General features: G+C 72.7%; 62 protein-coding genes (2 of these 62 running past the window's edge). 38 read left to right on the forward strand and 24 right to left on the reverse strand.

The features are described 5' to 3' along the window. The 5 genes in view from K1T35_RS10355 to K1T35_RS10375 are tightly spaced (at most 34 nt apart) and all read left to right on the forward strand, a layout consistent with a single transcriptional unit that may run on beyond the window. A protein-coding gene (locus K1T35_RS10355; protein WP_220259945.1) for an ABC transporter ATP-binding protein crosses the window boundary here: on the forward strand, positions 1–912 show its 3' portion. It extends 564 nt beyond the left edge of the window; 912 of the gene's 1476 nt are visible here — the last part of the coding sequence; the start codon falls outside the window, past its left edge; it ends in the stop codon at positions 910–912. 2 nt (positions 913–914) lie between these two features. Further along, positions 915–2003, forward strand: a complete 1089-nt coding sequence (locus K1T35_RS10360; protein ID WP_220259946.1) for an ABC transporter permease — start codon at positions 915–917, stop codon at positions 2001–2003. Further along, positions 2003–2875 carry an ABC transporter permease gene (locus K1T35_RS10365; RefSeq protein ID WP_220259947.1) on the forward strand — a complete coding sequence of 291 codons (873 nt, stop codon included), beginning with the start codon at positions 2003–2005 and terminating at the stop codon, positions 2873–2875. Before K1T35_RS10360 ends, K1T35_RS10365 begins: the two co-directional genes overlap by 1 nt. Before the next feature lie 34 nt (positions 2876–2909). Next, positions 2910–4223, forward strand: coding sequence for an amidohydrolase family protein (locus tag K1T35_RS10370; RefSeq protein ID WP_220259948.1), 1314 nt, complete (start codon positions 2910–2912; stop codon positions 4221–4223). Between the two features lie 14 nt (positions 4224–4237). Beyond that, positions 4238–5242, forward strand: a complete 1005-nt coding sequence (locus tag K1T35_RS10375; RefSeq protein ID WP_220259949.1) for an isopenicillin N synthase family oxygenase — start codon at positions 4238–4240, stop codon at positions 5240–5242. Here the strand turns inward: K1T35_RS10375 and K1T35_RS10380 are convergent. Beyond that, entirely contained in the window at positions 5203–5994 is a 792-nt protein-coding gene (locus tag K1T35_RS10380; RefSeq protein ID WP_255621751.1) for an AraC family transcriptional regulator, read from the reverse strand. The two genes, K1T35_RS10375 and K1T35_RS10380, sit on opposite strands and share 40 nt — an antisense overlap. Before the next feature lie 81 nt (positions 5995–6075). Here K1T35_RS10380 and K1T35_RS10385 point away from each other — a divergent pair, with 81 nt between their 5' ends. Beyond that, positions 6076–6495 carry an SRPBCC family protein gene (locus K1T35_RS10385; RefSeq protein ID WP_220259950.1) on the forward strand — a complete coding sequence of 140 codons (420 nt, stop codon included), beginning with the start codon at positions 6076–6078 and terminating at the stop codon, positions 6493–6495. Here K1T35_RS10385 and K1T35_RS10390 read toward each other — a convergent pair. The 4 genes from K1T35_RS10390 to K1T35_RS10405 all read right to left on the reverse strand — a co-directional run bounded on the left by K1T35_RS10390 (position 6449) and on the right by K1T35_RS10405 (position 9343). Further along, on the reverse strand, positions 6449–6868 hold the full coding sequence (locus K1T35_RS10390) for a hypothetical protein (protein WP_220259951.1): 420 nt from the start codon (positions 6866–6868) through the stop codon (positions 6449–6451). The genes K1T35_RS10385 and K1T35_RS10390 overlap by 47 nt on opposite strands. Then, positions 6865–7434: a TetR/AcrR family transcriptional regulator C-terminal ligand-binding domain-containing protein gene (locus K1T35_RS10395; RefSeq protein ID WP_220259952.1), complete on the reverse strand. Its 570-nt coding sequence runs from the start codon at positions 7432–7434 to the stop codon at positions 6865–6867. The genes K1T35_RS10390 and K1T35_RS10395 overlap by 4 nt, the downstream gene beginning before the upstream one ends. Positions 7435–7487: 53 nt before the next feature. Next, the gene (locus K1T35_RS10400; RefSeq protein WP_220259953.1) at positions 7488–8369 is read right to left on the reverse strand and encodes a DUF559 domain-containing protein; all 882 of its coding nucleotides are present in this window, start codon (positions 8367–8369) and stop codon (positions 7488–7490) included. Between the two features lie 182 nt (positions 8370–8551). After that, positions 8552–9343, reverse strand: a complete 792-nt coding sequence (locus K1T35_RS10405; RefSeq protein ID WP_220259954.1) for a helix-turn-helix transcriptional regulator — start codon at positions 9341–9343, stop codon at positions 8552–8554. A 223-nt stretch (positions 9344–9566) separates the two neighbouring features. Here K1T35_RS10405 and K1T35_RS10410 point away from each other — a divergent pair, with 223 nt between their 5' ends. The 9 genes from K1T35_RS10410 to fxlM all read left to right on the forward strand — a co-directional run bounded on the left by K1T35_RS10410 (position 9567) and on the right by fxlM (position 18823). Next, positions 9567–9785, forward strand: a complete 219-nt coding sequence (locus K1T35_RS10410) for a hypothetical protein (protein WP_220259955.1) — start codon at positions 9567–9569, stop codon at positions 9783–9785. Positions 9786–9995: 210 nt separating this feature from the next. Continuing rightward, complete coding sequence (locus K1T35_RS10415; RefSeq protein WP_220259956.1) at positions 9996–10148, forward strand: hypothetical protein; 153 nt, start codon at positions 9996–9998, stop codon at positions 10146–10148. A gap of 59 nt (positions 10149–10207) precedes the next feature. Continuing rightward, positions 10208–10987 (forward strand): TIGR03936 family radical SAM-associated protein, encoded by a 780-nt coding sequence (locus K1T35_RS10420; protein WP_220259957.1) that lies wholly within the window; start codon positions 10208–10210, stop codon positions 10985–10987. Positions 10988–11165: 178 nt separating this feature from the next. Then, entirely contained in the window at positions 11166–14189 is a 3024-nt protein-coding gene (locus K1T35_RS10425) for a translation initiation factor IF-2 N-terminal domain-containing protein (protein WP_220259958.1), read from the forward strand. 114 nt (positions 14190–14303) lie between these two features. Beyond that, on the forward strand, positions 14304–14612 hold the full coding sequence (gene rplU / locus K1T35_RS10430; RefSeq protein ID WP_220259959.1) for a 50S ribosomal protein L21: 309 nt from the start codon (positions 14304–14306) through the stop codon (positions 14610–14612). Between the two features lie 12 nt (positions 14613–14624). After that, positions 14625–14882, forward strand: a complete 258-nt coding sequence (gene rpmA, locus K1T35_RS10435) for a 50S ribosomal protein L27 (RefSeq protein WP_220259960.1) — start codon at positions 14625–14627, stop codon at positions 14880–14882. Between the two features lie 77 nt (positions 14883–14959). Continuing rightward, positions 14960–16420: a GTPase ObgE gene (obgE, locus tag K1T35_RS10440; RefSeq protein WP_220259961.1), complete on the forward strand. Its 1461-nt coding sequence runs from the start codon at positions 14960–14962 to the stop codon at positions 16418–16420. Beyond that, a complete protein-coding gene (gene proB, locus K1T35_RS10445; protein ID WP_220259962.1) occupies positions 16417–17544 on the forward strand; it encodes a glutamate 5-kinase in 1128 nt (375 codons plus the stop codon). Before obgE ends, proB begins: the two co-directional genes overlap by 4 nt. A gap of 46 nt (positions 17545–17590) precedes the next feature. Further along, entirely contained in the window at positions 17591–18823 is a 1233-nt protein-coding gene (gene fxlM, locus K1T35_RS10450; protein ID WP_220259963.1) for a methyltransferase, FxLD system, read from the forward strand. Positions 18824–18830: 7 nt separating this feature from the next. Here fxlM and K1T35_RS10455 read toward each other — a convergent pair whose 3' ends face one another. Genes K1T35_RS10455 through manD form a run of 3 tightly spaced genes read right to left on the reverse strand, consistent with a single transcriptional unit; the run spans position 18831 to position 22437 of the window. Then, positions 18831–19865 carry an L-idonate 5-dehydrogenase gene (locus K1T35_RS10455; RefSeq protein WP_220259964.1) on the reverse strand — a complete coding sequence of 345 codons (1035 nt, stop codon included), beginning with the start codon at positions 19863–19865 and terminating at the stop codon, positions 18831–18833. Beyond that, a complete protein-coding gene (locus K1T35_RS10460) occupies positions 19862–21214 on the reverse strand; it encodes an MFS transporter (protein WP_220259965.1) in 1353 nt (450 codons plus the stop codon). Before K1T35_RS10460 ends, K1T35_RS10455 begins: the two co-directional genes overlap by 4 nt. Positions 21215–21225: 11 nt before the next feature. Continuing rightward, positions 21226–22437 (reverse strand): D-mannonate dehydratase ManD, encoded by a 1212-nt coding sequence (manD, locus tag K1T35_RS10465; RefSeq protein WP_220259966.1) that lies wholly within the window; start codon positions 22435–22437, stop codon positions 21226–21228. A gap of 78 nt (positions 22438–22515) precedes the next feature. On the opposite strand from manD, the gene K1T35_RS10470 reads away from it, so the two are divergent. After that, positions 22516–23223 (forward strand): GntR family transcriptional regulator, encoded by a 708-nt coding sequence (locus tag K1T35_RS10470; RefSeq protein WP_220259967.1) that lies wholly within the window; start codon positions 22516–22518, stop codon positions 23221–23223. 21 nt (positions 23224–23244) lie between these two features. Here K1T35_RS10470 and K1T35_RS10475 read toward each other — a convergent pair whose 3' ends face one another. From K1T35_RS10475 to K1T35_RS10485, 3 genes are all read right to left on the reverse strand, one after another. Continuing rightward, the gene (locus K1T35_RS10475; protein WP_220259968.1) at positions 23245–23622 is read right to left on the reverse strand and encodes an ATP-binding protein; all 378 of its coding nucleotides are present in this window, start codon (positions 23620–23622) and stop codon (positions 23245–23247) included. Then, positions 23619–24527, reverse strand: a complete 909-nt coding sequence (locus K1T35_RS10480; protein ID WP_220259969.1) for an MEDS domain-containing protein — start codon at positions 24525–24527, stop codon at positions 23619–23621. The genes K1T35_RS10475 and K1T35_RS10480 overlap by 4 nt, the downstream gene beginning before the upstream one ends. Before the next feature lie 135 nt (positions 24528–24662). Beyond that, the gene (locus tag K1T35_RS10485) at positions 24663–26750 is read right to left on the reverse strand and encodes a RecQ family ATP-dependent DNA helicase (RefSeq protein ID WP_220259970.1); all 2088 of its coding nucleotides are present in this window, start codon (positions 26748–26750) and stop codon (positions 24663–24665) included. Between the two features lie 278 nt (positions 26751–27028). On the opposite strand from K1T35_RS10485, the gene K1T35_RS10490 reads away from it, so the two are divergent. Next, the gene (locus K1T35_RS10490; protein WP_255622577.1) at positions 27029–28225 is read left to right on the forward strand and encodes an MFS transporter; all 1197 of its coding nucleotides are present in this window, start codon (positions 27029–27031) and stop codon (positions 28223–28225) included. 259 nt (positions 28226–28484) lie between these two features. After that, on the forward strand, positions 28485–29354 hold the full coding sequence (locus K1T35_RS10495; protein ID WP_220262511.1) for a MoxR family ATPase: 870 nt from the start codon (positions 28485–28487) through the stop codon (positions 29352–29354). 180 nt (positions 29355–29534) lie between these two features. Here K1T35_RS10495 and K1T35_RS10500 read toward each other — a convergent pair whose 3' ends face one another. Beyond that, complete coding sequence (locus K1T35_RS10500) at positions 29535–30113, reverse strand: TetR/AcrR family transcriptional regulator (protein WP_220259971.1); 579 nt, start codon at positions 30111–30113, stop codon at positions 29535–29537. Positions 30114–30204: 91 nt separating this feature from the next. Here K1T35_RS10500 and K1T35_RS10505 point away from each other — a divergent pair, with 91 nt between their 5' ends. The 3 genes from K1T35_RS10505 to K1T35_RS10515 all read left to right on the forward strand — a co-directional run bounded on the left by K1T35_RS10505 (position 30205) and on the right by K1T35_RS10515 (position 32017). After that, positions 30205–30651, forward strand: a complete 447-nt coding sequence (locus tag K1T35_RS10505; RefSeq protein ID WP_220259972.1) for a DUF1772 domain-containing protein — start codon at positions 30205–30207, stop codon at positions 30649–30651. Positions 30652–30791: 140 nt separating this feature from the next. Then, positions 30792–31073, forward strand: coding sequence for a permease (locus K1T35_RS10510; RefSeq protein WP_220259973.1), 282 nt, complete (start codon positions 30792–30794; stop codon positions 31071–31073). Between the two features lie 86 nt (positions 31074–31159). After that, complete coding sequence (locus K1T35_RS10515) at positions 31160–32017, forward strand: phytanoyl-CoA dioxygenase family protein (RefSeq protein WP_220259974.1); 858 nt, start codon at positions 31160–31162, stop codon at positions 32015–32017. A 74-nt stretch (positions 32018–32091) separates the two neighbouring features. Here the strand turns inward: K1T35_RS10515 and K1T35_RS10520 are convergent, their stop codons facing one another. From K1T35_RS10520 to K1T35_RS10545, 6 genes are read right to left on the reverse strand one after another with little or no spacing between them, the layout of a single operon-like run. Further along, complete coding sequence (locus tag K1T35_RS10520; protein ID WP_220259975.1) at positions 32092–32529, reverse strand: NUDIX domain-containing protein; 438 nt, start codon at positions 32527–32529, stop codon at positions 32092–32094. 6 nt (positions 32530–32535) lie between these two features. Beyond that, positions 32536–33522, reverse strand: coding sequence for an adenosine deaminase (gene add / locus K1T35_RS10525; protein ID WP_220259976.1), 987 nt, complete (start codon positions 33520–33522; stop codon positions 32536–32538). Then, a complete protein-coding gene (locus tag K1T35_RS10530; protein ID WP_220259977.1) occupies positions 33522–34580 on the reverse strand; it encodes an ABC transporter substrate-binding protein in 1059 nt (352 codons plus the stop codon). The genes add and K1T35_RS10530 overlap by 1 nt, the downstream gene beginning before the upstream one ends. Positions 34581–34600: 20 nt before the next feature. Next, positions 34601–35329 carry an ABC transporter permease gene (locus K1T35_RS10535; RefSeq protein ID WP_220259978.1) on the reverse strand — a complete coding sequence of 243 codons (729 nt, stop codon included), beginning with the start codon at positions 35327–35329 and terminating at the stop codon, positions 34601–34603. Beyond that, on the reverse strand, positions 35326–36069 hold the full coding sequence (locus K1T35_RS10540; protein ID WP_220259979.1) for an ABC transporter permease: 744 nt from the start codon (positions 36067–36069) through the stop codon (positions 35326–35328). Before K1T35_RS10540 ends, K1T35_RS10535 begins: the two co-directional genes overlap by 4 nt. Next, positions 36066–36857, reverse strand: a complete 792-nt coding sequence (locus tag K1T35_RS10545) for an ABC transporter ATP-binding protein (protein ID WP_220259980.1) — start codon at positions 36855–36857, stop codon at positions 36066–36068. Before K1T35_RS10545 ends, K1T35_RS10540 begins: the two co-directional genes overlap by 4 nt. Before the next feature lie 119 nt (positions 36858–36976). Here K1T35_RS10545 and K1T35_RS10550 point away from each other — a divergent pair, with 119 nt between their 5' ends. Then, positions 36977–37576, forward strand: coding sequence for a TetR/AcrR family transcriptional regulator (locus K1T35_RS10550; RefSeq protein ID WP_220259981.1), 600 nt, complete (start codon positions 36977–36979; stop codon positions 37574–37576). Here K1T35_RS10550 and K1T35_RS10555 read toward each other — a convergent pair. Next, positions 37561–38415: a TauD/TfdA family dioxygenase gene (locus tag K1T35_RS10555; RefSeq protein ID WP_220259982.1), complete on the reverse strand. Its 855-nt coding sequence runs from the start codon at positions 38413–38415 to the stop codon at positions 37561–37563. The two genes, K1T35_RS10550 and K1T35_RS10555, sit on opposite strands and share 16 nt — an antisense overlap. A gap of 119 nt (positions 38416–38534) precedes the next feature. Here K1T35_RS10555 and K1T35_RS10560 point away from each other — a divergent pair, with 119 nt between their 5' ends. Genes K1T35_RS10560 through K1T35_RS10570 form a run of 3 tightly spaced genes read left to right on the forward strand, consistent with a single transcriptional unit; the run spans position 38535 to position 41059 of the window. Next, complete coding sequence (locus K1T35_RS10560; RefSeq protein WP_255621752.1) at positions 38535–39944, forward strand: VWA domain-containing protein; 1410 nt, start codon at positions 38535–38537, stop codon at positions 39942–39944. A gap of 46 nt (positions 39945–39990) precedes the next feature. Then, positions 39991–40548, forward strand: a complete 558-nt coding sequence (locus tag K1T35_RS10565; RefSeq protein WP_220259983.1) for a TetR/AcrR family transcriptional regulator — start codon at positions 39991–39993, stop codon at positions 40546–40548. A gap of 52 nt (positions 40549–40600) precedes the next feature. Beyond that, positions 40601–41059 carry a nuclear transport factor 2 family protein gene (locus tag K1T35_RS10570; protein ID WP_220259984.1) on the forward strand — a complete coding sequence of 153 codons (459 nt, stop codon included), beginning with the start codon at positions 40601–40603 and terminating at the stop codon, positions 41057–41059. Positions 41060–41085: 26 nt separating this feature from the next. Here K1T35_RS10570 and K1T35_RS10575 read toward each other — a convergent pair whose 3' ends face one another. Next, positions 41086–41964 carry a LysR family transcriptional regulator gene (locus K1T35_RS10575; protein WP_220259985.1) on the reverse strand — a complete coding sequence of 293 codons (879 nt, stop codon included), beginning with the start codon at positions 41962–41964 and terminating at the stop codon, positions 41086–41088. 83 nt (positions 41965–42047) lie between these two features. Here K1T35_RS10575 and K1T35_RS10580 point away from each other — a divergent pair, with 83 nt between their 5' ends. From K1T35_RS10580 to nadD, 5 genes are all read left to right on the forward strand, one after another. After that, complete coding sequence (locus K1T35_RS10580; RefSeq protein WP_220259986.1) at positions 42048–42770, forward strand: SDR family oxidoreductase; 723 nt, start codon at positions 42048–42050, stop codon at positions 42768–42770. A gap of 60 nt (positions 42771–42830) precedes the next feature. Further along, positions 42831–43451, forward strand: a complete 621-nt coding sequence (locus tag K1T35_RS10585) for an alpha-ketoglutarate-dependent dioxygenase AlkB (protein WP_220259987.1) — start codon at positions 42831–42833, stop codon at positions 43449–43451. A 104-nt stretch (positions 43452–43555) separates the two neighbouring features. Further along, positions 43556–43915, forward strand: a complete 360-nt coding sequence (locus K1T35_RS10590) for an SPW repeat protein (protein ID WP_220259988.1) — start codon at positions 43556–43558, stop codon at positions 43913–43915. 106 nt (positions 43916–44021) lie between these two features. Next, positions 44022–44621 carry a TetR/AcrR family transcriptional regulator gene (locus K1T35_RS10595; protein ID WP_220259989.1) on the forward strand — a complete coding sequence of 200 codons (600 nt, stop codon included), beginning with the start codon at positions 44022–44024 and terminating at the stop codon, positions 44619–44621. 197 nt (positions 44622–44818) lie between these two features. Then, positions 44819–45412 carry a nicotinate-nucleotide adenylyltransferase gene (gene nadD / locus K1T35_RS10600; RefSeq protein ID WP_220259990.1) on the forward strand — a complete coding sequence of 198 codons (594 nt, stop codon included), beginning with the start codon at positions 44819–44821 and terminating at the stop codon, positions 45410–45412. A gap of 4 nt (positions 45413–45416) precedes the next feature. Here the strand turns inward: nadD and K1T35_RS10605 are convergent, their stop codons facing one another. The 3 genes from K1T35_RS10605 to K1T35_RS10615 are packed head-to-tail and all read right to left on the reverse strand — an operon-like array spanning position 45417 to position 46762. Beyond that, entirely contained in the window at positions 45417–45902 is a 486-nt protein-coding gene (locus K1T35_RS10605; RefSeq protein WP_220259991.1) for a cupin domain-containing protein, read from the reverse strand. 46 nt (positions 45903–45948) lie between these two features. Further along, a complete protein-coding gene (locus K1T35_RS10610; protein WP_220259992.1) occupies positions 45949–46377 on the reverse strand; it encodes an ATP-binding protein in 429 nt (142 codons plus the stop codon). A gap of 7 nt (positions 46378–46384) precedes the next feature. Next, a complete protein-coding gene (locus K1T35_RS10615; protein ID WP_220259993.1) occupies positions 46385–46762 on the reverse strand; it encodes an STAS domain-containing protein in 378 nt (125 codons plus the stop codon). Between the two features lie 401 nt (positions 46763–47163). Between K1T35_RS10615 and rsfS the strand changes: the two genes are divergently transcribed. From rsfS to K1T35_RS49730, 5 genes are all read left to right on the forward strand, one after another. Beyond that, positions 47164–47568 (forward strand): ribosome silencing factor, encoded by a 405-nt coding sequence (gene rsfS / locus K1T35_RS10620; RefSeq protein WP_220259994.1) that lies wholly within the window; start codon positions 47164–47166, stop codon positions 47566–47568. Beyond that, entirely contained in the window at positions 47565–48191 is a 627-nt protein-coding gene (locus tag K1T35_RS10625) for a histidine phosphatase family protein (protein ID WP_220259995.1), read from the forward strand. Before rsfS ends, K1T35_RS10625 begins: the two co-directional genes overlap by 4 nt. A 25-nt stretch (positions 48192–48216) precedes the next feature. Beyond that, entirely contained in the window at positions 48217–48927 is a 711-nt protein-coding gene (octT, locus tag K1T35_RS10630; RefSeq protein WP_255621756.1) for a diglucosylglycerate octanoyltransferase, read from the forward strand. A gap of 29 nt (positions 48928–48956) precedes the next feature. Next, positions 48957–49808 (forward strand): DegV family protein, encoded by an 852-nt coding sequence (locus K1T35_RS10635; protein WP_220259996.1) that lies wholly within the window; start codon positions 48957–48959, stop codon positions 49806–49808. Between the two features lie 128 nt (positions 49809–49936). Next, positions 49937–50920 (forward strand): helix-hairpin-helix domain-containing protein, encoded by a 984-nt coding sequence (locus K1T35_RS49730; RefSeq protein WP_370645340.1) that lies wholly within the window; start codon positions 49937–49939, stop codon positions 50918–50920. Between the two features lie 16 nt (positions 50921–50936). On the opposite strand, the gene K1T35_RS10645 is transcribed toward K1T35_RS49730, so the two are convergent. Then, the gene (locus K1T35_RS10645; RefSeq protein ID WP_220259997.1) at positions 50937–51902 is read right to left on the reverse strand and encodes a LacI family DNA-binding transcriptional regulator; all 966 of its coding nucleotides are present in this window, start codon (positions 51900–51902) and stop codon (positions 50937–50939) included. Positions 51903–52042: 140 nt separating this feature from the next. Between K1T35_RS10645 and K1T35_RS10650 the strand changes: the two genes are divergently transcribed. The 3 genes in view from K1T35_RS10650 to K1T35_RS10660 are tightly spaced (each overlapping or abutting the next) and all read left to right on the forward strand, a layout consistent with a single transcriptional unit that may run on beyond the window. Further along, positions 52043–52867 carry an ABC transporter permease gene (locus K1T35_RS10650; RefSeq protein ID WP_220259998.1) on the forward strand — a complete coding sequence of 275 codons (825 nt, stop codon included), beginning with the start codon at positions 52043–52045 and terminating at the stop codon, positions 52865–52867. Further along, on the forward strand, positions 52864–53658 hold the full coding sequence (locus K1T35_RS10655) for an ABC transporter permease (RefSeq protein ID WP_220259999.1): 795 nt from the start codon (positions 52864–52866) through the stop codon (positions 53656–53658). Before K1T35_RS10650 ends, K1T35_RS10655 begins: the two co-directional genes overlap by 4 nt. Continuing rightward, positions 53655–53955 carry the 5' portion of an ABC transporter ATP-binding protein gene (locus K1T35_RS10660; protein WP_220260000.1) on the forward strand. The gene runs 752 nt beyond the window's last position, so only the first 301 of its 1053 coding nucleotides appear in the window; the start codon lies at positions 53655–53657; the stop codon falls past the right edge of the window. The genes K1T35_RS10655 and K1T35_RS10660 overlap by 4 nt, the downstream gene beginning before the upstream one ends.

A 53955-nucleotide genomic window follows, 5' to 3' on the forward strand; every position in this document is an offset into this window, starting at 1 on the left:
GACGGCCGGGCGATCGTGATCATCACCCACCGGCTGTCCGAGGTGTTCGCGGGCTGCGACCGCGTCACCGTGCTGCGCCGTGGCGCCGTGGTGTGCGCGGGCGAACCGGTGTCGGCGCACGACCGCGCCAGCCTCGCGACGCTGATGGTCGGCACGGCACCGACCGAGCTCTCCGTCTCAGGGCGTGACTCCGATGGGGACGTCCGTCTCCGGCTGGAGGGTGCTGCCCGTGGCCGGCTGCAGCCGCTCGACCTGCAGGTCCGCGCCGGCGAGGTGCTCGGGGTCGCCGGCGTCGACGGCAACGGCCAGTCCGAGCTGGAGGAGCTGCTCGCCGGGATCGCCGCACCGGACGGTGGCAGCGTCACCGTCGACGGGAAGCCGGTGCCCGTCGGCGCGCCTCGGGACCGGGTCGCCGACCGCATCGCCTACGTCCCCGCCGACCGCTACCGCAGGGCCCTCGCCGGTCCGCTCACGCTCGCCGACAACCTGGAACTGGGCCGCGGCGACCGGCGCCGCGCGCCGATCACCCGGCGCGAGGAACGCGCCGAGCCGGTGCTCACCGAGTGGGACGTGCGGGGCAGTGGGCCCGGGGCGCGCGCGTCGAGCCTGTCGGGCGGCAACGCCCAGAAGCTGGTGCTCGCCCGCGAGCTCGCGGCCGGACCCCGCCTCGTCGTCGCGGCCCAGCCGACCAGGGGCCTCGACCCGGAGGCCGCGCGGATGATCAGCGAGCGGATCCTCGCCGCGGCTGCCGACGGCGCCGCCGTCGTCTGGTTCGGCGCCGAGCTCGACGAGCTCTTCGTGGTGGCCGACCGGATCGTCGTGCTCGCCGGTGGGCGGGCCACCGAGCCGTTCACCCCGCCGTACGACCGCGGCGCCGTGGGGCTCGCGATGGCGGGTGGGCACGCGTCGTGACCATGACCAGGACCCCCGCGCCCGCCTCCGCACCCGACGGCGGCCCCGACGGCGTGCTCTCCCGGCTGCTGCGCGGGCCCGACAGCGCGCTCGGCCACGTCGCCGTCCCGGTCGGAGCGGTGCTCGCCGCGCTCGTCGTCGGCGGCGTGCTCATGGCCGTGGAGGGGGTGGCGCCGCTCTCGGCGTACGGCGAGGTGGTGCTCGGCGTGTTCGGGCGCACCCGCGGCCTGATCGACACCGCGGTCATGGCCACCCCGCTGATCCTGCTCGGCCTCGGCATCGCCGTGGCCTACCGGGCGCGGGTGTTCACGATCGGCGCAGAGGGCCAGTACATCGCGGGCGCGCTCGCCGGCACGGCCTGGGTCACGGTCGGCCCGCCGTTGCCGGGGTTCCTGCTGCTGGTCAGCGGCCTCGCCGTCGCCGTGCTGACCGGTGCGGCGTGGGCCGGGATCACCGCGTGGATGCTGGCCCGGTTCGGCGCGAGCGTTGTGATCACGAGCCTGCTGCTCAACTACGTGGCGGCCGCGGGGCTGGCGTGGGCGGTGCGGGTGGGCATCCGCGATCCCGGCTCGTTCACCCCGCAGAGCAGGGCCCTCGGCGACGCCGCGCTGCCCGACATCCCCGGCACCGGCATCCACCTGGGCTTCTTCCTCGCCCTGCTCGCGGTGCCCGCGCTCGCCGCCGTGCTGCGGCGCACCCGCTTCGGGTTCCGGGTCGAGGTACTCGGCGCCAACCCCGAGGTACTCGCCGTCAACGAGGCCCGGCCGGCGCGCACCCGCCTCGCGGTGCTCGCGCTGGCCGGAGCGTTCGCGGGATTGGCCGGGTTCGTCGAGGTCGCGGGCGTGACCGAGCGGATGACGCCCGCGTTCGCCACCGGCTACGGCTTCACCGCGATCATCGTGGCCCTGCTCGGGCGGCTGCGCCCGCTCGGCGTGCTCGTCGCGGCGCTGCTGCTGGCCGGGCTCACGGTCGGCTTCGACGAGGCCGAGCGCGTGTTCATCATCCCGTCGACGACCGTCGGGGTGATCCAGGCGCTGATCGTCGTCTTCTTCGTGGCCGGTGACGCCCTGAGCAGGCGGGGGAGGCGCTGATGGACACCCTGCTGACCCTCGCGACCCTCGCTGCGGCGATCCGGCTCGCGATCCCGGTGGCCGTCGCGGCGCTCGGCGAGCTGATCAGCGAACGGGCCGGGGTGCTGAACCTCGGCCTTGAGGGCACCATGCTGTTCGGAGCGCTCGCCGGATACCTCGCCACCCTCGCCAGCGGCACCCCGTGGCTCGGGCTCGGCGGCGGGATTCTGGCCGGCGCGGCGTGCGGTGCCGTGCTCGCGCTGCTCATGGTGGTGGTCCGGGCCGACCAGATCGTCACCGGGCTGGCGTTCACGCTGTTCGCGGGCTCCGCCACCACGTACCTGTTCGAGCAGTCCTACACGATCGGCCAGGCGCCGCCGCGGATCCCGAGCCTGTCGATGGCGCCGCTCGTCGTGATCGTGCTCGTCGTGCTGGCCGGGGTGTGGTTCCTGCTCACGCGCACCACGGCCGGCCTGGTGCTCAGCGCCACCGGCGAGGCGCCGGAGGCCGTGGACGCGCTCGGGTACCGGATCCCGCGGGTGCGCACGCTCGCCACCGTCACGGGGAGCGCGATCGCCGGGCTGGCCGGGGCGATGCTCGTGTGCGGGCCGCTCGGGCTCTTCGTCCAGAACGTCACGGCGGGGCGCGGCTGGGTGGCGCTCGCGCTGGTCGTCTTCGCGCGCTGGCGCCCTGGCCGCGCGGTGGCCGGGGCGCTGCTCTTCGGGCTCTGCGACGCCGCCCAGCTGCGGCTGCAGGGCACCGCCACCGCGATCCCGTACGAGGTGTTCCTCGCGCTCCCGTACGTGGTCACGCTGCTCGCGCTCATGGTGCGGGCCCGCCGCAGCGGCACGCCCGCCGCGCTCGCGGTGCCGTTCGTCCGAGGAGGCACTTAGTGCTGGCCGACGTACTTCGTCCCGCGGAGGCCGAATGAACATCGATATCCGGATCGGGCCCGCGCTCGTCGTGCCCGTGACGGCCGAGCCGTTCACGGGGTACGTCGAGGTCACCGGCGGGGAGATCACTCACCTCGGCCCGTCGCCGACGGACACGCCTGCCGCGGAGACCGTCACGGAGCCGGGCCGGATCGTCATCCCCGCGTTCGTCAACACGCACTGCCACACCAGCCAGCAGCTCGGCAGGGGGCTCGGTGACGACGTCGGCCTGCTCACCTGGCTGCACGAGCGGATCTGGCCCTACGAGCTGGCGCTCGACGAGTCCGACAGCGAGCTCTCGGCGCTGGTCTGCGCGATCGAGCAGGTCCGCAACGGCTGCACGCTGCTCGCCGACCCCGGCGGCCGCCACGTCGACGGCATGGCGCGCGGGATCGCCGCCGTCGGGATCCGCGCGCTGCTCGGGCGCAGCGCCATGGACTCCGGCGACGGCCGACCCGAGGGCGACCGCGAGTCGACGGACGAGGTTCTGGATGCGCAGGACGAGCTCGTCGAGCGGTGGCACGGGAACGGGCTGCTGCGCTTCTCCTACACCCTGCGCACGATCTTCAACTGCTCCGACGACCTGATCACGGCGACGATGGAACGGGCCCGGAAGCTCGGCACCGTCGTGCAGATGCACGTGGCGGAGGTGCCCGAGGAGAACGAGCACTCGGTGGCGACGCGGGGTGTCACGACCGTCCGGCACCTGGAGCGGCTCGGCGCGCTCGGCCCCGACCTGCTCGCCGTGCACGCCACCTGGGTGGACGACGAGGAGATCGCGCTGCTGGCCGAGAGGGGGTGCCCCGTGTCGCACAACGCGGCGTCCAACCTCAAGATCCTCGGCACGCCGCGGATCGCCGACATGCTCGACGCGGGCGTGCACGTCGCGCTGGGCACCGACGGTGCGCCGTCCAACAATCGCATGAGCATGATCGACGAGATGTGGCTCGCCGCGATCGTGCAGAAGGGCGTGCGGCGCGACCCCACCGTGCTCCCGGCCGGGAGCGTGCTGCGGATGGCCACGATCGACGGCGCCACCGCGCTCGGCATGGGCGGGCTCGTCGGCTCCCTCGAGGTGGGCAAGCGGGCCGACCTCGTGGTGCTCGACCCGTTCACCCCGAATTTCGCCACCGCGGCCGATCCCGTGTCCGCGCTGGTGACCGCGTGCAAGTCCGAGAATGTCGAGTCCGTGCTCTGCGACGGCGAGTGGGTGCTGCGCGACCGGCGCTTCACCCGCGTCGACGAGGCCGCGGTGCTCGCCGAGGCGGCCGACCGGGCCGCGGCGGTGCGCCGTCGGCTGAAGATCTGAACATGGGAGGAACCGTGTCCGAAACACCGCCGCAGACCCTGCCCACCGTCGACGTCAGCTCGTTCGCGACGGGTGCGCCGCCCAGCCCCGAGCAGGACGCCGCCGCCGCGGAGATCGACCGGATCTGCCGGGAGATCGGCTTCTTCCTCATCGCGGGCCACGGCGTCGAGCCGGGCGTGAAGGCGGCGATGTTCGAGGCGATGCACCGCTTCTTCGCGCTCCCGGTGGAGGAGAAGCTGGAGATCGCGATCGGGAAGTCGGCCAACCACCGCGGCTACGTCGGGATCGCGGCCGAGAAGAGCGACGAGGAGGGCGCGGCCGACCTCAAGGAGTCGCTCGACACCGGCGGCGAACACGGCCCCGACCACCCCGAGGTGCAGGCCGGCATCCCGACGTTCGGGCCCAACCAGTGGCCCGCCGACCCGGCATTCCGGGAGGCGTGGGAGGCCTACCGCGCCCAGGGGATCGAGGCGGCGCAGCGCGTGCAGCGGGCGATGGCGCGGGCGCTCGGCCAGCACGACGAGTTCCTGCTCGACCGGCCCGGCGGCGAGGTCATGTACCACCTGCGCCACCTGCGCTACCCGCCGCAGGAGACCGTGACCCCGGGCCCCGACCAGCTCGGCTGCGGCGCCCACACCGACTACGGCACCGTCACCCTGCTCGCCGACGACGGCGTGGGCGGGCTGCAGGTGATGACGCGCGACGGCAGCTGGATCAACGTCGGCATCCCGGACGACCTTCTCGTCGTCAACATCGGTGACCTGATGGCGATCTGGACCAACGACCGCTGGGTCTCCAACCCCCACCGCGTGGTGAACCCGCCGCAGACCGACCGGTACTCGATGCCGCTCTTCGTCACCCCGCCGTTCCACGCGGAGATCAGCTGCCTCGAGTCCTGCCTCGCGCCGGGTGAGGAGCCCAAGTACGAGCCGCAGGAGGCCGGGCCGTACCTGATGAGCAGGCTCAACGCGACCCACACCTATCGCAATCCGCTCCTGGCGGCGGCCGAAGCGGTCTGACGGAGCGCACCGGGCGTGTGGCCGGTGTGGTGGCGGACCGTGCGCGTCAGGTGGGCCTGGTCGGCGAAGCCGAGGTCGGCCGCCAGCAGGGCGAGGCTGCGCTCGCCCTGCTCCAGGCGCTCCAGCGCGCGCCCGACGCGCACCCGGTTGCGGTAGCGGGTGAGGGAGACGCCGACCTCGCGGGGGAAGGACCGGCTCAGCCGGTAGGGCGAGACCCCGAGGTGGTCGGCGAGGGAGAACAGCCCTCCGGCGGCGGGATCGTCGGCGAGGATCGCCTCCCGGGCCGCCGCGACGAGCGCCCGGTCGCCGGTCGAGCCGGTCGGGAGCAGGCCGACCGTCGCCGACAGCAGCGCGAGCAGGCGCTCGACGAGCGCGTAGTCCGGATCGCTCCCGGCGGCCAGTAGCCGCCGGTGGGCGAGGTCGACGCGGGCGTCGACGTAGAAGTCCGCGCGGACGCCCGCGCGGCAGAGTGCCACCCACCGCGCGGGTGCAACCGAAATCGTCGTGCAGACGTCGCCGCCCGCCGGGTGGGCGAATCGCTCCTCCACGCCGGGCTGCGAGACGTATCCGAGCGTGGGATCGAGATCTCTGAGGCCGTGCGGGGTCGTCCGACGGAACCGGCCCGTGCGGACGAGCACGAGACGGTGCTCGCCCGGCACCTCCACATCGGACCAGCGGCGGTGGTGCTCCCGGCAGACCACCGTGCTCACCGTGACGTCGGGCCGGGTGGCGAGTGCGGCGACCGAGAGCACGGCGCGGACCGTACGCGCGGGGTCCGACAGCTTCGCAAGGATGTTCAAGACCTGGGCCGGGAGCGGAGCCAGGCTCGTGGCATGGCACTCCTGCGTACCGAGATCTCCATCGCCGCCGCCACCGCCGACGTCTGGGACGTGATCGGCGACTTCGCGGCAGGCCCGCTGCGCATGGCCCCGGGTTTCGTCGTCGGATGCGAGGCCGACGGGAACCTCCGGGTCGTCACGTTCGCCGACGGGGTGGTGGTGCACGAGCGGCTCGTCGCGGTCGACGATGACGAGCGGTGCGTCACCTACTCCGTGGTCGGTGGCAGCGTCCGGCCCGATCGCGACACCGCTCGGATGCAGGTCGTTCCCGAGGGCAGCGGCTGCCGCTTCGTCTGGACCCACGACGTCCGCCCCGACGAGCTCGGCCCCGGCTTCCAGGCGGCGATGGACCGCGGGGCCGAGGTCGTCAGGCGGACGCTCGAAGCCGCCGCATGCTCCCCCACGCCGCCGTGACCAGGGCCGCGAGGAGGACGAGGGCGAGGAAGACCTGGCCGTGCAGGCCGAGGACGAACACGGTGTCGTCGGCGAACTCGGGGTCGTAGGTGGCGGTGCCCGGGAACAGCAGCGCCCCGAGCATGCCGAGCCACGGCGTGGAGAGCAGCGCCGCGGCCCAGAGCAGTTGATTGCGGGCGACGAGGGCGAGGCCGAGCGCGCCGAGCAGGATCGACATGACGACGTACTGGGCGTCGTGGAACTTGGCGTGCGGCGGCCAGGCCGGGTTGAACGCGTGCTGGGCCGCCAGATCGGGGACCACCACGTCCGCGAGCAGCGCGCCGAGCGCGGTGATCACCGCGACGGCGCCGACGACGATCCTCGGCCAGGTCATCTCTTCTCCTTCTCGTGGGCGCGCAGGAAGGCGTCGACGACCTCCGGCACGTAGCCGTCGGGGATGGGCCGGTTCGCGACGAGGCGGCGGAAGAACAGCGGCCCGAAGAGCTGGTCGACCGCCAGATCGGTGTCGAGCAGTGCCGGGAGCTCGCCCCGCTGTTTGCCGGCGTCGACGATGTCGCGGAGCACCTGCGTGCCGGCCCGGTACAAGGCGTCCTTCATCTCGGCGAACGCCGCGTCCACTGCGGCCCGCTCGATGACGAGACGGAGCGCGCGGTCGCTGACGGGCTCGTGCAGCATCGCGCGGCTCGCCCCCAGCTCGGCGATCAGGTCGGCGCGGACGGCGCCGGTCGGCGCGGTGTGGGCGACCGCGATGTGGTGTTCGAGGGTGTCGCGGATCAGGGCCGGTGTGTCCGGCCAGTGCCGGTAGAGCGTGGTGCGTCCGATGCCGCTGCGCTCGGCGACGGCGACGTGCGTGACGCCGGGCCAGCCCTGCTCGATCAGCAGGTCCCGCGCCGCCGCCAGCGCGGCGGCCCGGCTGCGGAGTGCTCGCGGATCCACCATTCCCTCACTTCGGAACACTTTGTCCCATATCTGTGGGACAGAATGTACCAGAGTCAGGCGGCGACGTAGCCGAGGCGGCGGAGTTCGTACGCGACTGTCCGGGCGATCCGAGCCGGGTGGCAGTAGACCGTGTAGGCGTCGAAGCGCAGGATCGTCCAGCCGAGCCGGACGAGTGCGGCCTCGCGGAGTAGGTCCTTGTGCGCCCGGTCCTGCTTGCGGTGGTCATCGCCGTCGTACTCGATCGCCAGCTTCACCGAGGGGTAGGCGAGGTCGAGTCGGCGCACCCGGCCTGCGGCCTCGACCTCGAACTGGATCTCTGGGGCCGGTAGGCCGTGTTCGTGCAGGGCGATCCGGATGCGGGTCTCCATCGGGGACTCGGCCAGCGGGGTGGCAAGGCGCAGCACGGGAACGATGTGGCGGCCACCCCACGCGCCGAAGTGGAGCATTCGCAGCCGCATGACGTCATCCAGCGCGATCTTGCAGTGGTGGGCGATGGCGTCGACTGCGACGATCTTCTCCCGCAGCGTGGGCACCCAGCGGGCGAGGTCGAACGCCGTGCGGACGGGGTTCGTGACGCCGTACTGGCCCACCTCGGTGATCTCGGCGGGATCGACAGCGTCGCGGTGGACCCGCAACCCGGTGCATCGGTACGACTGGCCACCCATGCGCAGCAGCAGTACCTCCGCCGGAGCGTCGGCGGGGCCACACGACGCACCGAGCAACTCGGCGGCCGAGTAGCCGGCCAGCACTCCGCGCCCCTCGACCAGGACCGCCGCGGCGGCGGATCGGAGCGCGAGATCGGGCTCGAGGTCGGCGGGGGCGTACACGTCGGGGAACAACCGCTGGAAACGGGGCCCGCGCAGCTGACCTGAGGTGAGCAAGCCTGAGGCGACGGCGGCCGAGCCACGGAACGGGCGGGTGAGATCGATGGACATGCCCGGCACAGACGGCGCCGGGGCGCTCGCGGTTCCATGATCCGCGGAATCGGTTGTCTATGGTCGTGATCGCAGCCGTGGACAACCGATACTTCAGATCTTGAAGTGCATGATCCGAAGTATCGGTTGCTCATGGTCGTGGTGGCAGCTGTGGGCAACCGGAAGTTCGGATCTTGGTCCGCTCACTCGGCGCGGTGCAGCTCCCAGCGGCCGGAGTCGATCTCGAAGCGGCGGTCGGGCCCGAGCCAGCGGCCGATCATGGAGCGGCCCGTGGGATCGAGCACGAACTGGGCGATCCCGTGGTACACGGCGCCCCGGTAGTAGCCCGACGGCGACGTGCGCTCCGTCCAGCCGCCCGTGACCAGCATGCCGTCGGTGGAGAGGTCGAGTTCGAGCGTGCCCGTCTCCGTCGGCTCGCTCCTGCCGACGAGGCGGCCGCCCGCTGTGCGGAGCTCGATCCGGTGCACACCCTCCAGCTCTGCGCCTCGGCCGGTGCTGACGTAGGTGTACCGACTCGCCCACGGTCCGGTCAGTTCGTGGAGTGCCGGGCCTCGACCCAGCGCAGCGGGCGGTCGTGCACTGGCCCGGCCGGCCGCCACGGCGGCGGCGGTGCTCAGCTTGAGCAGCTGCGCGCGGCGCTGATCGCCGGGCAGCCGGTGGGGCCAGTCGGCAATGGCGCGGGTCAGCTGGTGGAGGTCGAGGTTGCCCACCTGCCACGCGAGTGTCTCCGGTTCGGTGCCGCCGTCGGAGCTCCGGCCGCCGCCGTGCTCACCCCAGCCGGCCAGTAGATCGGCGACGTCGCACTCGTAGATCTGCGCGAGCCGGTCCAGGACGTGCAGTGACGGCATGTGCCCGGTGGGGCTGGGCCAGTTCTCCCAGTAGGAGATGTTCTTGAAGGTCTTCGGCTCGTCGGGCCAGCGGCGGGTCCACGCCTGGGCCGCCTCGGCCTGCGTCCAGCCGTGGGCGATCCGCATCGCGACCCGGGCATTCAGGCCGTAGCGGGTGCGCAGGGCTGCGGCGATTTCGCTCCACGTCCGGCCGTCGCTCGCAACGACTCGGCAAGGGCGAGCTGCTCACGGAGCCGGGCGGAGCGGGCGACCATGGCCGCAACGTACTCCCCGCCCGACCGGGAATCACGGCACGAGATCGCGGCGTCACGGGGTGTCGACCAGTCAACCGCGACGCGACGCTCAATACGTGCTCGAGGACGAGGAGTGGGCGGCGGGAGACTGGCCCTTCGCGGTCGAGTTGGCCGCCATTCCCGAGGTGTGGGCGGCGCTGCTGGAGCTGCACGTCAGCGGCCGGGACGGCCGGTGCCTCGGCTGCCGCTCGCAGGTGCGGATCGCACCTCACTGGCCGTGCACGCTCTACCGTGCCGCGGCCCATGCGCGCCGCATCGCCGCTGGCAGGCAGTGATCCGCGGTATCGGTTGTCCATGGTCGTGGGCGCAGCCGTGGAGAACCGACACTTTGGATCTTGGCCCCCTGTTGCGCGCCGCGATCCGCGCCAGGACCGGGGCCCTTCCCTGCGGTCGATCGCAGCCCCGTCGAACCCCGTCTGCATTCGACGGCGTATCCGCAGGGTCCGGGGCCGGCGTGCGCCCCGCCAGTCGTGGAAGGAACCGACATGACCCGTCACGAGACCCGGAGTCGCTGGGCGGCCACCCTGCGAACCGCCCTCCGCCTCGGCCGTGAAGCCGGCCGGGCGCTCGATGGCCGGACAGGGGCGCGCTCCCCGGCGAACCCGATCGCCCGCGACGCCGCCCGCTGGCGGCACTGACGAGGACCGCCGGGAAGACGCGGGCCTGAACCTCGAAGCCCGCCTCCTACACTCCCGCCATGGCTCGTGTGCGTCCCGGTGAGGCCGCCAACCCCGCTCCGCCCACCGTCCAGCGGGTGCGGCTGCGCTTCGCCAAGCGCGGGCGGCTGCGGTTCCTCTCCCACCGCGACGTGGCGCGCAGCTTCGAGCGGGCCGTGCGGCGGGCGGGCGTGCCGGTCGCGCATTCGCACGGGTTCAGCCCGCACCCTCGGCTGTCCTGGATCGGCGCGGCTCCCACCGGCACGGCGAGCGAGGCCGAGTACATGGAGATCGGGCTGACCCGCCCGGTCGACCCCGCGGCGCTCGTGGCCGCCCTTGACGCCGCCCTGCCCGACGGGCTCGACGTGCTCGCGGCCGCCGTCGCGGAGGGTAGGCCGCTGGCCGAGCGGATCGAGGCCAGCAGTTGGGTCGTCGAACTGCCCGGCGTCGAGCCGGCTGCGCTGCGGGCCGCGCTGTCCGCGCTGCTCGATCGGGAGTCGGTTGTCGTCGAACGCGTCACACCGTCGGGTCGTCGCAAGATCGACGTGCGGGCCGCGCTCGTGCGGGCGGACGTGCGGGATCCGGCCCCGGACGATGCCGCACCGTCGGGTGGCGCGGGCGCGATACCCCCCGATCGGGCGGGAGTCTGTGCGATACTGACGGCGGTCGTGCGGCAGACGACACCCGCCGTTCGACCCGACGACGTGTTGGGTGCACTCGATGTTGTCGCAGGCCTCAGGCTGTCATCGCCCGCCAAGGCGACCCGGACGGCCCAGGGACTGCTCGACCATCGAGGCGACCTGGCCGATCCTCTCGGCTGAAGACCGGGTCACCACCCGGGCCTGATCCAGCGGACCGGCTCGTCGCCGAGGAGTGCCGCCCTCCCCGGGCGGAGCGAGACCAGAGGATTGCTCGTCGCGCAGCGCGGCGAGAGAGAACTGCACGTGGCCCCTGCGCGGCCGCCTCCGCACCGGAGGCGCCCGGGGGCGGAGGAGCTGGATGTCGAATACTGAATCGCCCGCCGGTACACCCGGCGGGCCAGTCACCGTACCCGCGCTGGACGACCTGCCGGAAAGGATGCGGGTGCACGCGCTCGCCAGAAGGCTCGCACGTACGAGCCGCGAGGTGCTCGCGGCGCTGGCTTCGTTGGGCGTCGAGGTGCGCAGCGCCCAGTCCAGCGTCGAGAAGAACGTGGCCGAGCAGGTAGCCGCCAAGCTCGGGCCCGAGCAGGAGCATCCCCCCGCGCAGGACGTGGGCGAGCCGGACCCGGGTGAGCCGTCCGCCGAACCCGGCGCCCCGCTTGCGCCGGTGTTTGCCCCGCCCACCCCACTGTTCCAGGCCCCCAGCCGGCCCAGCCGCCGGCCGGAGCCCGCCCCGGCCCCGGAGCCCGCCGCCGAGACCACCGAGCCCGCGGCCGGCGCCGAGGACGAGGGCGACGACTCCGACGATTCCGATGACGCCGCCGGTCGCCGTCGCAGGCGCCGCGGCCGTCGCGGCCGCGGCCGGGGTCGTGGCGCCGACGGCACCGACGACGAGACCAGCGACGACAGCACCGGCGAGTCCGGTGAGGGCGCCGCCGAGGACGAGTCCGGCGAGAGCGACACCGACAGCGGTGACGAGGCCGAGGACGGCGAGCAGGACGACGAGGCCCAAGGCGACGGCGAGGAGACGGGCACCGCGCGCAGGCGTCGGCGCAGGCGTCGCCGCCGCGGCTCGGGCGACGACGCGGCCGACGTCGGTGACGAGGCCGACGTGTCCAACACGGTCACCAAGGTGCGGACGCCGCGCGAGGTGCGCGACGACGAGGGCGACGGCGTGCAGAGCGTCCGCGGTTCCACCCGCCTCGAGGCCAAGCGCCAGCGCCGCCGTGACGGGCGGGACGCCGGGCGGCGGCGGGCACCGATCCTGTCGGAGGCCGAGTTCCTGGCCCGCCGCGAATCGGTGGATCGCTCGATGGTGGTTCGGGAGCGCGGCGACCGCGTCGAGATCGCGGTGCTCGAGGACGACATCCTCGTCGAACACTTCGTCAACACCACCGGCAGCCGCGACGGCAGCACGGGGAAGTCGCTGGTCGGCAACATCTACCTCGGCCGCGTGCAGAACGTGCTGCCCAGCATGGAGGCCGCGTTCGTCGACATCGGCCGGGGCCGCAACGCGGTGCTCTACGCGGGCGAGGTCGACTGGGACGCCGCCGGGCTCGGCGGGAAGCAGCGCCGCATCGAGCAGGCGCTCGCCAGCGGCGACAGCGTGCTCGTCCAGGTCACGAAGGACCCGATCGGCCACAAGGGCGCCCGGCTCACCACCCAGATCAGCCTTGCCGGCCGGTTCCTCGTCTACGTCCCGAGCGGCGGTGCCGCCGGGATCAGCCGCAAGCTGCCCGACGTGGAGCGCAAGCGGCTCAAGGACATGCTCAAGGAGATCGTCCCCAGCGAGGCCGGGGTGATCATCCGCACCGCGTCGGAGGGCGTGAGCCAGGAGGCCCTCGAGCGCGACGTCCGCCGCCTGCAGGCGCAGTGGGAGGTCGTGAAGGGCAAGGCCGAGGCCACCGGCCCGAACAAGCCCAAGGCGCCCGTGCTGCTCTACGAGGAGCCGGACCTGCTCATCAAGGTCGTGCGCGACCAGTTCAACGAGGACTTCTCCCGCCTGATCGTCGAGGGCGACGACGCGTGGGAGACGTTGGCCAACTACGTCGGGCACGTCGCGCCGGAGCTCACCGACCGGGTGCGCCGCCACGTCGGGCCGAACGACGCGTTCGCCGAGTACCGGATCGACGACCAGCTGCTCAAGGCGCTCGACCGCAAGGTGTGGCTGCCCTCCGGTGGCACGCTGGTGATTGACCGCACCGAGGCCATGACGGTCATCGACGTCAACACCGGCAAGTTCACCGGCTCGGGCGGCAACCTCGAGGAGACCGTCACCCGCAACAACCTCGAGGCGGCCGAGGAGATCGTGCGCCAGCTGCGGCTGCGCGACATCGGCGGCATCATCGTCATCGACTTCATCGACATGGTGCTCGAGGCCAACCGCGACCTCGTGCTGCGCAGGCTCACCGAATGCCTCGCCCGCGACCGCACCCGCCACCAGGTCGCCGAGGTCACCTCCCTCGGGCTCGTCCAGATGACGCGCAAGCGCGTCGGCGGCGGGCTGCTGGAGCACTTCTCCACCCCGTGCGAGCACTGCCGCGGACGCGGTGTGATCGTCAACACCGAGCCCGTCGTCGCCGCCGTCAGCCGTCCGGACCGCCTCGACCGGCCCGAACGCGAGGTGCGCCGGTCCCGCGGCGGTCGCGGGCGCCGGGAGGGCGACGATCGCAACGGCCACGACGTGCGCAAGCCGGAGCCGGTCGCCGTCGCACACGCCAACGGCAACGGCCGTCCGGACACCGCCGAAGCCTCCGTCGACGTCGGTGCGCCCGCCCCGGTCGTCACGCCCGCTGCGCTCGACCCGACGCCGGCATCGCCGGTGCCGCCCGCCGAGCCTGCGCCCCCCACGAGCAGGCGGGTGCGGCGCAGCGCGCGCCGCGGCGTGGTGGAGACCTCGCCCGCGGCCGCGCCGGTGGACGTCGCCTCCGACGTGGTCGAGGAGGTCGTCGTCGAGCGCTCGGTCGCAGCGGCGCACGACCGTCCCGAGGCGGACGCCACCGAGACGCCCGAGGTCGCTGCGCCCGAGGTCGCCGCGTCCGAGGTTGCCGCGTCCGAGGTCGCTGCACCCGCGGTCGCCGTGCCCGACGTCCCCGAGCAGGGGGCCGACGAGCAGGCCGTGAGCGAGCCGGAGGAGCGGCCCCGCCGTCGCCGCGGCCGGGTCACCCGCACCGCGGGAGCGCCCTCCGCCACGGCGGGTGACGCGCCCGTCGCCGCGGTGCTCACGGTGCCGGTCACGCCGGAGCCGGGTGCGGCTCCCGCGCCCGTTGCCGTGCCGCCGCAGCCCGAGCCCGCCCCTGCCGCCCGGCCCCGCCGGGCCCGCAGGGCGGCGTCGCGGCCTGCGGGTCCGCCTGCGGCGGAGGCCGGGGGAGACCCGGCATGACCGACCTTCGAACCCGTCCGGTAACCTGGGACATCAGTGCCGCGCTCCGAAGCAGTCGCGGCCCGCACAGGGTGCCCTGTGCTATGACCCCCGAGCTTCAGGAGCAGTGCGTCGATGTACGCGATCGTCAAGACCGGCGGTAAGCAGTACAAGGTGGCCGTCGACGACGTCGTCACCGTCGAGAAGATCGATGGTGATCCCGGCGCCGAGGTGAGCCTGCCGGCTGTGCTCCTGGTGGACGGCGACGACGTCACCACCGATTCCGCGGCGCTCGCGGCGGCCTCGGTCACCGCCACGGTGGTCGAGCACACCAAGGGCCCGAAGATCCGCATCCACAAGTTCAAGAACAAGACCGGCTACCACAAGCGGCAGGGCCACCGCCAGCCGCTCACCAAGGTGCAGGTCACCGGAATCTCGAAGTAGGAGGACGCAACCATGGCTCACAAGAAGGGTGCGTCCAGCTCGCGCAACGGTCGCGACTCCAACGCACAGCGTCTCGGCGTGAAGCGCTTCGGCGGCCAGGTCGTCAACGCGGGCGAGATCCTCGTCCGCCAGCGCGGCACCAAGTTCCACCCGGGTCTCGGCGTCGGCCGGGGCGGCGACGACACGTTGTTCGCGCTGGTCGAGGGCTCGGTCGAGTTCGGCTACGCGAAGGGCCGCAAGGTCGTCAACGTGGTGCCGGCGCAGGCCTGAGGCCTGTACCACCCGTAGAACCTGACAACGGCGGGCCGCCCCAGGGGTGGCCCGCCGTTGTCGTGTGAGGAGAGTCGATGTCGAAGTTCGTGGACCGCGTGGTGATTCACGCCACGGCGGGCGCGGGCGGCAACGGCTGCGCCTCCGTGCATCGCGAGAAGTTCAAGCCGCTCGGCGGCCCGGACGGCGGCAACGGCGGGCGCGGCGGATCCGTTGTGCTGGTCGTCGACCCCGGGGTGCACACGCTGCTCGACTTCCACCACCGCCCACATGCCATGGCCGGCAACGGCAAGCAGGGCCAGGGCAGCTTCAAGGCCGGCGCCAACGCCGAGGACCTGGAGCTGCGCGTCCCCGACGGCACGGTCGTGTTCGACCCGGACGGCGAGATCATTGCCGACCTGGTCGGCGCGGGCACCCGCTTCGTGGCCGCCGCGGGTGGTCGCGGTGGGCTGGGCAACGCCGCACTCGCCTCGTCGGCGCGCAAGGCGCCAGGGTTCGCGCTGCTCGGCGAGCCGGGCGAGACCCGTGATCTGGTGCTCGAGCTGCGCTCCATGGCCGACGTCGGGCTGGTTGGCTTCCCGTCGGCGGGGAAGTCCTCGCTGGTGGCGGCGCTGTCCGCGGCCCGGCCGAAGATCGCCGACTACCCGTTCACCACGCTCGTGCCGCAGCTCGGCGTGGTCACGGCGGGGGAGGACGTGTTCACCGTCGCCGACGTGCCTGGTCTCATCCCGGGTGCTTCGGAGGGCCGCGGTCTCGGGCTGGACTTCCTGCGCCACATCGAGCGCTGCTCGGTGCTCGTGCACGTCGTCGACTGCGCCACGTACGAGCCGGGCCGCGACCCGGTCTCCGACGTGCACGCCCTCGAGGACGAGCTGGCCCGCTACACGCCCGCGCTGGGCGGCGAACTGGCCGACCGGCCGCGGCTGATCGCGCTGAACAAGGTCGACGTGCCCGACGCGGCCGAGATGGCAGACCTGGTGAAGGCCGATCTCGAGGAGCGCTACGGCTGGCGGGTCATCCCGATCTCCACCGCGTCCCACGCGGGGCTGCGCGAGCTCTCGTTCGCGATGGCCGAGCAGGTCCGCGCCCACCGTGCGGCGCAACCGGTGGCCGAGCCGACGCGGATCGTGCTGCGCCCGCAGGCCGTCGACGACTCCGGCTTCACGATCGAGCCCGACCCGGAGCTGCCCGGCGGCTTCATTGTCCGCGGCGCCCGTCCGGAGCGCTGGATCCGGCAGACGGCGTTCGACAACGACGAGGCCGTCGGCTACCTCGCCGACCGGCTCACCCGCCTCGGTGTCGAGGACGCCCTCGCGAAGGCCGGCGCGGAGCCGGGCTGCCCGGTGACGATCGGCGATGTCACGTTCGACTGGGAGCCGAGCACCCCGTCCGGCGTGGCCGTGATGATGTCCGGCCGGGGCACCGACCGGCGCCTGGATCAGAGCGGCCGCATCTCGGCGGCCGAACGCAAGTCGGCGAAGGCGGAACGCCGACGGCACCACACCGACGAAGAACTGTGGCCGGGCGAGGACGAATGAGCGGCGCGCGAGCCCGGATCGCGTCGGCGCGGCGCATCGTCGTCAAGGTCGGATCGTCCTCGCTCACCAGCCTCGACGGCGGGCTCGACCCGTCACGCTTGCAGGCCGTGGTCGATGCGCTGGCCACGCGCCGGGAGGCCGGGAGCCAGGTGGTGCTCGTGTCGTCGGGCGCGATCGCGGCCGGGCTCGCCCCGCTCGGGCTCACGCGCCGTCCCCGCGATCTCGCCACCCAGCAGGCCGCCGCGTCCGTCGGGCAGCTGCTGCTCGCGGAGGCGTACGCCGCCGCGTTCGGCAAGCACGGGCAGCCGATCGGGCAGGTGCTGCTCACCGCGGACGACATGATCCGCCGCGCGCACTACCGCAACGCCCAGCGCACCCTCGAACGGCTGCTCGGGCTCGGCGTGGTGCCCGTCGTCAACGAGAACGACACGGTGGTCACCGACGAGATCCGGGTGGGCGACAACGACCGGCTCGCCGCGCTGGTGGCCCACCTGATCGGTGCCGACGGGCTCGTCCTGCTCTCCGACGTCGACGGTCTCTACGACGGCGACCCGCGGCTTGCCGGCTCCAGCCTGCTGTCCGAGGTGGATGCCCCGGCTGACCTGGAGGCGGTGCGGGTGGCGCGGGCGCGGGCCGGCTCGCTGGGCACCGGCGGCATGGCCACCAAGATCACGGCCTCCGCGATGGCCGCTGCCGCCGGCATCCCGGTACTGCTCGCGTCGGCCGAGGACGTCGTCGCGGCGCTGGACGTGGCCGAGGCGGGCCCGAAGGTCGGTACGGCGTTCCAGCCGTCGGGCCGGCGCATGTCGGCGCGCCGGTTCTGGCTGCGGCACGCCGCGGACGTGCGCGGCGCGCTCGACCTGGACGCGGGCGCGGTCGCCGCGGTGATCGACCGCAGGCGCTCGCTGCTCGCGGCCGGCATCCACGGCATCTCCGGCGACTTCGTCGCGGGCGACGTTGTCGACCTCGTCGGCCCGAACGGTGTGGTCGTCGCGCGCGGGGTGGTGGGCTTCGATGCGGCCGAGCTACCCGAGCTGATCGGCCGCCGCACCCGCGACCTGGCTCCCGAACAGCGCCGGGAAGTCGTGCACGCCGACGACCTCGTGCCCATGGCAGGCTCCTGACCACCGGGGTTGGCGGGTAATGCCCCGGGGCACCAGACTCGCCGTCGTGGACGCCGAGCGGGCTCGTAGCCGGATGGTCGACGCCCTGCGCGAGGCGGGCAGGATCCGCTCGGCCGCCGTGGAGGAGGCGTTTCGTGGCGTTCCGCGCCACCTGTTCCTGCCAGGGCTCGCCGTCGCCGACGCCTACGCCGACGAGGCGGTCGCCGTGCAGTTCACCGAGGGCGTGGCCACCAGTTCGGCGTCGCAGCCCTCGATGATGGCGATCATGCTCGAGCAGCTGGGCCTGCGGCCCGGTCACCGGGTGCTCGAGATCGGAGCCGGCACGGGTTACAACGCGGCGCTGATGTCCCGGATCGTGGGCCCCACGGGCGCGGTCACGGCCGTCGACATCGATGAGGAGCTCGTCGACCGCGCCGCCGTGCACCTGGCTTCGGCGCGGGTCTACGGCGTGGACCTGGTGGCGGCCGATGGCGCGAACGGCTACCCACCCGGCGGGCCGTACGACCGGATCGTGCTGACCGTGGGCAGCGACGACGTGCAACCCGCGTGGGTGGCGCAGCTCGCGCCGGGTGGGCGGCTGTTGCTGCCGCTCGCGGTGCGCGGCAGCCAGCTCTCGGTCGCGCTCGACCTGGGCCCGGACGGCGTGCTGCGTTGCGACTCGGTGCGCAGCTGCGCGTTCATCCGGTTGCGCGGGGCGGCCGCGAGCGCGGACGCGAGCCGGGTGGTCGGTGATCTGGGCATCGCGCTGCAGACGCCGGACGACGCCCCGGAACCGGATCCGGGCGGGGTCGCCCGCGTGCTGGCCGATCCGCGGGAGCGGCGCCCCGCGCCGGGGCGGCTGAGCGTGGTGGACATCTGGGACGGGTTCGGGTTGTGGCTCGCACTGACCGAGCCGGGCGTGTGCCGGCTGATCGAGGTGGAGCCCGAGACCCAGCTGCCCGACGACCTGTTCCCGCTCGGCTCCGAGGGCGGCACCGTGGCGCTGACGAGCGGGGACGGGGTGGCCGCCGTGGTGCTGGACGGGCCGCCGGAGCCCGGGCCGGGGCCAGTGGCCGTGCGCGAGTTCGGACCGGAAGGCGCCGCGCTCGGTGACCGCCTGCTGGCCGCGCTGGACAGCTGGGTCGCGGCCGGCCGGGCCGGCGCGGCGGACTGGCGCCTGACCGTGGTGCCGACGGGGACGGACGCGCCCGTCCTCACCGCGCCGCAGGTGATCGTCAAGAGACATTGCCGGGTGCTGGCCGAACTCCCCCGCCCCTCGAGCAGCGCTATGGACCCATAGCGCTGTTCTAGACGGTGCCTGCTTCCAGACCGAGGAGCACCTTGCTGCTGCCGGATGTGCGGTCGCCTGCGACAGCAAGTGCCTCTGCAGCCTGCTCCAGAGCGAACCGGTGGGTGATCACTGGGGAGACGTCGAGGCCGTCTCGCATGGCCCGCAGGGCGTCGTCGATCTCGTCGACGAACCGGTAGGAGCCCACCCAGGTGATCTCGCGGGTGACCAGGTCGCCCAGCACCGCCGACACCGCGCTCCCGGGCAGGTTGCCGACCTGCACGAGTGTGCCGCCGCGGGCGGTGGCCCGCAGCACCGGGCCGATGGCCGCCGCGGCGCCGGAGGCCTCGATCACCACCTCGACGTCCTCGGGGAGCGCGGACGTGGTGAGGTCGATCGTGGTGTCGGCGCCCATCGCGGCGGCGACCACAAGCGCGGACGCCGCGACGTCGGAGGCCACCACGGCGTTGGCGCCGCGGTGCTTCGCTGCGGCCACCACGAGCGACCCGATCGGTCCGGCGCCGTTCACCAGCACGGTCTTGCCCCCGACGTCGCCCGCCCGGTTCACGGCGTGCAGCGCGACGCCGAGCGGCTCGGCCAGCGCGCCGTGCTCGGTGCTCACCCCGTCGGGCAGGAGGCGGATCTGGTCGGCGCGGACCACCCGGTACTCGCTGAACCCGCCGTCCGTGTGCGGGTCGAGGGCGGCCGAGCCGAAGTAGCGCACGCACGGGTGCAGGTTGGTGCGCCCGGCGATCCGATCCGGCAGGTGCGGATCGCCGACGAGCGTTGCCGGGTGGACGGTGGCGGCGTCCCCCTCGGCGATCCCGTCGACGTCCGGCCCGATCGCGGCGACCCGGCCCGCCACCTCGTGCCCGAGCACTAGCGGGTGGCGGATCACGGCGGTGCCGGTGGCCCCGTGCCGGAAGTAGGAGATGTCGGAGCCGCAGATGCCGCCCCATTCCATCGCCAGCAGCACCTCGCCAGGGCCGGGCTTCGGGTCGGGGCGCTCGTCGACCCGGACGTCCCCGGCGGCGTGCACGACAACCGCTCTCATGCGGCGTCCTCCAGCTTCACGAGGTCGCGCCCGCGCGTCTCGGGGGAGAGCACGGTGGCGACGAGGGTGATCAGCGAGTAGGCGACGAGCATCGCGGCGATCGGCCACCAGCTCCCGGTGACCGCGGTGAGGGTGGCCGCGACGACCGGCCCGATCGCAGTGGCGAGGATCCCACCGATCTCCTTGGCCAGCGCGAGCTGGGTGAACCGTGTGCGGGCCCCGAAGAGCTCGGCCATCGTGACGCTCTCCAGCGAGAACAGGCCGAGCACCCCGATGTTGAGCGCGAGGATCATGCCGAGCACCAGCGCGACGGTGCTGCCGCTGGTGATCAGCAGGAGCAGCGGGAAGGCGAGCACGGCGGTCAGGACGGACAGCGCGACGTACATCGGGCGGCGGCCGAACCGGTCGCCCAGCAGCCCGACGATCGGCACCGTGGCGAAGCCGAGCAGCGAGCCGTACATGATCGCGTCGGTCGGGACCGACCGGTCGATGAGCAGCGTCGAGGCGATGTAGCCGACGAGGAACGTCTGGACGAGCCCCGAGTTTCCCGCCTGGCCGAACCGCAGGCCCAGCGCGAGGAAGAACGCCTTGCCCTTGCGCTGCTGGAGGCCGGCCTCCAGCACGCTTCCTTCCGCTTCGGCACGGCTGAGGGCCCGGCCGTCGACGACGTCGGCGCGCTCCTCGAACACCGGGCTCTCCTTGAGGCTCCTGCGCAGCCACACCGCGAAGATCATCAGCACGAAGCTGAGGAGGAACGGCAGGCGCCAGCCCCACTCCAGCAGCTGCTCGTCCGACAGCACGGCCAGCAGGAACGCCCAGAGCGCCGACGCGGCGAGCGTGCCGGAGTTCGTCCCGAGGGACACCAGCGAGGCGATCACGCCGCGGCGGCGCACCGGCGCGTACTCGGCGAGCATCACGGTGGCGCCCGCGATCTCCGCCCCTGCGCCGAAGCCCTGGATCAGCCGCAGGGCGACCAGCAGGATCGGTGCGAGGAGGCCGATCTGCGCGTACGTCGGCAGGAAGCCGATCAGGGTGGTGGACGCGCCCATCAGCAGGATCGTCAGGTACAGCACCCGCTTGCGCCCGATGCGGTCGCCCATCCGCCCGAAGTAGATCGCGCCCGCGAGCCGCGCGACGTACCCGACGCCGTAGGTGGCCATCGCGGCGATCAGACCGATCGCGGGACTGACGTTCGGGAAGAAGAGCTGGTTGAAGACGATGGCGGCCGCCAGCGAGTAGAGCTGGAAGTCCATGAACTCCATCGCCGTGCCGAGCCAGCCGGACGTGGCGGCCTTCGCCAGGTCGCGGGTCGTCCGGGTTGCCGGGCCCGCTTTCGTGCTCTCGGTCATCGATTCCTCATTCACCAGTCGTGCACAGAGCCGTCGAGCCGGCGGGCGACGGGCAGGTAGCGCGGTTCGTAGGGGAACCGGGCGGCGGCCTCGGCGTCGTACTCGACGCCCAGACCGGGCTCCTCGGACGGGACGAGCATCCCGTCGGCGAATCGCACGCCGGAGCGGAAGACCTCCATCGTCTCCGGTGCGTGCGGCATGTACTCCTGGATGCCGAAGTTGGGCACCGCGGTGTCGAGGTGCACCGCGGCGGCCAGCGTGACCGGCGACAGGTCGGTGGCGCCGTGCGAGCCGGTGCGCACCTGGTAGAGCGCCGCGAGGTCGAAGATCCGCCGCAGGTGGGTGATGCCGCCGGCGTGCACGACCGTGGTGCGCACGTAGTCGATCAGCTGCTCGGTGATCAGCTGTTGCACGTCCCAGATCGAGCTGAGCACCTCCCCGACGGCGATCGGGGTGGTGGTGTGCCGGCGGATCAGCCGGAACGCCTCCTGGTTCTCCGCGGGCGTCGGGTCCTCCATCCAGAAGAGCCGGCACTCCTCCAACCGCTTGCCGAACCGGGCCGCCTCGATCGGGGTGAGCCGGTGGTGCACGTCGTGCAGCAGGTGGAAGCCGAACCCGAAGCGCTCCCGCACCGCCTCCAGGTAGGTCGGTGCGAAGCCGAGGTAGGCCTCGGTGTCCCATGGTTGCTCGTCGGGCAGCGCAGTCGAGGCGGGCTCGTAGATCCCCTCGCCCTTGCGGACGCCGTAGGTGCCGCCGACGTCGGGCACGGCGGCCTGCGCCCGCACCGCGCGGTAGCCGAGGGAGAGGAAGCGCTCGACGTCGTCCAGCAGCGATGGCACGTCGGCGCCGCTGGCGTGCGCGTACACCATGACGCCGTCGCGGGACCGGCCGCCGAGCAGCTGGTACAGGGGCAGGCCCGCGACCTTGCCCTTGATGTCCCACAGCGCGGTGTCGACGGCCGAGATCGCGGTCATCGTGACCGGGCCGCGACGCCAGTACGCGCCCTTGTAGAGGTACTGCCACATGTCCTCGATGCGGGCCGGGTCACGGCCGGCGAGCAGCGGGACCACGTGCTCGCGCAGGTAGGCCGCGACCGCCAGCTCACGGCCGTTCAGCGTGGCGTCGCCGAGACCGGTCACGCCGTCCGAGGTCGTGATCCGCAGCGTCACGAAGTTGCGCCCGGGGGAGGCGACGAACACCTCGGCCCGTTCGATCCGGCTCATCCACAACCTCCTTGTCGCGTAGTACTGATATACAAGCAGATGTCGCGCACGGGGTGCAAGGGTCGATAGGCTGGCGCGGTGGCGCAGCCGACCCGGCGGACCAGCCGCAGAACGGTCTACGAGACCCTGCGGCGCAAGGTCCTGACCCTCGAGTTCCCGCCGGGATCCGCGCTGTCCGAGAACGAGCTCGCCGCCCAGCTCGGCGTCAGCCGCACGCCGGTGCGGGAGAGCCTGATCCTGCTCGCGGAGGAGGGCCTCGTGCAGGTCTTCCCGCAGGTCGGGTCGTTCGTCTCCCGGGTCGATCCGGCCCGGGTGGCCGACGCGCAGTTCCTCCGCGAGGCCGTCGAGCTCGCCTCACTCGAGGACCTGCCACCGGAGCTGGATCCCGACCTCGTGCGCGAGTTGCGCGAGAACCTGGCCGAGCAGCGGCGGCCCCACCTGGACGTCGAGGAGTTCTTCGCGCTCGACGAGGCCTTCCACCACGCGCTGCTGCGCCTGGCCGGGCATGGCAACGCATGGGCGACGGTCGTGTCGGCCAAGGGGCACCTGGACCGGGCCCGCAGGCTAGGGCTGCAGGCGACCGCGCCGCCCGCGTTCACCGACCAGCACATAGAGATCTTCGAGGCTGTGCTCGCCCGCGACGTCGGCGCGGCACGGACGGCCATGCGCGCCCACCTGCGGGCCGTCTTCGACGACGTCGAGCGCATCCGGCGGCGCTCGCCGGAGCTCTTCGCCCGCAACGTGGACTCGGTGCCGGTACGCCGCAACGTGGTGGTGTGGGAGTAGGCAGCGCCGATCAAGCGCCGATCAGCGCACGGCGGCGGTGAGAACGACCGTCGTGCCCCGGTTGTCCGGACCCGGCCGCACCTCGAGCCGCCCGGCAAGCGCTTCGGCGAGCATCAGCCCGCGGCCCTCCTGCCCGGTGCGGAGCGCAACGGCCGCTGGGCAAGGACCGCGGTCGGTGACCTCGCACCGCACCTCTCCGTTGACCGCCAGCGCCATGAGGTGTCCCTCGCCCCCACCGTGCAGGACCGCGTTGGTCACGACCTCGAGCACGGCGTGGACGAACGCGCCGAGCGCCGGTTCCCTCAGCCCGGCCCGCTGCAGCGTCGCGGCGAGCCGGACGCGCACGAGCGGCAGGTCGGGACGGGTGAAGCCGAGATCCAGCAGACGTTCCGTGTTCATGCCACGCCGGCTGCGCTTCCCGCGTCGCTCCCCACGACGAGTTCCATCTGCGGCACGGCGTCTGCGCCGAGCCCGCGCAGCACCATCTCCAGCGTCCGCGTGCAACGGATGACGAGCCGGTCGCCCGCGGGGAGCGACGCGGCGAGATCGATCAACATCCAGGCGCAGTGGGCGTCCAGGTAGCACATGTCGGCGAGATCGAGCTCGAAGTGGAGCGGCCCCTGGTCCGGGCGCCGGGCCAGCGCTTCTCCCAGGATCCGGGTGAACTCCGCGCGCGTCCCGAGCTCCGCGGACCCCGCGATCCGCGCGCGGCCGGAATGCCTGCTGACCTCGAGCGAGCCGAGGCGGTCGATCACCCGGATCGGATGGATCCGGCGCGCGCCGGCCAGCATGTGCTCGCTGAACCGCTCCCGGTCGTACCAGCACAGCGCCGCGAAGGGGAACGACGCGAAGAGCTGCTCCGCCGAGCTCTCCCACGCCATCAGCTGCTCGTCGCTCCAGCCGGCCCGCGGCGACCACCCCATCGAGATCGTGACCCGCAGCGCCCGGTAGCCCTCGTCGACGGCCTGCGTGGCCGTGGCGGCGTAGGCCTGCCGGGTGCGGTCGGCATCGAAGTGCCCGTCCGGGAAGTAGAGAGGCGTGTTGCGGGCGATGACGAACTGCCCGCTCTCCCGGGCGGCATCCGCGATGCCGGTGCCACCGTCGAGGCGGGCGATCGCCTCGTCGTCGTTCAGATCGTCCGGGTCGAGGATGAGCATCACCTTCTCCCTGCGTGCCAGCCCTAGCTGCGCGAAGGCAGTCAGCACCTCCCATCTGGCATCGACGTCGACGACGTCCATGCACGAGTGGTCGCCAGGACGCAGCAGCTCCACCGGGATGGACCGATCCGCAGGGTGCTCGATCACCGGGATTCCTCCCTGCTCACCGGCGTAGCACCGGCCGAGAGCCCCAGAGCGTAGCGAGCGCCGTACCCGGCTCGTAGCCCGTCCGGCGGCTCTCACGCGGATGGCGGCACCGCGCGGCTCACGAAGCCGCGCCGCTCAGCCGCGCTGGGCCAGCGCGAACGGCAGCACCGCCGATGCACCGGCGCGTCGCAGCAGGCGGGCGGCGACAGTGGCCGTCCAGCCGCTGTCGATCACGTCGTCCACCAGCAGGACCGGCCCGTCCGGCACCGGGAACGCGGGCGGTTCGAACGCGGACCACACCGCCGCGAGCCGCTGCGGGCTGTTGGCGTGCTCCTCGGGGCGAGGCCCGGCCGGGGCGAGGGTGCCGATGAGGGGAAGGCGGCCGATCTCGGAGATCCGCCGGGCCAGGTGGTCGAGCTGGTGGGGACGGGTGCGGGAGCCGATGCCGACCACGCCCACCGGTCGTTCCGCCCAGCCCCATCCGGCGAGCACGCGCACGCACGCGTCGAGCACGTCGCCGGGGACGGGCGCGTCATCGCCTCCGACCAGCTCGCGCAGCCGGGTGCCCCACCCGATGTCGGACAGGCGCCCGATCACCCGGCCCGGCGCGGCGAGCTCGCCCGCCGGGATCCGGCCCGACGCCGCGACGCCCAGCTCCGCCATGCCGCTCGGCCACTGTTTGCGCGGCGCGACCTCGACGCCCGGCCGGCTGATCCGATCTTGGGCCGCCGCGGCCGCGCCCTCGTCGACGTCGGTGCTCCATGCCGGGGTGGTGCAGGTGTCGCAGCGGCCGCACCGCTCGGCGGCCGGGTCGTCGAGCTGCCTGCGCAGGAACTGCATCCGGCAGCCGGTGGTGTCGATGTACTCGAGCATCGCCTTCTGCTCGGCGCGGCGCGCCTCCGCGATGCGCTGGTGGCGATCCCGGTCGTAGACCCACTCCTCGCCGGTGGCCACCCACCCGCCCTTGACGCGGCGCACGGCGCCGTCGCTGTCGAGCACCTTGAGCAGCATCTCCAGGCGGGTGCGGGACAGGTCGACGCGGGTCTCGACGGCCGCGGTGGACAGCGGCGCGTCACCCAGCACGGCCAGGGTCTGGCGCACGAGCGGCTCCGGCGGGAACGCGAGCGAGGCGAAATAGGCCCAGATGTCGCGGTCCTCCCGGCCGGGCAACAGCACGACCTCGGCCCGCTCGACGGCGCGGCCCGCACGGCCGATCTGCTGGTAGTACGCCACCGGCGACGCGGGCGCCCCGAGGTGCACGACGAACCCGAGATCGGGCTTGTCGAACCCCATCCCGAGCGCGCTGGTGGCCACGAGCGCCTTGACGCGGTTGTCGAGCAGGTCGCCCTCGGCGGCGAGCCGCTCCCCGGGGTCGGTCTTGCCGGTGTAGGAGGCGACGGGGTGGCCGCGCTCGCGCAGGAAGTCCGCCACTTCCTCCGCGGCCGCGATCGTGAGCGTGTAGACGATGCCCGCGCCCGGCAACGCGTCGATGTGGTCGGCGAGCCAGCCGAGCCGTTGCGCGGGCGTGGCGAGCGGGACGACCGAGAGGCGCAGGCTCTCCCGGTCGAGCGAGCCGCGCAGGACCAGCGGTTCCCCTGATGCGAGCCCGAGCTGCTCCGTGACGTCGACGACCACGCGGTCGTTCGCGGTGGCCGTGGTGGCGAGCACGGGGATACCGGCGGGGAGCTCGGCGATGAGCGCGCGCAGGCGCCGGTAGTCGGGCCGGAAGTCGTGGCCCCAGTCGGACACGCAGTGGGCCTCGTCGACGACGAGCATGCCGGCGCCCGCCGTGAGCCGCGGCAGCACCCGGTCGCGGAAGTCGGGGTTGTTGAGCCGCTCGGGGCTCACCAGCAGCACGTCGACCTCGCCGTCCGCGACCGCGGCGTAGGTGCGCTCCCAATCGCCGGTGTTGGCCGAGTTGACCGTGGCGGCGCGGATGCCGGCCCTCGCGGCGGCGTCGATCTGGTTGCGCATGAGCGCGAGCAATGGCGAGACGATCACCGTGGGCCCGGCGCCTTCGGCCCGCAGCAGCGCGGTGGCCACGAAGTAGACCGCCGACTTGCCCCACCCGGTGCGCTGCACCACGAGCGCCCGCCTGCGCTCGGCCACGAGTGCGTGGATGGCCGTCCACTGGTCCTCGCGGAGCCGGGCGCCCGGGCCCGCGAGCGTGGCGAGCACGGACTCGGCGCGGTCACGGAGATCCGAGGACACGGTGGAGGTCATGGGCCCATGGTGGACGAAGGGACTGACAGCCGTTCGCGCGGGCGAAGGTGGCCGGTTCGAGTCCTGTCGGTGTCCGGTGGTCGTTGCTAGCTTCGGATCACAGGGCCGACGGGGGTTCGGCCCTGGTTGGGGGAATCGGATGAAGGACACCGTGAGCACGCCCGCGTTCGGTACGAGGGTCACGTTCATGGGAACGAGGGTGACGTTCCACTAGGGGAGTCCAGCATCGAGGCACGGCGCCCGCGCCGCGGGCGCCGTGCCGCTGCCCGGGGGGAATTATCACCGTCTACCGCCGCGTCGTCGCGGCGTCGGGGCTCGCCAACCTCGGTGACGGCGTCCGGCAGGTCGCGCTGCCGCTGCTGGCCGCCGCGATCACGCGGGACGCCGTGCTCGTCGCAGGGCTCACGGCGATCGCGTACGTGCCGTGGATGCTGCTCGGCCTGCCCATCGGCGCTCTCGTCGACCGCAGCCGTCCCGAACTGTTCGTGCTCGGCGCCGCGGTGGCACGTGGCGTCTTGTTCGGCGCGCTCACGCTCGCCCTCGTGCTCGACGTCCGGTCGATGGCGCTGCTCTACGCCGTCGCGTTCCTGCTCGGCGTCGGCGAGGCCGCGTACGACAACGCGAGCCAGTCGCTGATCCCGCGCGTCGTGGACGACGCCGACCTGGAGCGGGCCAACAGCGCGCTCGTGAGCGTGGAGCGGCTCGGCCAGGACCTGATCGGGCCCGCGGTCGGCGGTGTCATGTTCGCCGCGGCGGCGTCGCTCCCGTTCGCGGTGAGCGCGGCGGCGCTGCTCGTCGCCGGGGTGCTCGTCACCGGGTTGCGGACGCCCGCGCCAGTGGTCGAGGGCAGGCCAACGCCACATGCGGTGCTGCGCGAGGCCGCCGAGGGGATGCGGTGGCTCCTTTCCGCCCGGTTCGTCCGCACGATCATCCTGACCGGTGCGGGCCTCACGTTCTTCACCCAGACCTGGGAAGGGCTGCTCGTCCTGCTCGCCGTCGGCCCGATGGGCACGTCCGAGACGGTGTTCGGACTGATCCTCGCCGGTGGTGCGGTCGGCGGGATCGTGGGCGCGATGCTCACCGCTCCGCTCGTGCGCCGGTTCCCGCAGCGTGCGCTCCAGATCGCCGCGCTCGCCGTGGCCGCGGGGGGCAACTTCGTGCTCGCGGCGTTCCCCACGCCGGTGCTCGCCGCCGTCGTGCTCAGCACCACCAGCTTCTCGTTCGCCCTGTGGAACGTGCTGTCGGTGACGATCCGCCAGCGCCTCGTGCCGGCCGCGGTGCTCGGCAGGGTCAACGCGGCCAGCCGGACGCTCTCGATGACGGCGGCGCCGCTCGGTGCGCTGGCCGGCGGCGGGCTCGCGGCGGCGCTGGACCTGCGTGCGCCCCTGTGGGTCAGCGGGCTGGCGATGGTGGTGATCACGGGGCTGTTCGTCGTGGCCACCCGGGACGTCGCCGTGGTCGGGGACCACAACTGACGGACACCGCGAACGTGTGGAGTCACCCGGACGGGGAATCCGATCGGCATGAGCAGCCCCCTATGGCCCTTCGCGGTGCGGCGGTGCACGCGATGCACGAGGGAGGCCGTCGTCGTGGTCGCCTCGGACGACGGATCCGGAACCGTAGCGGCCTGTTCGGAACACCTGGAGTGGGCGTTCTTCCTCGGCGTCGACGAGTGGAGCGGTCGCCGCGCGGCGTGACCTTCGCGTGCGGTGGAGGCACGATGGTCGGGTGAATCTGCCGCAGCCTGCGCTCTTCGGCTCGGTCGACGAGGTCGCCGAGCGCCTGGCGGGCGTCGGCTACCTCGCGTCGACGGCCGTCGCCACCACCGTGTTCCTCGCCGACCGGCTCGGCAAGCCCCTGCTCGTCGAGGGTCCGGCGGGCGTCGGCAAGACGGAGCTGGCGAAGGCCGTCGCCGAGTCCACGGGTTCCGGGCTCGTCCGTCTGCAGTGCTACGAGGGCATCGACGAGGCGCGCGCGCTCTACGAGTGGAACCACGCCAAGCAGCTGCTGCGCATCACGGCGGGCCAGGGGCACGAGTCGTGGGACGCAACCCGCGACGACGTGTTCTCCGAGGAGTTCCTGCTGCCCCGCCCGTTGCTCACGGCGATCCGGCGCACCGAGCCGACAGTGCTGCTGGTCGACGAGATCGACAAGGCCGATGTCGAGGTCGAGGGCCTGCTGCTGGAGGTGCTCTCCGACTACCAGGTGACGGTGCCGGAGATGGGCACGATCCGCGCGTCGCGACGGCCGTTCGCGGTGCTCACGTCCAACTCCACGCGCGAGCTGTCGGAGGCCCTCAAGCGGCGCTGCCTGTTCCTGCACCTCGACTTCCCCGACGCCGACCTGGAGCGGCGGATCGTGCTCAGCCGGGTGCCCGAGCTGCCGGAGGCGCTGGTGGACGCGCTGGTGCGCACGGTTCGCGTGCTGCGGGGGCTGGAGCTGCGCAAGTCGCCCTCCGTGGCCGAGACGATCGACTGGGGACGCACGTTGCTCGCGCTCGGGATGGACACCCTCGACACCGACGCGGTGCGCGCCACCCTCGGGGTGGTGCTCAAGCACAGGTCGGACGCGGAGCGGGCGGCGAGGGAGCTGCGGCTCGACTAGGGCGCGTATCGCGTTGTGATCAATGAGTACCGCAGCTTCCGGGCCGGGAGCCCCGTCGGGGGTACGGGGCCGGCGATCTGCGGCTGCGCCGTGTAGGCGCGAGCGACCCGGAAGCGATTCCGCAGGCAGGCAGGCAGCGGGGCCAGAGGACCCCGGCCGTGCCCCATCCGGGATGGTGCGTCAGAGCATGGCGAGCCGGTCCACCAGCAGCTCCGTCCTGCGCTCGGTGTCCTCTGGCGGGAGCCGTCCCGCTCGGGTCAGGGTGGCCAGTCCGTGCAGGGACGCCCAGAACGTCTCGGTGAACAGCTCCGGGCGCACGCCGTCCCCGGCGACTTCGCTGAGGCACTCCAGCAGCGCGGCGAAGGCGTCCTTCAACGGTTCGGGGGTGTCCTCCTGCGCGTACGCCAGGCCGCCGTCGAGCTGGAACAGGGCGTCGTAGACCGCCGGATGGCGTTCGGCGAAGGCGAGGTAGGCACGGGCCAGCGCGGTGACCCGGGCACGAGGGCCGACGGCGGCGGCGGTCGCGGCCCGCATCGCCACGGCCATCTCGGAAGCGCCCTGCAGAGCCACGGCGCCGATGATCTCGCGCTTGCCGCGGAAGTGGCTGTAGAGGACGGGCTGGCTGTATTCGATGCGATCGGCGAGTCGCCGGGTGGTGACTGCGTCCCAGCCCTGCTGCTCGGCGAGTTCGCGGGCCGTGGCCACGATGAGGCGCTCGCGGCTGACCCGTTCGCGCTGCTTGCGGTCCTGTACCGACATGATTCGATCCTAGCACTGCTAGACAATCGAGCGACAGCAGTGATAGCGTTGCGACATCATCTAGCAACGCTAGATCCCGGGAGGGGTCATCATGCTCAGTGCACTCGAGGTCGTCACCATCGTGGTCGTCGGCGTGATGGTGGGGGTGGAGTTCTCCGTCCCCTTCTTCAGCAACCCGATCCTCAACGCACTCCCCGGCGACAACGGCCTGCGCGGCCGCGTCCACGGGGCCCGACTGGGCGGCGCCGTGATGCCGTTCTGGTACATCGGCTCGCTCGTCCTCGTCGGGGTCTGGGCCGTCGCCGGATGGGACGACGATGGCGCCGGCCTCGTCGTGACCGCCGCCGCGCTGCTGATCGTCAGCGTGCTCATGTCGATCCTGGTGCTCGTCCCGATCAACAACCGGGTCAAGACGTGGACCGCCGGCAGCCGGCCGGCCGACTGGAAGGAGCAGATGAAGCGCTGGGACCGCTGGCACTACGTCCGCGTCGCCGTCATCATCGCCGCCTTCGCCTGCCTGGCGGCCGCCCTCACCTGAGCCCGCGGGCCGGTTGCGCACGTGTCATGAAGACGATCTACCGGGTCGAAGATCAGCGTGAGGGGAAACTCGCTCATTGATCGCGACCCGATACGCGCCCTAGGACTTCCCCGAAACCGCGCAAGCGCTGACCGACCGGGGTGCACCGCAGCGAGCGCGACGCGGCGGCCGCCCGCGTGCTGGCCGGGGGAGCCGACCGCGACGTGGAGCAGATCCGCGGCGAGATCCGCGACTTCAAGCAGGCGACCACGGCGAGCTTCAACGCCATGCGCGAGGGCATCGGCGACCTGCGAACCGAGATGCGCAACGGGTTCGGCGAGGTGGACCGCGGGTTCAACGAGATGTGCGGGCGGTTGGACGCCACCGCCGCAGGGATCGAGCAGATCGCCCGGATGCTGGAGCGCGGCGAAGGCGAGCGCTGACCCGGGTTTTTCACCCGAACGTAACTCCGATCGGCCCTGACCAGGCGACACTGGGTGAACCGCTCGGTTCAACCTGAGGAGTCGCCGTGACCGACCTCGACCTGGCCGCCTTCACCGACCTCGGCGTCTTCACCCCCGCCGACGGCCCGGACGCCGCCGAGGCCTGCTACCGCCGCTGGGGCTTCGTCGTGCTGCGCGACCTGGTGCCGCCCGAGCTGATCGACGAGCTGGAGGCGGAGTGCGTGGCCGCCCAGCGCGGCGTGCTCGCAGGCGACCTGGACGCGCGGTACGGCTCGACCAAGTACCTCGACGACGAGTCGAAGGTCGAGAGGTTCGTCAACTACGTCGAGCACGTCGAGGAGCTCGCCCCGACGATCGGCACGACCCTCGCCACCCCCGCGCTGGTCGAGCTGGTGGGCCGGATCCTCGGTACCGACTTCTGGCCGGGGCGGGGCGGCGTCGTCTACCAGGACGCGCGTCCGGGCCGCGAGTCCGGCTACACGCGGATCGGCTGGCACGCCGACTGGCAGGCCGTCCCGCACCTGGACATCTGGCCGGGCACCGCGTTCACGATCCACGTCGACGGCACCAGCCCAGCCAACGGCTTCCTGCGGGTGGTGCCCGGCAGTCACCTGTGGGCCACGGCCTCGCCGTTCGAGAACATCAACAACGTGGCCGTTCCCGACGGCACCCCGCCCTCCCGCGGCTACACCGAGGTCCCGCCACCGGCGCCGATGCCGCTGGGTTTCGAGAAGATCCGCGGCGAGATCCCGGTGTACGTCGAACGCGGCGACGTGATCCTGCACGACGCCTACTTGTGGCACTCCGCCGCCCGCGCCACGGACGACGACACGATGCGCCGCCACGTCCGAGGTGGCTGGCACGGTGGCGACCGGTCGCTGATGGACCGGGAGACGGGATTCGTGAAGAACGCGGCCCGCTGAACATCGGACGAACGGCACTCTCGTCCGATAGGCCTGGACGAGAGTGCCGTTCGTGTATCCGTACAACCTTGCGTTCACGGCGTGGAGCGTTGCACGCGTCGGGGCTCGTTGATCCACGTTGCGATGGACCGACGGTAGCCGGCGGGAATGTTCAACCCGTCGATCTCACCCGCGCGGAAGAGTCCGATCTCCTTGTGCTCGTTCGAGAGCACCGGCTCGATGTCGGTTTCCGGGAAGCAACCGTACGTCACGATGAAGACGTGCTTCTCGGCCACGTTGATGTAATACATCCACGTGTCGAGAATCGGACCCGTCCGCACTCTCCACCGCGTCTCTTCGAAGATTTCGCGAGCAACGCACTCCTCCGGAGTTTCGCCGATCTCGATCCTCCCGCCGGGTAACTCCCACTCGTCGCGTTCGTTCTTGAGCAGCAGCACCCTGTCGGCAGGGTCCAGTACAACCCCCTTGACGGAGATCGAGAACTCGGACGGGCCGGGCGGAGACGGCGACACAGCCGGTCACGCCGCCGTCGTCAGCCACTCCTCCACGTGGTCCACCGACTCCGCCATCAGCTCGGGGGGTGCGCCCGAGCCGACCAATGACGACCGCGCCAGCTGGGCGAGCTGCTCGTCCGAGAGGCCCATGGTGTCGCGCACCAGCTCGTACTCGGCGAGCAGGCCGGGGCCGAAGAGCAGCGGGTCGTCGCCGTTCAGCGAGCACCGCACCCCGGCGTCGAGCAGCTTCACGAGCGGGTGCTCCTCGATCGAGGGCACCACGGCCAGCATCACGTTGGACGTGGGGCAGACGTCGAGCACCACCTCGTCGGCGGCGAGGCGCTCCACCAGTGCTGGGTCCTCCACCGCGCGCACGCCGTGGCAGATCCGCCGCGCGCCCAGTGCGTCGAGTGCGCCGTAGACGCTGGCGGGGCCGGCCAGCTCGCCCGCGTGCGGGGCCGAGATGAGCCCGGCGTCGCGGGCGATGCCGAACGCCTCGGCGAACGGCTCCGGCGGGAACAGTGCCTCGTCGGCGGCGAGGCCGAACGCCACCACGCCGGACCCGGCGTACTTCGCGGCGAGCAGGGCCAGGTCGACGGCCTGGGCCACCTCGAAGTCGCGCAGCGCCGAGACGACCCACCCGCACCCGATTCCGCGGGCGGCGGCCGCGCGCTCGCCCTCGTCGATGACGATCTCCAGCACCTCCTCGGCGGAGCCGAGTTGCCCGGCGTAGCGCGGCGGGTAGAAGTGCGGCTCCACCCAGACCGCGCCGTCGTCGGCCGCGTCGTCCACCACCTCGCGGACCACGCGCCGCAGGTGTGCCTCCGTCTCGATCAGCGCCGACGCCGCGCGGTACAGCAGACCGAACTCCCCGAAGGAGGTGTAGCCCCGGACCGAGGGGGTGGGCACTCCGGCGTCCGCTGCCAGCTCGGCCAGCGTGGACGGCCGCATCGCGCCCTCCAGGTGCAGGTGCAGGTGGGCCTTCGGGAGCTGCCGGAGATCGCGAGGCATCAGATGGTCGACCTTCCCTGGAACACGGCATCGAGCACGCTGGTGTCGATAATGCGCGAAACGTCCGGAAGTGGGGAGACGCCGGCGGCGGCGTAGGCCGTGTACATCGGGCCGGAGATCCGTTCGGGGTCGACGCGGAAGAGGCCGTTCGCCTGCGTGAGCTCGCTCTGCGTGTACGGGATCTGCAGCTCGTTCTCCCGGGTCTGCTGGGCCAGGTCGAGGCCGAGGTCGGCGCCGTAGTTCTCGACGGCGAGCCGCGCCGCGACGGACGGGTCGGCGGCGTTGTCCTGCCAGCCGCGGATCGTGGCGCGCATGAAGCGCTCGACGACGGGCCGGTTGGCGTCCAGCCACGAGCGCTGGCTGCACAGCATGCTCGCGTACTGCGGCAGGCCCAGCTGTTCGTAGGTCGTGACGAAGAAGTCGCGGTCGGCGACCATGCCCTGCTGCTCCAGCATGATCGGCTGGTTGGTGGCGAAGCAGGTGTAGACGTCGCCCTGTCCCTCCACGAGCGGGCTGGGCTCGTAACCGACCGGGATGAACTCGTAGTCGGCGGCCACACCGGCCAGCCGCATTGCCGCCTCGACGTAGGGCTGCACGCCCTGCTGCCCGAGCACCCGCGCGCCGACGGCGTCCCGGGCGGTGCGGACCGGGCGTGCCGCGAGGGACAGCCACGCGGCGGGCGAGTTCTGGAACATCGTCCCGTACGCGACGAAGTCGTTGCCGTCGTTGACGGCGGAGATGAACTCCTGCATCGCCACGGGGATGGCGATCTCGGCGCCGCCGGCAGCGAGGGTCTGCGCCGTCCGCGGGGCGTTGGGCCCGCCGGGGAGGAACTCGACCTCGAGGCCCTCCTCCGCGTAGTAGCCGCGGTCGTCGGCGATCCAGAAGCCGGCGAACTCGACGTTGCTGATCCAGCCGAGCGCCACCCGCAGGGATGTGGTCCCGCCACCGCCGGTCGGCGCCCCGGTGTCACCGCCGCCTCCGCTGCAGGCGGCGGTGAGGCCGAGGCCTGCGAGGCCGGCCGTGTGCAGGAACCGGCGGCGGGACCAGGTGGGCATGCGATCTCCTCGGGGTGGGATCAGGTGAACCGGGCGACGCCCCAGCGCTCGACGGCGCGGGCGGCCACGAAGGAGGCGACGGAGACGGCGGTCGCGACGAGCGCGGTGCCCCACGCCCTGTCGACCTGGTAGAAGCTGACCGACTGCGCGAACAGCGTGCCGAGGCCGCGCCCGCCCATCAGGTACTCGGCGAGCATCGCGCCGAGCACCGCAGTCGACGCCGTCAGCCGGAAGGCCACGAGCATGCCGGGCACGGCGTGCGGGAGGAGCAGGCGCCGCAGCAGCGTGAGCCGGGAGGCGCCGAGCACGGTCATGAGGTCGGACGTGGCAGCCGGCGCGTCCCGCAGCCGGGCGCCGACCAGCACGAACGCCGGGAAGAACGAGACGACGCTCGTGATCACGAGCACGGTGGTCCAGCCGTAGCCGAACACCCTGGCCAGCACCGGGATCATCGCGACGACCGGCACCGAGCGCATGATCAGCGCGACCGGCGTCATCATCCCGGACACGACGCGAGACGACCACACCGCGACGGCCAGTGCGGTGCCGAGCGCCATCCCGACGGCGAGCCCTGCCGCGGCCATGCCTAGCGTCCACGCGAGGTCCGGCAGGTACACGCCGACGTTCGCCACGACGTCGCCGAACACGCTGACCGGCCCGGGCACGACGATCCGGTTGAGGCCGGACAGCGACGAGTACAGCTGCCACGCGACGAGCAGCGCGAGCACGGTCCAGTAGCGCGAGATCACGAGAATCTCCGGTTCACCACGCCGCGTAGCGCGACGAGCAGCACGTAGGCGAGCAATGAGACCGCGGCTGCGGTCAGCGCCGCCGCCCACAGCTGCTCGACCTGCAGGTTCTGCATCGAGCTGACCAGCAGCACTCCGATGCCGCGCCGGGCCCCGAACCACTCACCGATCACGGCGCCGAGCACCGCGGCCGGGGCCGCGAGGGTGAGCCCGTCGACGATCAGCGGCACGCCCGCGGGCAGCTGCAGCCGCAGGAGCGTGACCAGCCGCCCGGCGCCGAGCACGGTGAACACGTCACGCTGCGCGTCGTTCGTGGCGGCGAGCGCGGACGTGGCCGCGATGAACACCGCGAACCCGGCGGCGAGCGCGGCCACCAGCGTCGGGGTGGCGTCGCGGCCCGCGATCGTGATCAGGAGCGGGCCGACGGCGATCAGCGGCACGGCGTGGAGCACGGCGGCCAGCCGGTCGAGGCCCGGTGCCGTGCTCGGCAGCAGCGCACCGACCGCCGTGACCAGCAACGCGACGATCGTCCCGAGCGCGAAGCCGGCGCCAGCGGCCGCCCCGGTGGCTGCCAGTGCCCTCCCGAGCAGCTGCCGCGCCGGTGGCTCGGTCAGGAACAGCAGCACCTCGCTGATCGGCGGCCACCCGACCCCGCCCAGCCCGGTCCGTCCGATCACCTCGGCCAGCGCCAGCACCGCGAGCATGCCCGCAATGGCGAGCCAGCGGTCGGTGGCCCTCACTGCGCCGCCTCGGGGTCGTCGAGCAGCGCGGTCAGCTCGTCGACGATCGCGTGGAACCCCGGGTCGCGGGTGACCTCCGTTCCCCGCGGGCGCGGGATCCGGATCTCCTGGACGTGCCGCACCCGGCCCGGCCGTCCCGTCATGACGACGACGCGGTCGGCGAGCAGCACGGCCTCGTCGACGTCGTGGGTGACGAGGAGGGTCGTGATCCGCTGTTCGGCCCAGATGCGGGCGAGCTCGAGGTTCATCCGCCGCCTCGTGACCGCATCGAGAGCGCCGAAGGGCTCGTCGAGCAGCAGGACGTCGGGCTCGAGCGCGAGCGCGCGGGCGATGGCGACGCGCTGGCGCATCCCGCCGGACAGCTGCCGCGGCCGCGCGTCCTCGAAACCGCCGAGCCCGACGAGCTCCAGCAGCGCCGAGACGCGTTCGCGGTCGACCGCACGTCCCGCCACCCGGAAGGGCAGCGCGACGTTGTCGCGGGCGGTGGCCCACGGCAGGAGGGCGTGTTCCTGGAAGGCCACCCCGAGGCGGTGGCTGCGGATCAGGTCGGCAGGGCTGGCGCCCTCTACCGCCACTTCGCCCTCCGTCGCCTGTTCCAGGCCCGCGACCAGGCGCAGCACCGTGGACTTCCCGCAGCCCGACGGGCCGAGCAGCGCCACGAACTCGCCGTGGCCGATCTCGAGGTCGAGCCCGTCGAGGGCCCGCACCGTCTCGCCCCGGCGCAGCGGGAAGTCCTTCACGATGCCGGTCAGGGCGATCGCGGTGGCAGTGCTGGGGCGGGTGAGCATGCAGGCGGCTCCGGGGTGAATCGCGCGGTTCACGCCACGCTATGGAGCACTGGTTGCTGGCGTGTTGCGCACGCGGCGCCCGCACGTAACGCCTGCCGCCTGGATTACGGTGCTGCGTCATGGGCGGCGAACCGGAGCGGGACCGGCTGCTCCGGCTCATCGCGGACTACGTCCTCGAGCATGGGATCGCCGGCATGACGCTGCGCGGCCTCGGCAGCGCGATCGGCACGAACAACCGCATGCTGCTCTACTACTTCGGCTCGAAGGAGCAGCTGATCGGGCAGGCCCTGGGAGAGGCCGCGCAGCGGTTCCCGGCGTTCACCGCCGGGATGGCGGCCCTCGACGACCCCGCCGTCCCGCTCGTCGACCGCCTGCTCGCGGCGTGGCAGGGCATCGCGGCGCAGGAGAACCGCCCGTTCCTGCAGCTGTTCTTCGAGGTCTTCGGCCATGCCGTGCACAACCCCGGTCGGTTCGACGACTTCCTCGCCCGCGTCGGGCACGACTGGACCAACCAGGTGGCCAAGGCACTGCAGGCCGAGGGCATCCCGGCGACGGAAGCCGTCGCGCTCGCGCGGGAGATCGTCGCCGTATGGCGCGGGCTGCAGTTCGACCTGCTCTCCACGGGCGACGCGGCCGCGGTGGCGGCGAGCTACGCCGGCACCGCGGCCGCGTTCGCGAAGCGCTGTGAAGCAACCAAATCTGGTCAGCCCGCCAGTTGAGCCGGCGCCTTCGGCATCACGATGTCCAGCTCGCCCGCCGGCACCGCGACGGCGGAGCGGCTCCAGCCCCAGATCGAATAGAGCAGGCGTGCCGGGTCGGTGTGGCCGTGGCGGCCGTGGAAGAGCCGGTAGTTGTCGACGCACGCCATCTCGCCGGCCTCCAGCCGGAACCGCGGCCCGGTGTCGCGGGCGGCCGTCACCGCAGCCGTCCAGTGCTTCACGAACGGCCACTGCGCCGCCTCGTCCGGCCCCGTGACCGGCGCGAGGTACGGGTGGTGGCGCACCTGCGGGCGCCCGGCGGGCGTGGTGCGCAGGATCGGCGAGTAGGTGCCCTGCGGGAAGTTCGGCTCGGAGTGGTCGATGTCCACGGTGCGGCAGAACCGGACCATCTCCGCGTTGGCCGGGTCGCGGTCGAGGATGTCGAGCACCGCGACGCCGTCGACGAGGAACGACTCGCCGCCGGTTTCCGCCGGGCGCGCGCTGAACAGGAACAGCCGGTCCGGCGCGTAGTCGCCGAAGGCGAACCCGTCGTTGTGCGCGGGCATCGCGAGCGACGTGTCGGTGACGAACATGCGCTTGCGACCGCGGGCGTCGGCGGGCTGCTCCGCGACCTTCGCGCTCTCCTCCTCGCCCCGCTTCTTGGTGGCCTCGATCTGCCGGCCGATGCGCCGCAGGTCCTCGCCGAGCATCGCCCTGCCGAAGGCGATTGCGGCCTCCTCGTCGGCGATGCCGCCCACGATCGCGGCGCCATCGGCGTCGACGACCTCGCGGGCCTCTTCCGGGCTCGATACCCGGCGGGGCACCACACAGGCCTCGGCGAGCTCGGGACTCAGCTGCATGACGGGCTCCCTTTCGCTGAACCAAGCGGTTCAAGCGACTCTAGGGGGCCCGCATTGCCCTCGTGTTACCCGACCGTGACGGGCTCGCCGGGCGCGTGCCACGGGGGCATGATGGCCGGGTGGAGCCGGCGCTGACCGTCCCCGAGCACGGCCTGCCCGGGCACCTGGTCGACTTCGTCGGCGCGCTGCGCCGCCACGGGGTGTCGGTCGGGCCGGGGGAGACCATCGACGCCGCGCGCGTGCTCACCGCCCTCGACCTCACGCACCGCGAGCACCTGCGGGAAGGCCTCGCGGCCGCGTTGCTGCGCAGGTCCGGGCAGCGCGAGGTCTTCGACCCGCTGTTCGACCTGTACTTCCCGGCCGCACTCGGAGCCGGTGCCCGTCCGGTGGACGTGCCTCGGGTCGACGGCGGTCCGGTCGACGTCGACGCGTTGCGTGAGGTGCTCGCCGACCTGCTGCGGGACGGCGACCCGGCGGCCCTCGCCGAGCTGGCCCGCGCGGCCATCGACGCGCTGGGGCGCTCCGGCGCGGCGGGCACGGGGGTGCGCGGCGCGGCGGCGCGGCCCGGCTGGTCGGCCTACCAGGCGCTGCGCGCGCTCTCCCCGGAGACGCTGCTGGCGCAGGTCCTCGCCGGCCTGCGTGCCGGTGACGACTTCGCGGACGAGATGCTCCGAAGGGACGTCCGCGATCGCATCGCCGCGTTCCGAAGGATGGTCACCGACGAGGTGCGCAGGCGCACCGCCGAGATCCGCGGCCGCGAACAGGTCGCGCGCTCCGCGGTGCCGACACAGGTCGAGCAGGTCGAGTTCCTCTCCGCCCACGCCGAGCAGCTGGCCCGGCTGCGGCGCACGGTGCACCCGCTGGCCCGCCGTCTCGCGTCCCGCCTCGCGGTGCGCCGCAGGCACGCCAAGCGCGGCGAGCTGGACATGCGGCGCACGCTGCGCCGCTCGATGTCCACCGGCGGCGTGCCGATGCGCCCGGCCCACCGCAAGCGTCGGCCGGGGCGTCCCGAGCTGGTGGTGCTGTGCGACGTGTCCGGGTCGGTCGCCGGGTTCAGCCACTTCACGCTGCTGCTCGTGCAGGCGCTGCGGGAGCAGTTCAGCAAGGTGCGGGTGTTCGCGTTCGTGGAGCGCGCCGACGAGGTCACGCACCTGTTCGAGCCCGGGGCGGAGCTGTCCGGCGTGATGCAGCGGGTGCTGCGGGAGGCCGACCTCGTCACGTTCGACGGGCACAGCGACTACGGCAGTTCGTTCGGCCGCTTCGCCGAGCACTGGGGTGACGCCGTCGGACCGAAGACCTCCCTGCTCGTGCTGGGCGACGCCCGCACCAACTACCGCGACCCCAACCTGACGGTGCTGAAGCGGCTGGTCGGGCAGGCGCGCCATGCGCACTGGCTCAACCCGGAGCCGCGGCGGCAGTGGGGCAGCGGAGACTCCGCCGCCCTGCGCTACGCCGACGTCCTCCCGATGCACGAGTGCCGCACCGCCGCCCAGCTCGCCGACGTGGTCGAGGCGCTGCTGCCGGTGTGACGGCGGTAGCTTGAGAACGACCGTTCCCGTCCACGAGGACCCTGCGATGCCTTCGCTCGACACCGAGACCGCGCGTACCCGCCTGCTGGACGCCGCGGAGGAGCTGTTCTACGCCCGCGGGATCCAGGCGGTGGGCATGGACGAGATCCGCTCGTCCGCCGGCCTGCCCCTCAAGCGCGTCTACGCGCTCTATCCGGCGAAGGAGCACCTGGTCGAGGCCTACCTGCAGCGCCGCGACGTCCGATGGCGGGGGCGGCTCGCGGCGGCCGTCGAGGAGGTGGCGGACCCACGGGAGCGGATCCTCGCGGTGTTCGACTGGCTCGGCTCGTGGTTCCGGGAGCCCGGGTTCCGCGGTTGCGCGTGGATCAACGGGTTCGGCGAGCTCGGCGCGGTGTCGGCCGCGATGGCCCGGCAGGCCCGCGACCACAAGCGGGCGTTCGCCGGCTACGTCGCGGGGCTCGTCGCCGGCGCAGGCCTGCCGGCCGAGCTCGGTCCGCAGCTGGTGTTGCTCGCCGAAGGCGCCATGGTCACGGCCGGCATCCTCGGGACGGACGCCCCCGCGGCGCAGGCGCGCGGCGCGGCCGAGGCGTTGCTCCGGTGTTGATCGTTCCCGTAGGGTCGCGGGAGAACGCACGTTCTCGCCGCGAGGAGATCCGATGGCCGACCGCCCGCCGCTTCCCCCGTTCACCCTCGAAACCGCGAAGCGGAAGGTGCAGGCCGCCGAGGATGCCTGGAACACCCGCGACCCGGAGCGCGTGTCGCTCGCCTACAGCGAGGACTCGGTGTGGCGCAACCGCGACCGCTTCGTGTGCGGCCGAAGCGAGATCGTCGAGTTCCTGACCGAGAAGTGGGAGCGCGAGTTCGACTACGCGCTGCGCAAGTCGCTGTGGACCTTCGCGGACAACCGCATCGCGGTGCGCTTCCAGTACGAGTGCCACGACGCGGCCGGGGTCTGGTACCGCAGCTACGGCAACGAGAACTGGGAGTTCGACGAGCATGGCCTGATGGTGCGGCGGGAGGCCAGCATCAACGACCTCGTGATCGACGAGTCGGAGCGGCGGATCTTCGGGTCGCGTCAGGAGGGGGAGCGCGACCTGGAGATCCCGCTCCAGTAGCAGTGGCACGTTCCCGGCCCGCGAGCTCAGCCCGCGGGCGCGAGCGGCGCGGTGCCGTGGATCCCGGCTGCCGAGCGGACGAGTGACGCAACGGCCGGTGAGTGACTGCTCGGCGGCCAGGCGATCACCGTGGTGACGTCCGGCGCGTCGACGACGGGTACCGCGACGTGTTCGGGCCACTGCCAGGCACGGCTGGAGGCGGGGATGACGAGCAGCGTCCTGTCCAGCGCCACGAGCTGAGCGAGCTGTGACTGGGTGTGCACCTCCGGTCCGGCCCCCTCCGGGTAGGACCCGTCGAGCCGGGGCCATCGCGCGATCGGCAGGCCCGGCACGTCGCGGACATCAGCCAGCGTGAGCTGATCGCGTGCTGCGAGCGGATGCCCCGCCGGCAGGATCGCGACCTGGCCCTCCACGTAGAGGTCCTCGGTGTCGAACCCGGCGAGGTCGTCGAACGGGCGATGCATGAGTGCCACGTCGGCGCGCCCGTCGCGCAGCAGCCGTGCCTGCTCGCCGACCTCGCACAGGAGGACGTCGACCGGTGTCGCACCCGGCTCGCGCCCAAGCGAGTCGAGGAGCCGACGCAGCAGCTCGTGGGACGCCCCGGCCTTCGTCGCGAGCACCAGCGGCCGCGTCGGATTCCCGGCTCGGCGCGTCCGATGCGCGGCGGCCGCGACCGCATCGAGGGCCGCCCTTGCCTCGCGGAGCAGCACCCTGCCCGCGTCGGTGAGCGCCACTCCACGACGGTCGCGGTCGAGGAGCTGGACGCCGAGCCGCTGCTCCAGCTGGCGGATCGCGCGAGAGAGCGGCGGTTGTGCGATCCCGAGTCGAACGGCGGCGCGTCCGAAGTGCAGTTCCTCGGCGACCGCGACGAAGTACCTGAGTTCGCGGGTCTCGAGATCGCGCACCGACGAAGCCTACCGTCTGATACCCGGCGAGTATCACAGCGTACTGAATCGATCTTGGACAGCGAACGTGCGGCGCGCAGAGCATGGAGCGAGTGAACGACAGGACTGCGCTGGTCACCGGCGCGAACAAGGGAATCGGCTTCGCCGTCGCACAGGGTCTCGGAGCGATCGGCTTCACGGTTGCGGTGGGCGCGCGCGACGATGCCAGGCGCGAGCAGGCCGTCGAGCGTCTGCGCGCCGCAGGCGTCGGCGCGTTCGGGGTCGCCCTCGACGTCACCTCCGACGACAGCGTCGCCGCGGCAGCGGCGACCATCGAGCAGGCGGCAGGACGGCTCGACGTGCTCGTCAACAACGCCGGCATCTCCGGCCGGACCGACGGTGGCGCGCAGGACCCGACGACGCTCGATCTCGACGTCGTCCGCACCGTTCTCGACACGAACGTGTTCGGGGTCGTCCGGGTGACGAACGCGATGCTCCCGCTGCTCCGCCGCGCGGACTCGCCGCGCATCGTCAACATGTCGAGCAACATGGGCTCGCTGTCACTGCAGACCGGCCCGATCATGGCCGCGTACGCACCGTCGAAGTCGATGCTCAACAGTGTCACGGCGCAGTACGCCCGCCGGCTCGCCGACACGAACGTCATCGTGAACGCCGGCTGCCCCGGCTACGTCGCGACCGACTTCACCGGCTTCAACGCTCCGCGGACGCCCGAGCAGGGCGCCGCGATCGCGATCCGGCTCGCCACCCTGCCGGATGACGGCCCGCGCGGCGGCTTCTTCGACGACGAGGGCGCCGTCCCCTGGTGACTCGGACGGCCGCACGAGATCGTCATCGAACTGATGTTCGATCCGAGGTAGCGTGGCGGCATGGCCGCACCGGACCTCGCCTGGCAGCCCTCCCTGCTCGACGCGCCCGTGCTCGAGCTGGACCGGTCGTTCGCCGCGCTGCACCGCCGGGAGCTCGCAGAGGGGGCGTGGGTCGACCACGCGCCCGGCTGGTGTCGCGGGGCCGACGAGCTCTTCGCCCGGCTGCTGGCGGAGACGCCGTGGTCGGGCCGCGAGGTGCGCATGTACGACCGCGTCGTCCCCGAGCCCCGGCTCACCCATCGGTGGCGGCTCGACGAGGGTCCCGCGCCGCCTGCTGAGCTGTGCGAGATGGCGGAGGTGCTGAGTGCGCGGTACGGCGTGGCGTTCACGCAGGTCGGGGCCAATCTGTACCGGGATGGCGCCGACAGCGTCGCGTGGCACGGCGACCGCGTGGCCCGCGAGCTGCCGGAGGCCGTCGTCGCGCTCGTCTCGCTCGGTGGGGTGCGCCCGTTCCGCCTGCGACCCTCAGGCGGAGGCGCGTCGATCGGCTACCTCCCGGGTCCGGGCGATCTGCTGGTCATGGGCGGTTCGTGCCAGCGCACGTGGCAGCACGCCGTGCCGAAGACACGGGTGTCGGCGCCGCGGATCAGCATCCAGTTCCGGCACGCCTACGTCCGCTGAATGCGTGTTCCGCACGTCTCAGAAGATCGGTCGGACGATTCTTGACCGGGCGGCCAGTCAAGCGCATCATGGAGTCATCTCCTCATGAGGGAAGGGTGATCTACATGACCAGGACATGGCGCCGGTGGCAGGACTGGGCGGCAGTCGTGATCGGTGTGCTCACGCTGCTGTCGCCGATCGTGGTGTCCACCACCACTGCAGCACTGTGGACACTGATCGTGTTCGGCGTCCTGATCGCCGGCACGGCACTGTGGTCGCTCGCGCAGCCCGATTCGGTGGCCAGTGAGTACGTGCACGCGGTGCTCGGCGTCCTGTTGTTCATCTCGCCGTGGGTGTTCGGCTACGCCGACATGGCGGGCGCGGCCTGGACGTCCTGGGTCGCGGGTGTGCTGACGGTCGCGGTGGGGCTCGCTGCAGTGCCTGCGGCCCAGGCGGAGCACCGAGGCGGCCTGGCAGCGCACTGATCGACCCAGCACCGAAGACCACACAACGGAACACGCGCACGAGCACGGCCGCGGCCCCGGTTGGCCGCGGCCGTCCCGCGCTGCAAGATGGGCCGGTGAGGAGCACATGAGCGACGTCCCGCCGCCCGACGAGCCTGGAGCCCGAGAGCGGATCCTCGCGGCTGCCGAGGAGCTCTTCGCCGAGGCTGGTTTCGACGCCACACCGACGTCCCGCATCGCGGAACGGGCGGGCGTGCCGAAGGGCCTCGTCCACTACTACTTCAAGCGCAAACCGGACCTGCTGTCCGCGCTGATCGAGCGGCTGCCCGAGGATCGGATCGAGGCGGCGGCCCTTGTCGTCCCCGGCGACGTCGCATCCAGCCTGCATCGCCTCGTCGACGCGTTCGACACGGCGCTCGATTCGTCGGCGGTGTTGTCCCATCTGCTGTGGCGGGAGGCCGACACCCACCCGGCGGTGCTCCGCGCGCTGCAGGCGCGTTTCGAACGGATGGTCGAGCTGATCCGGCAGGTCGTCGCGGGCGCGCTCCCGCGCGGCGGCCCGGCTGCCGACGTCGACTGTGCCGCGCGTCTCCTCGCGTCGGTGGTCACCTACCGGCACTCGGTGGCCCGGCACGCCGCCGACACGCGGGAGGCCATGCACCGCGAGCTGCGCTTCCTCGCCGACGCGCTGGCCGCGGGAGCGGGCGCCCGCGCCGCGACGTCGTGAACGGCGGCTGAACCGCGGGCATCTGGCCGTGCCTCGCGGATCTTGACCGCGCTCTTCGAGCCCAGATCGCCCCTGGCTGCGTTGTCGGCCCGACCGGGTATTCCAATACAACGGCTCGGGCCTCCGCCTTGCCAGGGTCGATCTGGATCTCGAAGCCCATCGCCCAAGATCCACGAGGCACGGCCTAGTCTTCGGACGTGCACCGCAAGATCGGCGTCATGGGCGGGACGTTCGACCCGATTCACAACGGCCACCTCGTGGCGGCCAGCGAGGTGGCACACCGCTTCGGCCTGGACGAAGTGATATTCGTGCCGACGGGCCGGCCATGGCAGAAGACCGACCGCGCGGTGAGCCGCTCCGAGGACCGTTATCTCATGACGGTAGTTGCCACCGCCTCCAACCCGATGTTCTCGGTGAGCCGGGTCGACATCGACCGGCCGGGCCCGACCTACACCGCCGACACGCTCACCGATCTGCGTGCCGAGTACCCCGACGCGGAGCTGTACTTCATCACCGGCGCCGACGCGCTCGCCCAGATCCTCACCTGGCAGCGGCTCGACGAGCTCTTCCGGCTCGCCCACTTCGTCGGCGTGACGCGGCCGGGGTACACGCTCGACGACAACCACCTCCCGGACGGCGCGGTCTCGCTCGTCGAGGTGCCGGCGATGGCGATCTCGTCCACCGACTGCCGCCGGCGGGTGGAGGGCGGCCGGCCGGTCTGGTATCTCGTGCCGGACGGGGTGGTGCAGTACATCTCCAAGCGCCGCCTCTACCGGGACGAGAAGTCCTGAGCGGTCAGGGCGCCGGCGGTGGACCGATGATGTCGATGCCGTGAGCGGCGGCGATTTCGGTCAGCCGCGAAGGTGCGGGGATGCCGTCGCCCTCGCCGGACGCGGCCGCCGCGAACCGCTCGAACGCGGGCCCGTGGTGCATGGTCAGGTAGCGGGCCGCCGCGCTGGTGACGACGAAGCCGTGGGGGCGGCCCGCAGGTAGCACCGCGGCGCTGCCTGCGCCTGCCTCGTGTTCCTGCCCGTCCACGACGACCCGCAGCGTGCCCTCGAGGACGAGGAAGATCTCGCAGTCGTTGCGGTGCACGTGCATCGGGCTGCCGTGGCCACGCAGGGCCTCGGTGTCGAGCACCGCGAAGGTGCCGGCGGTGTCCTCGCCGGAGACCCTGACGCGGTACGACTGCCCGAGGAACGGAATCGCTCGCTGGGTCTCCTGGGTGGTGATCACCGGGGTCACGATGCGGGACGCTGGGCTCTGCTGCGTACCGGTCATGGTCTCGAGTTTGCGCCCGCGGGGGCGGAGTGGCGAGTCGGTGCGATCACTTTCCCAGCGGTGGCACCTTCGCGCTCGTCAGCAGCATCGTGGTGCCCTCGTCCTCCCGGGTCACCTCGATGGCGTCCATGCAGGAATGGATCATCAGGAGGCCGGGCCCCTCGAAGCCCTGTGGCTCGGGTGTCCAGTGCTCGCCGCCGGCGACCGCCACGAGGATCCGCCGCCCGCCGTCCGGCTCGGCGTACTGGCGGGCCGCCACCCTCACCTCCGCGCCGATGGCCGAGGGGTGGGTGTGCTCCACGGCGCTGGTCACGGCCTCGTTGACGGCCATCACGACGTCATCGACCTCGCGCGGAGGCCAGCAGAGCTCCCCGAGCCAGCGCCGGAAGCGTTCACGTACGACCGAGAGCGATACCGGATCGGCCATGAGCACCATGGAGATCACGTCGTCGGCTGGATGCGGCGGGATTCCCACGAGCGGCTCAGGCCGCGACGGCCTCGTCGAGGGTGCGGAAGAGCGACAGCACCTCGTCAAGGCCCATCGTGCGGATCGGCCGGATCACCGGCCGGGTCGGGTCGACGACCACCCGTAACGGGGCGCCCAGCTCCCGGCCGTCGTCGTGCAGGGCGACGAGCAGCCCGAGCCCTGAGGAGGAGAGGAAGTCGACCCCCGTGAGGTCGAGGACCACCGGCTGGTGCGCAGATTCGTGCAGCGCCGCGTTGCCGGCCTCCATCAGCCGCCCTCCAGTGCTCAGGTCCACCTCGCCGTGCACGACCAGCACCAGGCAGCCGCCTCGGTCGTCACGCTCGATCGTCATCAACTGCTCGGCTGGCGGTACCCCGCCGAGTGGGCCGTTCATGCTGGCGCAGCGTACAGCTGTCGTCGGCTCGCGGGGCCGCCGTCGTGGTGAGGCGGGTCGATTCACGCAGGACGCGATGGGCGAGCGCGACCACCTCGCGGAGACCACGCCGGTCGAGCAGGCGCGCGACGTCCCGGGCCGCCGCCTCCGCGACGTCCTCCGCGTGGGTCGCTCGGGACTGCACCCGATCGTCAACCGGAGCGCCGTCGATGACCTCGTCGGTCGCCTCGTTGGTTGCAGTCATCGGCCCTCGCAGCCCTCGGACGTCCGCACATGGACCCGGTTCCCGCTCCGCACACGCCGCAAACCACCTGTCGGCGGACCGCGTACGGGCGCCGCCGAACGGAACTGGGACAATGGGTGGGAGTAGGTGGGCGCGACCCGCCGGGGAAGGGGAACGGGTGACGGCGACCGACGACGCGCTCGACATGGCCCGCGTGGCAGTGGCCGCCGCGGCCGACAAGAAAGCGCAGGACATCGTCGTGCTCGACGTGTCCGACCAGCTCGTGATCACCGATTGCTTCGTGATCGCGTCAGCCCCCAACGAACGGCAGGTGCAGGCCATCGTCGACGAGGTCGAGGAGAAGCTGCGCCTGCACGGCGCCAAGCCGACGCGCCGGGAGGGCACGCGCGAAGGGCGCTGGGTGCTCCTGGACTTCGTCGACGTGGTCGTGCACGTCCAGCACACCGAGGAGCGTGGCTTCTACGGGCTGGACCGGCTGTGGAAGGACTGCCCGCGGATCGCGTTCCCGGAGGCGGTCATCGACGCCGGGCCGTCCGCCGACACGACGGGACCGACGGCGTGAGCCTGCGCAGGCTGGTCCTGCTGCGTCACGGCCAGACCGACTACAACGTCGGCGGCCGCATGCAGGGGCATCTCGACTCGATGCTCACCGAAACCGGAGTCGAGCAGGCGGCTGCCGTCGCACCCGAGATCGCCCGGCTGATGCCGGACCGGCTGATCAGCTCGGATCTGCGGCGCGCCGTGGACACCGCCGACCTCGTCTCGACAGCCTGCGGTCTGCCCGTCAAGTACGACGCGCGACTGCGGGAGACCCACCTCGGGGAGTGGCAGGGCCGCACGGTCGCCGAGATCGAGGAGAGCTGGCCAGGCGCGATCGCCACATGGCGCTCGGATCCCGGTTGGGCGCCGCCGGGCGGGGAGTCGCGCATCGAGGTGGTGCGCCGCTCGCTGCCCGTCGTCGAGGAGCTGGACGAGGAGTACGGATCCGATGGGTCGGACACGAGCGTCGTGCTGGTGGCCCACGGTGGCCTGATCGCCGGGCTGGTGTGCGGGCTGCTGGCGCTGCCCGCCACGGCGTGGCCCGCGATCGGCGGTATCGGCAACTGCCGGTGGGCCGCGCTGGCGCGCCGGGCCGACCACCCGCGATGGCGGCTCGCCGGGTACAACGTCGGCCTCGGTACCTGACCTGGCCGGCACCGCGGAGCGCCCCGTGCTGCTGGTGCTCGGCGACTCGCTCGCCTTCCACGGCCCGGAGCGACCCGAGCCCGCCGACGACCCCCGGCTCTGGCCGAACGTCGCCGCGGCCGCGCGCGGCGCCCGCGCCGAGATCGTCGCCGGAACCGGCTGGACAGCGCGGCACGCCTGGCACGCGCTGATCTCCGATCCGCGCGTGTGGGCCGTCCTGCCGGCCGTCGACGCGCTCGTGCTGGGCGTCGGCGGCATGGACACCCTCCCGTCCCCGCTGCCCACCGCGTTGCGCGAGCTCATCCCGGTGTTGCGCCCTGACGGGCTGCGCCGCCGTGCCCGTTCCGCCTACCTGCGCGCGCAGCCGGTGCTCGCGCGGGCCTTCGCCCAGGTTCTGCCGGGGGGCGGGCCGGTGGCGCTGCCGCCGCGGCTCACCGTGCAGTACCTGGAGCGATGCCGCAGCGCCGTGCTCGCGGTCCGCCCCGGCCTCCCCGTCGTGGCCGCGCTGCCACCGCCGCACCGCGCCGAGTGCTACGCGTCGGTGCATCCCGGACGGCTGCGTGGCGAGCGAGCCACCCGGGAGTGGGCCCGCGCGTCGGGGGTGGCCCTGCTCGACCTGCCCGCCCTCGTCACCGACCACGTATTGGGTGGCCACGGCAACCCGGACGGGATGCACTGGGGATGGGAGGCCCATGCCGCGGTCGGGGAGGCGTGTGCTCGGTTGCTGGGACGGTAGCGGGCGCTAGTGCACTAGGCTCCCGCGCCGTGCCTGTCGCCGTCGTCGTCACGGACTCCACCGCCTACCTCCCGAAGGGAGTGGCGGAGGAACGGGGGATCAGGGTCGTCGCGCTCGAGGTCCGGATCGGCGACCGGGTCGGACGCGAGGGCATCGACATCGACGCCGCCGAGCTGTCCGCGGCGCTGGCCGATCGGCGCCTCGACGTGCAGACGTCCCGGCCGACGCCGGCCGAGTTCATCGCGTGCTACCGAGCGGCGCTCGACGGCGGCGCCGACGAGGTGGTGTCGGTGCACCTGTCGCGGGAGCTCTCCGGCACGTGGGACGCGGCCAGGCTGGCGGCCGATGAGGTCGGTTCGGAGCGGGTGCACGTGGTCGACTCCAGGTCCACCGGCATGGGCCTTGGTTTCGCGGTGCTGGCTGCCGCCGAGGCCGCACGGGTCGGGTCGCCGGGCGTCGAGGTGGCGGCCGCGGCGGAGGCCGTCGCGGCGCGGTGCCGCCTGTTCTTCTCGGTCGAGACGCTCGACCGGCTCCGCCGCGGGGGACGCATCGGAGCCGCGGCCGCGCTCGTCGGCACCGCACTGGCGGTGAAGCCATTGCTGCACGTGGCGCAGGGCCGCATCGTGCCGCTGGAGAAGGTGCGCACCACGGCGCGCGCCGCCCAGCGGCTCGTGGAGCTCGCCGTCAAGGCGGCGGGGGACGGGCCGGTCGACCTCGCGGTGCACCACCTGGCCGCGGCCTCGCGGGCCGAGGAGGTCGCGGCCCGGTTGCGGGAGCGGTTGCCCCATGTGGCGCGGCTGCTCGTGTCGGAGGTCGGGGCGGTGATCGGCGCGCACGTCGGGCCCGGCCTGCTCGGTGTGGTCGTGGTGCCGAAGGGCTGAGTGCCGCACGGCACGCGGCACCGACAGTCCTTCCTGACGGGCGGCGAATTATCCACCTCGGGTATCGGCCATCCACAGCTCTCCACGACATCCGCTTCCCGGGCTCTCACTGACCTAGCGTCGATCCCATGACGCGATCCGAATCCCTCGTCCTGCCTGCGTCGCCCGAGCCCGCGGGCATACCCGAGGAGGACGTGCTCGGCCCCGGCGGGGTCTGGCCGCCGCCCCGACCGGCGGGCGGGCGGCTCCGGCTCGATCCGCCCACGGTGCCGATGCTGCTCGCCGGCGCGCCCCAGGCGCAGCCGCGGGCGGGCCCGCGCCGGCCCCTGGAGCGTCTCGTACCGGACGAGCAGCTCAGCGACGTCGGAGCGGACGATTCCTTCGCGCTCCCGCCGGAGCGGCTCGGTCGCGTCGGTGCGGCGCTGCGCCGGCTGGCGCCAGCGTCGTGGCGTGGGGCGCGCGTCGACCCCGGTCGTCCCGGCGCCACCGCGCTCGCGCTCGTGGCCGCGGTCGCCGCGGTGGCGGCAGCGGTGGGGGTCTGGTTCGAGCGGCCGCGGGCGGAGCCGGTGCCCGACCTGCCTGCGGTCACGGTGTCCGCCGCTGCCACCGCCGCGGCGGCGCCCACGTCGGCGGTTGCCACCACCGCGGCGGTCCCGACCGCACCGCCTGCCCCGCTCGTGGTGAGCGTGTCGGGCAAGGTCCACCGGCCCGGTCTCGTCGAGGTGCCGGAGGGGGCCCGCGTCGCCGACGTGCTCGACGCTGCAGGCGGGGCGCTCCCCGGCACCGACCTCTCGGCGCTCAACCTGGCACGCCGCGTCGTCGACGGCGAGCAGGTCGCGGTGGGGGTTCCGGCAGCGCCGGACGCCGCCCCGCTCGCGAATCCCGGCGCCCCACCCTCGCCGGCGAGCGGCGCACCCACGGGCAAGGTCGATCTCAACGCCGCCGCCGTCGAGCAGCTCGACGCATTGCCCGGCGTGGGTCCGGTCACGGCCCAACGGATCCTCGAATGGCGCACCCGCCATGGCCGGTTCACGCGGGTGGAACAGCTGCGGGAGATCGAGGGCATCGGCGAGCGCCGGTTCGCGCAGCTGCGGGAGCTGGTCATGGTGTGACGATCAGGTGTGACGATCAGCGACGGGCGTCCGCCGTGCTGCGACCCTCCACGAGCTCGGCCCTGATCTTCGTCACGCGGGGGTCGGGGGCGGGCGGGGAGGAGCGCAGCGCTGATGCGGCGGCTCGGCCCAGGTCCTCCAGCGGCACGCGGAGGGAGGTGAGCAGGCCTCCGGCGGCGGCGAGGTGGTCGACGGCGGCGATGCTCACCTCTCCCGGCACGTCCGTGCCGCGTTCCCGCAGGCCGATGAGCAGGCCGAGGGCGATGAAGCTGCTGTAGGCAACCACCGCGGTGACATCGGGGCCGAACGGCCACTGCGCGGCGAGGCGAAGCCCGGTGTCGAGCTCGGGCGTGGCGGAGCCGACCACCTCGACGCCGCCGCCTGCCGCGGTCGCGTGCCGCTTCGCCGCGGCGATGCGCAGCCGGTCCAGCGATGAGCCGTCGGGGCCGCCGACGTAGCCGATCCGGCGGTGGCCGAGGTTGTTCAGGTGGGTGACCAGCTGCCCGACGCCGCGGGGCGTGTCGGCCACGAACGCGGGCACGCCGCGCACGTGGCGGTCGATCACGACGAGCGGCATGCGGGAGGCGAGCTGCCGGATGTCGTCGTCGCCCGCCCGGGGCGCGATCAGGAGCGCGCCGTCGGCGTGCCCGAGGAGGCTGTGCGCCAGCTCGATCTCGCCCGTCCCACCGTCGGACGCGGCGATCAGCGCGTGCCCGTTCCCGGTGGCGAGCTCCTGCTGGGCGCCGGCCAGGATCGGGGCGAAGTAGGGGTTGGTCAGCGACGGGACGATCATGGCGAGGGCACCGGTCCGGCCGGTGAACAGGGCGCGGGCGGCCGGGTTGAGGTTGAGCCCCATCTCCGCGGCCAGCCGCTGCACCCGTTCCCGCGTGTCGGCCGCCACCAGGTCGGGCCGGCTCAGGGCCCGGGAGGCGGTGGCCTTGGACACCCCGGCGGCACGGGCAACGTCCTCGAGCCGGACCACGCCCACCTCCGCCGTGTTTCACCGCCGTAAAGACCGCCGGGCGAAATTGCGTTCCGCCGGGCGACAACTGTAGCGTCCTCGCCGCAACCGGTTTCAGCAACCCGTTGCAGCAACCGGTTTCAGCGCGTGGGAGGATTCCGATGCGGCGTGGGCTCGTCACCAGCGCGTTGCTGCTCCCCGCGGCCGTGCTGGTGATCGTCGGGTTCCTCTACCCGTACGTCACCATGCTCGTCGCGCCCGCCGCCGACCCCGATCCGGACGTGCCCGCCAGCCTCGCCGCGGCCGTCATGGACCCCTACGTGGTCGAGATCGTCGCCCGCACGGCCCGCGTTGCGGGTATCGCGACGCTCCTGAGCCTGCTGTTCGGCTTCCCGGTGGCCTGGGCGATCAGCAGGGCCGCGCCCCGCTGGCGGGCGCTGCTGCTGCTCGCCGTCACCTTCCCGCTGCTGCTCTCCACCGTGATCCGGACGTTCGCGTGGATCGTGCTGCTCGGCGGGGAGGGGTTGATCAGCCGCGCGCTGCAGGCCGTCGGGCTGGCCGCCGGACCGGTCCAGCTCCTGTACACCGAGACGGCGATGGTGCTCGGTCTCACACAGCTGTTCATGCCTCTGCTCGTGCTCACCGCCTTCAGCTCGCTCGCCGCGGTCGACCCGGCACTCGAGGACGCCGCGCGCGGCATGGGTGCCCGCAACTCCGCGGTCTTCGCACGCGTGGTGTTCCCGCTCGCCCTGCCCGGCACCGCCGTCGGCGCCATCCTGGTCTTCGCGGGCTGCGTCACGGCCTTCACCACGCCGTCGCTGCTCGGCGGCACGCGCAACCGCACGCTGGCCACCCTGCTCTACCAGGAGGCCAACACCTCGGTCGACTGGAGCGGGGTGAGCGCGATCGCGATCATCATGACGGCGATCGTGCTGGTCGTCGCCGTCGTGATGTCGCGGGTCTCGGCGATCGGGAGCCTGCGATGACGAAGCGACCGATCTTCACCCTGATCACCGCCGCGGCCGTGGTGTTCCTGCTCTTCCCGATCGTCGTGGTGGTCGGTGTGGGGCTGTCCGCGGGCACCGTGCTCACCTTCCCGCCCGAAGGGCTCTCGCTGCGCTGGTTCGCCGATGCGCTCGCCTACGAGCCGTTCCGGTCGGCCCTGTGGACCAGCGTTCAGGTCGCGTTCCTCGCCACCGTGCTCGCGCTCGCCGTGGGCGTCCCGGCCACCTACGCGATCCACCGCCGGTACCCGCGCGGGCGGCACGCACTGCAGCTGCTGTTCGTCTCCCCGCTGATCGTCCCGGAGCTCGTGCTCGGGTTCGCGCTCTTCCAGCTGTTGATGGTCGACGCCGGGGTCGACGCCCTCACCGCGCTCGTCGCAGGGCACGCCGTGCTGCTGCTGCCCTACACGGTGCGGGTCACCGGGGCGTCGCTGCAGCAGGCTGACCCGGCCCTCGAGGACGCGGCGGCCGGGCTGGGCGCGGGCCCGCTCACCACGTTCTTCCGCGTCACGGTGCCGGTGATCGCGCCCGGCGTGGTGGCGGCCACGATGCTGTCGCTGCTCACGTCGTTCAACAACGTGCCGCTGTCGCTGATGCTCACCTCGCGCCGGGTGGAGACGCTGCCGGTGGCAATGCTCGAGTACGTCCAGACCTCGTTCACGCCCATGATCGCGGCGGTCAGCACCCTGCTGCTGCTCCTGACGATCGGGATCGCGCTGCTGACCGAGCGCCTGGTCGGTTTCCAGAAGGTCTTCGGACGGAGCGCCTCATGACCACCTCGGCCACCGCCGCACCGGAGAGCGCCGTCGCGGCCGACGCCGTCGTGGCGCTGCGCGGGATCACCCGCGACTTCGGGTCCGGTCCCGTCGTGCGCGACCTCGATCTCACGGTGCGGCGGGGCGAGTTCATGGCGCTGCTCGGTCCGAGCGGCTGCGGCAAGACCACGTTGCTGCGGATGATCGCCGGCTACCTGGAGCCGACGGCGGGACAGATCCTGATCAACGGCAGCGACGCGGTGCGCACCCCGCCACGGCTGCGCAACATCGGCATGGTCTTCCAGTCCTATGCCC

The organism is Pseudonocardia sp. DSM 110487 (assembly GCF_019468565.1).
GTDB lineage: Bacteria > Actinomycetota > Actinomycetes > Mycobacteriales > Pseudonocardiaceae > Pseudonocardia.

Coding starts and splice junctions, on each gene's coding strand:
- add (WP_220259976.1), bottom strand. CDS start 33,522: ATGCCTCGCGATCTCCGGCAGCTCCCGAAGGCCCACCTGCACCTGCAC.
- K1T35_RS10420 (WP_220259957.1), top strand. CDS start 10,208: ATGGCTCGTGTGCGTCCCGGTGAGGCCGCCAACCCCGCTCCGCCCACC.
- K1T35_RS10485 (WP_220259970.1), bottom strand. CDS start 26,750: ATGACCTCCACCGTGTCCTCGGATCTCCGTGACCGCGCCGAGTCCGTG.
- K1T35_RS10405 (WP_220259954.1), bottom strand. CDS start 9,343: ATGCGGATCGCCCACGGCTGGACGCAGGCCGAGGCGGCCCAGGCGTGG.
- K1T35_RS10460 (WP_220259965.1), bottom strand. CDS start 21,214: ATGACCGAGAGCACGAAAGCGGGCCCGGCAACCCGGACGACCCGCGAC.
- K1T35_RS10395 (WP_220259952.1), bottom strand. CDS start 7,434: ATGGTGGATCCGCGAGCACTCCGCAGCCGGGCCGCCGCGCTGGCGGCG.
- rpmA (WP_220259960.1), top strand. CDS start 14,625: ATGGCTCACAAGAAGGGTGCGTCCAGCTCGCGCAACGGTCGCGACTCC.
- K1T35_RS10425 (WP_220259958.1), top strand. CDS start 11,166: ATGTCGAATACTGAATCGCCCGCCGGTACACCCGGCGGGCCAGTCACC.
- K1T35_RS10605 (WP_220259991.1), bottom strand. CDS start 45,902: ATGACCGGTACGCAGCAGAGCCCAGCGTCCCGCATCGTGACCCCGGTG.
- K1T35_RS10580 (WP_220259986.1), top strand. CDS start 42,048: ATGGAGCGAGTGAACGACAGGACTGCGCTGGTCACCGGCGCGAACAAG.
- K1T35_RS10370 (WP_220259948.1), top strand. CDS start 2,910: ATGAACATCGATATCCGGATCGGGCCCGCGCTCGTCGTGCCCGTGACG.
- obgE (WP_220259961.1), top strand. CDS start 14,960: ATGTCGAAGTTCGTGGACCGCGTGGTGATTCACGCCACGGCGGGCGCG.
- K1T35_RS10590 (WP_220259988.1), top strand. CDS start 43,556: ATGACCAGGACATGGCGCCGGTGGCAGGACTGGGCGGCAGTCGTGATC.
- K1T35_RS10455 (WP_220259964.1), bottom strand. CDS start 19,865: ATGAGAGCGGTTGTCGTGCACGCCGCCGGGGACGTCCGGGTCGACGAG.
- K1T35_RS10545 (WP_220259980.1), bottom strand. CDS start 36,857: ATGCTCACCCGCCCCAGCACTGCCACCGCGATCGCCCTGACCGGCATC.
- K1T35_RS10505 (WP_220259972.1), top strand. CDS start 30,205: ATGCTCAGTGCACTCGAGGTCGTCACCATCGTGGTCGTCGGCGTGATG.
- rplU (WP_220259959.1), top strand. CDS start 14,304: ATGTACGCGATCGTCAAGACCGGCGGTAAGCAGTACAAGGTGGCCGTC.
- K1T35_RS10415 (WP_220259956.1), top strand. CDS start 9,996: ATGACCCGTCACGAGACCCGGAGTCGCTGGGCGGCCACCCTGCGAACC.
- K1T35_RS10390 (WP_220259951.1), bottom strand. CDS start 6,868: ATGACCTGGCCGAGGATCGTCGTCGGCGCCGTCGCGGTGATCACCGCG.
- K1T35_RS10615 (WP_220259993.1), bottom strand. CDS start 46,762: ATGAACGGCCCACTCGGCGGGGTACCGCCAGCCGAGCAGTTGATGACG.
- K1T35_RS10500 (WP_220259971.1), bottom strand. CDS start 30,113: ATGTCGGTACAGGACCGCAAGCAGCGCGAACGGGTCAGCCGCGAGCGC.
- K1T35_RS10385 (WP_220259950.1), top strand. CDS start 6,076: ATGGCACTCCTGCGTACCGAGATCTCCATCGCCGCCGCCACCGCCGAC.
- K1T35_RS10650 (WP_220259998.1), top strand. CDS start 52,043: ATGCGGCGTGGGCTCGTCACCAGCGCGTTGCTGCTCCCCGCGGCCGTG.
- K1T35_RS10555 (WP_220259982.1), bottom strand. CDS start 38,415: ATGCAGCTGAGTCCCGAGCTCGCCGAGGCCTGTGTGGTGCCCCGCCGG.
- K1T35_RS10475 (WP_220259968.1), bottom strand. CDS start 23,622: ATGAACACGGAACGTCTGCTGGATCTCGGCTTCACCCGTCCCGACCTG.
- K1T35_RS49730 (WP_370645340.1), top strand. CDS start 49,937: ATGACGCGATCCGAATCCCTCGTCCTGCCTGCGTCGCCCGAGCCCGCG.
- proB (WP_220259962.1), top strand. CDS start 16,417: ATGAGCGGCGCGCGAGCCCGGATCGCGTCGGCGCGGCGCATCGTCGTC.
- manD (WP_220259966.1), bottom strand. CDS start 22,437: ATGAGCCGGATCGAACGGGCCGAGGTGTTCGTCGCCTCCCCCGGGCGC.
- K1T35_RS10360 (WP_220259946.1), top strand. CDS start 915: ATGACCAGGACCCCCGCGCCCGCCTCCGCACCCGACGGCGGCCCCGAC.
- K1T35_RS10595 (WP_220259989.1), top strand. CDS start 44,022: ATGAGCGACGTCCCGCCGCCCGACGAGCCTGGAGCCCGAGAGCGGATC.
- K1T35_RS10550 (WP_220259981.1), top strand. CDS start 36,977: ATGGGCGGCGAACCGGAGCGGGACCGGCTGCTCCGGCTCATCGCGGAC.
- K1T35_RS10655 (WP_220259999.1), top strand. CDS start 52,864: ATGACGAAGCGACCGATCTTCACCCTGATCACCGCCGCGGCCGTGGTG.
- K1T35_RS10400 (WP_220259953.1), bottom strand. CDS start 8,369: ATGTCCATCGATCTCACCCGCCCGTTCCGTGGCTCGGCCGCCGTCGCC.
- K1T35_RS10585 (WP_220259987.1), top strand. CDS start 42,831: ATGGCCGCACCGGACCTCGCCTGGCAGCCCTCCCTGCTCGACGCGCCC.
- K1T35_RS10570 (WP_220259984.1), top strand. CDS start 40,601: ATGGCCGACCGCCCGCCGCTTCCCCCGTTCACCCTCGAAACCGCGAAG.
- K1T35_RS10365 (WP_220259947.1), top strand. CDS start 2,003: ATGGACACCCTGCTGACCCTCGCGACCCTCGCTGCGGCGATCCGGCTC.
- K1T35_RS10565 (WP_220259983.1), top strand. CDS start 39,991: ATGCCTTCGCTCGACACCGAGACCGCGCGTACCCGCCTGCTGGACGCC.
- K1T35_RS10530 (WP_220259977.1), bottom strand. CDS start 34,580: ATGCCCACCTGGTCCCGCCGCCGGTTCCTGCACACGGCCGGCCTCGCA.